Genomic DNA, 57,245 nt, shown 5'->3' with positions numbered 1-57,245 from the left:
GTTTTGGGTATTCTCTACGATCGCCACTCTCGATTAGTGTATGGATTAGCCTTCAAAGTTCTAGGCAATGCTCAAGAAGCAGAAGATTTAACGCAAGATATTTTTCTCACCTTGGCACGGGGCTGTTCCTATGATGCAAAGCGCGGGTCTTTGCGAACCTTCCTTGCCGTTTTAACCCGATCGCGTGCGATCGACCGGGTGCGATCGCGCACTACGGCAACTGAATTTATTGGCAAGCTACAATCCACCCGACAACAAGAGATCGCATCCAATCCACCCCTGGAGTACGTATCTGAAGATGAGCGATCGCAAGAGGTGCGTTCTGCCCTGGCTCAGTTGTCTAGCGAACAACAACAAATCTTGCAAATGGCTTATTACGATGGATTAAGCCAATCAGAAATTGCCGGACGATTAAGCATCCCGTTGGGGACAGTGAAAGCGAGATCTCGGCGAGGCTTGCTCAAACTCCGTGAAACCCTCAAAGATTTTATTAGATAGTTTACGGTTATGGCTTTGTCGATGCCTTCAGAAGAGTTACAACTATTGATTGCGGGGTATGTCCTTGGGGATCTCGATCCGACCGAGGCAGAGGAGTTTGAGCGGCTTTTAGCCAGTGATCCAGCGATCGCCGCAGAAGTGGCACAGATGCAGACTGCTTTAGAACTCTCCTATGCCCCGGCAGAGGTGTCTCCTCCAGATCACCTGCGATCGACGATTTTGAATGCACTGACTGCGCCCAGTTCAGAACCTAGTTCCGCATCCCTGACATCTCCAAGCCCCACTTCTGAACCCACTCCTCTGCATACTGTCAGACCAATGAGAGGGCGTGATGGGCGATCGCAACGGCGTCCTATCCCCTGGACTCAAGTTATGGGGGCAGTTGCCGCAAGTTTGATTGTGGCATTGGGGATTAATAACTACCGGCTTGGGCGAGAACTGAACGCCCTCAAAGCAGATGTGCCCACCGAACAATGGCAGTATGCCTTACAGGGCACCGACACCTATCAAAATGTGGTTGCAGAAGTTGTGGTGAATCCGGTTGATTTAGAAGCCTCACTCAATATTCAGAACTTACCGCCCCTGCCACCCGGAAAGGTTTATGCCCTATGGACGGTGCTGACACCCGATGCACCCTTCACGACAGATACTAAAGGAGCTATTTTAACGGAAGTCTTTCAGCCCGATCCGCAAGGTAACTTTTCTCATACCATCGCCGTTCCTGCGGTTTTCCGTTCTAGAGAATTTGTTGCGAAAGTTGCGGTGACGATAGAAAATGCCGCTTCACCGCAAAAGCATCAGGGAACACCGATCCTCATTAATAATTTGTAAGCATAACGGCTATAGCGCTTCGCGTCTGGATAGATTACGGTTGTTGTGTGAGAGTCGTGCAGAGTGCAACTCTCACACAACAATGTGTCCTTCATGCCATTGAAAATTCCAATCAGGAACGCCACCTTGGAACTCAACCCAGCCTATCAAGCATTTGCTGCAACCTTCGCCCAAGCCATTATGGCGAAAAACTTTGTGGCTGCCCACGGGTTACTGGCTCCCTGGCTCCAGTCCACTCTTTCGTCTGAACAACTGGCTGAACGGATTCAATCTGAAGTGCAATTGACTCTGGACGCCAGTCAAGTAGAAGGCGATTTTCATCCCCAAGACTATGCGATCGGCTGGAATACTTGCCAACTTTCAGATCTGCTGGCACCTCGTTCCTATGCACCACAGCGAGAGATTTCTAGCGAAATCACTGCCAATAATTTTCGTCAGTGGATGAAGTTGCAATTTTTACCCACCGAAGAAGAAGCCTTTGAGCTGGATATTGATGCCTACATGGATTTCTGGATGATTCTAGTAGACATGGATGGTGATCTGAGAGTCGGGTATTTCGAAATAGAAGAGCCAGATTGACGCGACCGCGTTTTAAGCGATCGCCCTTTTAGGGATTTGTTGCTCAATAAAATTTGAGCTACGCCACAACACAGCCCAAATTTTATTTTGTTGCCAGTCCCTTATGGAATGAACAAGCGACCTGTTCCCATAAAATCTTGAATATCAATCACAATTTCAATCAGTCGTTCTACACAACGTTCTCGATAGTCATATTCATTGATTCGATCCGGATCGCCAATTGTAATGGTAGGAAACGATGTTGCCATATTTTCTTGGCGGATCACTTGTTCTAAAGCATCCTTGCCTTTTGCATTACGATTGGCTGTGAGTAGCAGCATTTGGTGAGTCTGAATAAATCGCCAAACCTCTCGGTCATTGGTATTTGCTGATAGACCAACATCTTCGAAAGTCACAATCCGAATGGAAATCAGATCTAGCCATCCTCCTGCAATAAGGCTACCGGAAAGCAATAGAGCTTGCCGATTAAGATTGTAATCTGCCAGAATCATCATTGCCGTTGAGCTTTGCGTGCTTGCAATTTGGCTCGAACCGCTTCATACCCAGAGCGAGGTGGGGCTGTGGCACGTTGGGCAAAGTGTTCACGATTACGATCTTCCCAATACTGCCGAATTTCTGCCGCTGTTTGCACAATTTCCTGATATTCGGTTTCAACGGCTGCTCGGTGGATGTCGATGTAAGCCAGAGCTGCACCCATCTGCTCACCACTCAAATTCAACGCATCGCGAATAAACTTAGTAGGATATTGAGATTTCAGGTAATCTAGCACATCGTAAATTGTAATGCGGGTTCCAGATATGGTCAGTCCCCGTTCGGTGCGGATGATGGTTGGTTGAACACTGGCTGGGGTGATCATGCCCATGTCTCCTGAGCGCTATGTCGATCATATCGCACCCCGATCGCGCAGTTCTCACCCTGTTTAACCGGACTGACGAGAGAGAAGAAACTGAGCTTCTGGTAAGCGATCGCCATCGGGGTAGCGTTCGACGATTTGTTGCAGAAATTGGATATTCCCACTGATGGCGTAACGAGAGAACAATAGGTCGTCAATAAAAGGACTGCGCGGAAACTCAACTTTGAGCGTGGCTATGATCGCATCCAGTTTACGTTCATAATCGCGTTGCAGTTGCTCATCGATCGCTTGCCAGCGCTCATACGAATACGTTGCATCGGTAGGAATTTGGATCGAACCCGCTGTCAGTCCGGCGGGAGGATGCATCCGCAAGGTTTCGCCCAGGGGATGATCTTCCCACTGCCACAACAACGTCGATGCCACCATGTACAGCGTTTTCTCGCGCAGTAGTCTCGGTGTAGTCGGATCGTCCAATTGAGCCTGATACAACTGTAACGCGATCGCATTTTGACTCGATTGTTGATAACTGGCACGAATCGCATCCGGATCGCGCAATGCGGCGTTACAAATCCAGTAAATTTGGCATGATTCATTACTCCAATCACCCGTGGGCAGGTAATACGTGCGTCCTGTCTCCCACACTGCCAGATAGCCGTTTTTCCAGCCGCCTTCGCCTGCCCAATCCGACGCTAGTTCATACTTTGCTGTGGGCGTATTGTCTGCCTGAAGTTGTTGCAAATGTTGCCAACGCTGGCGTTGCTCAGTCAGCATTGCTTGCATATAGCGTTGGACTTGGGAACGGCGATCGCCATCACCATACCAGGGCAAAACATCGTAATAGCTCCCCAAAATTTTCGCATCCATGGCTGCCAGATCCAGACCATCTGCTGTAACCAGGGCTTTGTCATAGTCCTGCGCTCGGGCATACCGCACGGCTAGAGCATAACGCAGCAACGGTGCGATCGCCTGATCCTGATAGGCTTCAACTAACGTCGCAATTTGATCTGTAGACAATCCCACATCCAGCAAGGTTCGCACGTGACCCCATGCCAGATAGCGGGCATCACTATCGCCAATCGGTGCCGACATCATTTTCAGCCACAGATGCATGGCATCTAGAACGCGATCATTGTCTTGCAAACTACGAGCGAGGAAGTAGGTAGCATCATCCGCACCGGGATGATCGGGATAACGTTGTAGCCAGTTTTGCCAGTCTGCCAACGTTTGTGCCGGTGTTTTCTGGGCAATCTGATCAAGCAGTGCTTGAGGACGCCATTCACCGCCAAAGTAAGAGTGCCCCCGCAGGTCGCCATACGCTTTAGCAGCTTGCGCAAAGCGCGATTGGGGATACGTCTCCACCATGCCCAATAGCAAATAGTAAGCTTGGGTGCCCCGATCGATGTAGGGAGAATAGATTTGACCTTCGTAAGACGCCCATTTTGACAGGGGTGCAAGCTGATCGAGATGGTGATTGAGGATATCTTGTAGTTGGGTACTGACGTCGGAGTCACCATGGCGATCCAATTCAGCGATCGCCCAAACCCGGTCGGGGTCAGTCGCATCGGCTGCCAGAGCTTGCAACAGAGCATTGCCTATGGGCGAAATGTCACCCGCTTCAACCTTACCCAATCGGGTCACCAACACGTAGTCACGGGTTGTTGGAGTCAGGGAATGGTAGAGGGCGATCGCCTGCTGGATCTGGTGTTCGGTGGGTGCGTTAATGGATTCAAGTTGATTCCACGGCGTCACAGCCGGATCGAGAGCCGGATCGGGTGTTTCGGGTTGGGGCGGCATCACCGCTTCATAGCCCAACATCGCTTCTAAGAAATATAGATTGAACTGGTTGTAATATCCCGGAGCATCGGGCGGTTCCAGGTTATCGCGGGCAATTTGTAAGAGGCGATCGCGGGTCGCTGAATCATCTAAGCCAAACTCAGCTTGCCAATCTACGTCATACGGCACATCAGCACTCGTATCTAGAAGCAGCGCCGGATTCGTCATCAACAGATAAAAATCGGGCGCGTGGCGATGCTGCTGAAGGTGTTGCTCTAACCACAGCGTTGTATAGGGTTTACCCAGAGCACGAATGCCCACAATGCCATAGGTTTGTCGGGTCGGATCTGCCGATCGGGCATAGTATGCCAGCAACGGATAAACCTTGGCTCCATATTGCTTCCAGATGGGGTTATCCAGCCGACCGTCGCCCCATTTCAAGATCATGATGTCTTGCTGTACGGCTCGATGGATCTCTTGCCATGCCGGATCAAATCGCAGGCGATCGCGGATGTCGGCATCAATTTCTAATCCAGTTAATTCTTCAGGCGTCAGTTGCTCTGCTTGCTGGAGCGCGTCTGCGGGGGTGGGAAGAGTCGGTAACGGCAGCGATCGCACCAACGATGGAAGCCCCATAGCCAAAAGGGCGATCGCTCCTAATCCTAGACTAAACCGAGATTGCCATCTGCTTTTCCCTGATACGCCCGTCATGACGGTATCCTCCCAAAACTCTAACTGTGGAATGCTCCGACCGCTCGATGGTTCGGTGGATTTCAACAGTCCTCAATCCATCATGCAAAATATCAGCCTCACCTGACTTACCCCGTAGGGAACGCAGATGAGGCTGGAGACGCAGTTAGGAGGTATCTTGAAATCCAAGGTATCCTTAGAAATCGAAATTAAGCCTACTCTTAATAAGTTCTTAAGCTCTGAACGCGATTCTAGGCGAACTCAGGGCAGATTCAGGGCAATTCTGTCGCACTCACTACAAAATTCTTCGACTTTCGTCAGATTTCCACCGTTCCGGGTCACAACAATTCGCAATAATTTGTAAGTTAAACAAATATCAACGATAAAATTTTCCATAAGAGCCATCGATTGAATAAAACTGAAATTTAGTGTGGGAAGCGTGGCTTCGCCACGCTTCCCACACTAAATTTTCACTCACAGTTCTTTTTGAGAGAGCGACGGCAAAGCCGTCGCTCTCTCAAAAAATCAGGAGCAATGCTATCCAGGAATGTACGGCTATGAAAATTCTTCACGGAACTTGGATTCCGCAGGCAGACGAAGGATTTGTGCAAAAAGGAGCTTTCTACCTCTGGATAGAGTCAACTGAGGTAGCAAAACAGCGGAAAAAGACAGGCAATATTCATCCCCGTCAACTACCCAAGCCTGCGCTGGAATCGTGCTTGAAACAGGAATTAGGCATTAAAGATCCATCCTATAAAACCCTGGACGATCTGATTTTTCCCCGGTATTTTTTGTTGCCTACGGTTGCAGGTCAACCACTGCCGTCGTTGGAGCTGTCTCGCTATCTGGAAGAAGAGAGTCCTGAAACGTTTGAATGGCAGTATTGGCAAATTGATTGCTACGCAACACTGGCATGGGTTAAAGCCGGAACGTACAGTTCTGCACCTGCCACGAACGTGATCCCGTTGCTGAATGACCTGCACTTCTTAACCCGGTATAACGTAGCAGATATTCAACTGGGTTCAGATTTACTCTTTTGGTATCACTACACCCAATCCTTCAAACAGATCATTTTTAAAGATCACTACATTCCATCGCTAAAGTATCGCGAACTTGAAGCCTCAACTTCATCTCCTGGCACTACAAAACGGAAATCTAGCAAAACAACGCAGAGCAAAACAACGCAGAGCAAAACATCTTCTAAAAATAAATCATCCCAGGTAGACACACACCCCGCGTTTGAAATTTACCCTGCCTGGGAGCTTATTGGCGACCAATATGAGTCGATGATTCAGCGTTATCTCGACTATATGCCGTTGGCGTGTGCCAGCGGATTTACGGACGTTCCTGAGACGCCACAATTACACGATCGCGAAAGTTTATTGCGCCACTTTTCTGAATGTCTGCTAACAGACATTGTGACGCACTTGCAATCAACCTCAGCGTTTGATAAGAAAGTTTCAGGTTCCCTGATTGAGGAGTGTTTGCGATCGGAACAAATCGGGATTCCCTGGACGTCTCCCACTCGTCTAGAGCACTATCAACAGTGGCAAACCTGGCGCGATCGCATTCGTCGTACCCAGTCTCCGGGCACGTTTTATCTGGGGTTTCAGTTGCTAGAACCGAATAAACCGGAGGATGCATGGCAGATCCAGTTTCAAGTCTCGGCAAAGCATGATCCCTCTCTACGCCTCTCACTCCAAGACTATTGGCGATTACGCACCAGCCAACAAAAACAATTACATAAGCAATTTGGTGATCGCTTTGAACAAGATCTGCTGTTAGAACTGGGATATGCTGCTCGCATTTATCCCAAATTCTGGGAAGGCTTAGAAACCGACGAGCCGATTGGTGTCACGGTGGATCTCAATACGGCTTTCGCCTTTCTGAAGGAATCGGCATGGGTGTTAGAAGATGCCGGATATAAGGTCATCGTGCCCGCCTGGTGGACACCCAAAGGTAGACAACGGGCAAAGGTGCGGTTGAGAGCCAAAGGCAAATCTCAGACGGCGGGAAAAAATAGCAACACAGGCTACTTCTCGTTTTCAACACTGGTGGAATATCAATATGAGTTGGCGATCGCCGGGGAAGTCGTCTCCGAAAAAGAATGGCAACAACTGGTGAATGCCAAAGCTTCGTTAGTGCAATTTCGCGGGCAATGGATGGAACTGGATCGCGACAAAATGCAGCAAATGCTGGAGTTTTGGCAGAAACAGCAAAAAGAAAATCCGGAACTAAGTCTGCTGGACTTCATGAAACTTGCCGCTGCGGAAGAAGAGGCGTTAGAAATTGAGTTTGAGCGCGATCAAGCTTTGACGGATATGCTCACCAAACTCAACGACAAAAGCCAGATGGCGTTAACTTCAGAACCCGACCAGTTTCAGGGCACCTTGCGAGACTATCAAAAGCGAGGGTTGTCGTGGTTGGCATATCTGGAAACGCTGGGTTTAAACGGTTGTCTGGCAGATGACATGGGTTTAGGGAAGACCGTTCAGGTGATTGCCCGTCTGGTGCAAGAACGAGAGCAAGCCCATGCCAATGGGATACAAACCGTGCCGCCCACTTTGTTGATCGCGCCAACGTCGGTGATCGGCAACTGGTACAAGGAAATCGAAAAATTTGCCCCAAAATTGCGAGCAACGGTGCATCATGGCAGTCAGCGAATCCAGGCGGAGCAAGAGTTTTTGACCACCGTTCAGAACCATGATGTGGTGATTACCTCCTTCACCCTGGCACGAAAAGATGCTGCCTTGCTCAATCAAGTCACCTGGCAACGGATTGTGGTGGATGAAGCCCAAAATATCAAAAATCCCAAAGCCGCGCAGACTAAGGCAATCCTCAAACTACCTGCCACTCATCGCTTGGCATTGACCGGAACGCCGGTTGAAAACCGCTTGTTAGATCTCTGGTCTATCTTCAATTTTCTCAATCCGGGTTATTTGGGCAACGAAACTCAGTTTCGCAAGAGTTTTGAGCTACCGATTCAAAAAAACAATGACACCCGGCAATCGACCACGCTGAAGCGATTGGTAGAACCGTTTATTTTACGGCGGGTGAAGACTGATCAATCCATCATCAAAGATCTACCCGATAAGGTCGAGCAAAAACTGTACTGCAATTTGACCAAAGAACAAGCTTCGTTGTACGAAGCCGTGGTGAAAGATGTCGAGGAGAAAATTAATACCCTGGACGGGATTCAACGTCAGGGATTGATCTTGGCAACGTTGACCAAGCTCAAGCAAATTTGCAATCATCCGATGCAGTTTTTGCAAGACAACAGTGAATTCACGCCAGAGCGATCGCACAAACTCAGCCGTCTGTTAGAGATGGTAGAGGAAGTCATAGAAGAAGGCGAGAGCTTCCTGATCTTTTCACAATTCACAGAGATTAGCGATGCGATCGAAAAGTATCTGCGTCATACCTGCCGTTACAACACCTATTACATTCACGGGGGTACAAATCGAGACAAACGCGAACGCATGATCACCGAGTTTCAAGATCCTGATACGGAACCGTCAGCCTTCATCCTGTCACTCAAAGCAGGCGGCGTTGGGATTACGCTCACCAAAGCGAATCATGTGTTTCATTTTGATCGGTGGTGGAACCCGGCAGTTGAAGATCAGGCAACCGATCGCGCCTTTCGTATTGGTCAAAAGAAAAACGTCTTTGTCCACAAATTTGTTGCGTTAGGAACGTTAGAAGAACGCATTGATCAGATGATCGAAGACAAAAAGAAACTCGCAGGTTCGATCGTCGGTGCGGACGAATCCTGGTTAACCGAACTGGATAACGACGCCTTTAAACAATTAATCAGCCTCAATCGCAGCGCAATTTTGGAGTGAACAACCATGGCAGAGTTTAGTCGCAGTTGGTGGGGACAAAAATTTATCGAAGCGATGGAACGGTTAACCGATGATGGTCGTCTCAGTCGCGGACGTTCCTATGCCAGAGGCGGTAAGGTCAAAAGCTTTGAGATCAACCAGGGGGTGGCTAAAGCCAAGGTCAGGGGATCGGTCAATCCCTACTTTGGTGTCTATAAGGAACCGCTGTATACTACCGTGATTGAATTTCAACCCATTAGCGCCGCAAAATGGTCGGCAGCGATCGCCCTGATTGCCTCTAAAGCCAGCTTGATTTCACGGTTGCTGCTCAATGAGATTCCCGAAAATATCGAGGACACCTTCGCAACCCTTAACCTCAACCTCTTACCCAGCAACAATTCAGACTTCAAAGCAACCTGTTCTTGTCCCGACTACAGCAACCCCTGCAAGCATATTGCTGGCGTGTATTATCTACTGGCAGCTGAACTCGATCGCGATCCTTTCTTGTTATTTGAACTGCGAGGATTGTCTCGCGAAGCCCTTAAGACAGAGTTAGCAAAATCGCCGCTCGGAATGGCTTTATCCGATGAACTGGATGCCACCACCCAGGCACCGACCCCGGTTGCGTCTTACCATACCCGACCGATCCCGCGATCGCCCGACCATTCCGTTAGCTTAAAAGAGTTTTGGTTGGGGTCTCATCGTCTGCCTCAGACCCTGGAAACCAGCTCGCAGCAAGCCATCGTTCCGGCAATTCTGATTAAAAAACAAGGCGATTTTCCACCCTTTTGGACAAAAGATACGTCTTTTATTGAAGTGATGGAAGAATTATATGAACGAGTACGGACTAAAAATCGGGAGCTACTCTAAATAGCATCTGCCGCCAGGAAGGCTTGAATCACCTGAATGTGGGCTTCGGTCAACGACACTTTAGAGCGCACCTGTCGCACATATTGGATCGCTTCCCACAGTTCTAACTGGTGATAGCGACACAGATAGGCAATGCAAACTGTAGGCGATCGCTGAATTCCGGCTAAACAATGGAGATAAACAGGCTGTCCCGTTTGGATCTGTTGGTGCAACAAATGAACGGCATGGGCAAGCTGTTCCACCCGTAACGGCACAATAAAACTGCTATCGGGCAAAATGTAGCGGATGCAGTGAAATGTCTCTGTAAAACGGGATGGCAGTTGTCCTTCAGATGGCGCACAGAGAGAAATAATGATGCCAATGCCAGCGTTAGATAATGCAACCTCATCGCCCGGTCGTGGCAATCGTCCCAGGGCAAGTTTATCGGGCAAGACCCAATTCACCAGAGAACGGGTTGACCCAGAGCGATCGCGCCGATTGCTAGAGCGATCGCCAGTTGATGGTTCAGACTGGGATTTCCCTGGCTGGAATAGTCGTTGTAACGTTTTATGTAGCGATCGCAAATTGGTCGCACTCCTGACGCTGTCCGAAACATCAAAAATAAATTACACCGTCATTTTCTGTGGGCAGTCGATGGCGTCGTCACTTGCTTAGGAGATAAACCGAAGATTATGTTTGGCAGCGCGGCAATGCCGCGCTGCCAAACATAATCTTCGGTTTCATTCAATCCCCGATCCTCATACCAATCTTTTATAAAGGTGCGCCAAACTAGAACTCCCTGTAGTCCCCTTTGGCAAGGGGGACGGCGGCAGCCGGGGGTTGAATAAGACACATCTTCACGTTAGATCGGTATCAGCAGAAATTGAATTTTATTGAAGTTGTTGTCCTGACCCAGCCGCACTGACGTCTAATCTAACCAACAACCTCTGGAAGATTTTTTCCAGGAATGTTAGGCTATCTGTTCAAAATCCCTTTGAAGCTGATCGTATTCGCAGCTGATTGTCTATGACTGCTCCTCATCCCACCGAATCCGCTCACGACCCCATGCTTACCACTGGAAAACCCACACCCGCGATCGCCGCTCTGATCCCGGTTCGTCAGTTTATCAGCCGTCATCGTTTCCTCATCAGTGCCATTTTGGGGCTGGCAACGTTGATTTCTATCCTGGCAACGCCAGCACAGGCGTTTCAGGTGCAAGTCCACCCGACAAACCCTCAATTGGGCGACACCATTTCAGTCATCATCCAAACCGATACACCCCTGTCTGACAATCCCAGCGTGGTCATGGGGCAAGTCACAGCCCCGGCGTTTCCACTGGGGAATAATCGCTATCGGGCATTGCTGCCAACTACTCCCTTCGACTCACCCGGTCGCAAAGATATTCGGGTGAGTGGGGCTGGAGAGGTGCAGACGCTGGCAGTCTCACTCCGCGATCGCTCCTTCCCAACGCAACGGATTACGGTGAGAGGCGGTGGTTCGGGTGGTACCGATCTAGAATTTAGTCGTATTGCTCAACTTAAAGAAACATTAACACCCGAAAAGTTCTGGAATGGTCCCTTCGATCGTCCCAATGCCGGTGAAGTCACCACCGTTTATGGGGTACAGCGATATTACAACGGCGTTTTTGCCAATGACTATTACCACAAGGGTGTTGATTATGCAGGTGGGCAGGGTTCGGCAGTGGTTGCCCCCGCGTCGGGTCGGGTCGTGCTGGTCGGGCGTGAATCCGATGGGTTTGTCTTACATGGCAATACTATCGGCATCGACCATGGGCAGGGTGTGACGAGCGTTTTCATTCATCTCAGCCGCATTGATGTGGCAGAAGGAGATGTCGTCACGGCTAATCAGCGCATCGGCGCGCTCGGTGCCACTGGCTCTGCAACAGGCCCTAACCTGCACTGGGGTCTATTTGTGCATGGCGAGTCGGTTGACCCGGTGCCCTGGCGGTATGACGGCTTTGAATAAAATCTTGATACAATCAGTCAATTAATTTATTGCCTTTTCCGGATTCTAGGGCACACTAGAGCAGAGGGATTAAGTAAGAACACACCAATCTTGCCAATTTTTAATGCAGCCCTGGAGTACATAAGGCGATATGAGTATTGAGAAAATTGTTGAACAAGCTCTCCAAGACGGTTATCTAACGCCTGCAATGGAATCGGAAGTTGGGCGTATTTGTGATACTGCCTCTGAGCTTTCCATCGAAGAATATATGGCGTTGGATCGGCTAATGGGAGCGCTGCTAACGGGTGAAGTGGTAGCAGTTCCTCGTAAGCAGTTTATCAACGTCATGGAAGAACTCGTCCTGACAGAGGCGATCGCCCGTGTTGCTGAAATTGAAGCGACCAGTGACTGCACCCTTGATTTAGGCGATATTGCGGCATACGCCCTCAACCGTCTTCCACCTCTCTATGCCACGACCGAAGAAGGGGCGGACTATCAACGCGGTCGGGCTAAAGATGAACTACAAGTGTTAATTGCCCAACAAGTGAGTGAGGCGATCGCCAACAACCTCAATCGCCCTGAGTTCTATCCAGAACGGCAGATTTTGGGTAAAAATTCTGGAGATGATGTGTTAGGTCAAGTCAGCACATTGCTTCAGGCCTATGCCCATAAGTTTGAAGCTGGCGAAAAAAATCGCTAAAGACATCAGATCCATTAACCTGTCATTCTAGTGTTGCAAACACCAAATTTTGCAACATGGGGGTTTGGGGGCTGCGCCCCCAAGAGGGGGTTTTACCCCCTCCACCCCCTCTAAAACTTTTAAGTTGGTGTACTAGGTTGTGTGAGAACCCGCGCTCCGCGCGGGTTCTCACACAACTTCTTTATTTAACCGTCTCGACGGTTGCTATACAACAGGTACTCAGGAACCTGCGGTTTGTGAGTGCATAGCACTGTATTTCTAGGTTCTCAGGTGAGCCAAATTGGTTCAACAAAGACTAACGGACATGGAACGTTGTTGAGGACAATAAGGAAAGGCTGCACCCGCAATCCTCAACGCCTCGAAGCGTTTCTATCAATGCAGTATTCTGCGCACGTCCCCAATCGATATCTTTTGAATCACCAGGACAGACTACTACCCGATTGGTCATTGCCGGTACAGTCTGTCTTGCTTGTATTTCAACCCAGCCAGTGTTATTCAGTAATCAGAACCCGCTCTAGCGAAGCTGGCAAAAACCGACTCCGACAACAATTCTTTGAGTTTGTCATGCCCATTGCTGAGCAACTGTTGCTGCTGGGTTATTTAGTCGATGTGTTTGATCCGAAAACGGGTTTGCCCCTGTTATCAACGCCGGGGTCGTTAAGTTTGGATGATGTGGCGATCGCTCACGCAATTCTGGGATATCCGATCAACCAATTCAGCGGCTGCTGTGTCGTGCAACATCCAACCTGGGGAAATGCGGTTTATCCATCCACCCTCGTTTCATCAGCATCACCCACTGTTTTACAACAGGTTGCAGATACTGTTGCCAACACAGTGAATATTTAGGTGATGAGTTGAAAAGCGGCGCTTTTCAACTCATCATCCCAGTTCTGAGCGCGTAACACGATATAAGCCGCATCGCCGTTACGACATTGGCTGATCAGAGAGCAAATAGTTGGCGACCGTCTCGTCGTTTGTGGAATTACGCGAATACCACCACTCCCGCACAGGTTTGGGCAATCGCACCCAATATAACGTCAAGACAAAAGACTCACTCGATCCATGCCCAACAATCTCAACCGCATAAGAGGGAGATTGTCGAGACGCTAGATCGACAACAAACCGCCTGCCGATCCTTCGCCAGCTGGGTTCTTTGCCATGCCACTCCAAACGACAGCAGGGCCAGGGCAGTTCTTCCCGATCAAACAGGCGGCAACAAGCACCAACTACCCGGTAGGTAAAATGACCTCCGAGGCTATAAAAAATTTGCCCTGATGGAAGTGGATGCTGTTCGTTTAACAATCAGAATCTTACCTCATCAGGGATTGGATGATTTTCAAATCTATGGGGATCGGTCTACCAGCTGGATTTGACTACGCCGGGCAACAGACCCTGGTGCGCCATCTCACGAATAACGTGGCGTGAGAGACCAAAGTCACGGTAATAGCCTCTGGGGCGACCTGTCAACCAGCAGCGATTGCGCAGACGATTGGCGCAGCTATTGCGGGGTAATTGTTGCAGTTGGCGATGAAGCTCAAGCTTCTCTTGCTGCGAAGTCGCATGAAGGAATTGCTCTTTTAGCTCTGCCCGCTTTTCAGCATACTTTTCAATCAATTTTTCTCGCTTTGCTTCGCGAGCAATCATGCTCTTTTTTGCCATGAATCCTTAAGTTACTTCAGTTTAAACAGCATTCTCTATAGTAACAGGTCTAGTTAGCTCCTGCCTATGAATTTCCCAGGGGAAGAGGCTTATTTTTCGGTCGTGGTATGCATGGAGTGATTCTTTGTTTCGTGGGCGACGCCCGCGCAACCAACATCATTATTTTTCCAGGGTTTCCTTAGCCCTTGATCGGCATGATCTCGGGTGTTGGTGGTGGGGTAATTTTGCTCAGATCAACAGAAGGGCAAAGGTCTGCCAGAAGACAGCGATCGCACGCCGGATTACGAGCCATACAGACTGCCCGACCATGATAGATCAGTCGAATCGACCAGTTTTCCCAATCAGCCTGGGGTAATAGCGCCATCAAATCTCGCTCAATCCGAACCGGATCGGTGTGTTCCGTTAACCCTAAGCGATTGGTCAAGCGTTTGACATGAGTATCAACCGTCACCCCAGCATTAATGCCAAAAGCATGAGCCAACACCACATTGGCAGTTTTCCGAGCCACGCCTGGTAGTTTGAGCAACTCCTCCATCACCTGCGGCACTTGCCCACCAAACTCCGTCACAATCATGTGACACGCCGCCTGAATATTTTTTGACTTGTTGCGATAAAACCCTGTCGATTTCACCAGCGTTTCTATCTCGATCAATTCCGCACTTGCCAGGGCGTGAGCATCCGGAAATTGTCGAAATAACTCGGGGGTCACTTTATTCACCCGCTCATCGGTGCATTGAGCCGAGAGAATGGTGGCGACAAGCAATTGCACAGGCGTCTTGTAATCCAGAGAACAGGTTGCATCTGGATAAAGGCGTTTTAACCGCAGCAAAATTTCCAGGGCACGTTGCTTTTTCGCCGCGAGTTTTCGACTCACTCCCATATGATGAAGACCCAGCAGATATTTGGTGATGGCGCTTCGCGCCTGGTTAAATGACATTCGTGAGAGAGCCGCGCAGAGCGCGGCTCTCTCAACCCCTTGTACGTTACGCCCTTGAGAATGGCTATCGTCTACCGATTAAAAATATCCAGTTGCACTGTATCGCGCACGATTAAGAAAACGCCCAACCCCAGCAGCAAAAACAATCCTGTCTGCATCACATTTTCTTGAATGCGATAGGGCAAGGGTTTACCCCGCAACGCTTCGATCAATAAAAAGAACAGCTGCCCTCCATCCAATGCGGGTAGCGGCAAGATATTGATGATTGCTAGGTTAATGCTGATCAACGCCGTAAAAGGAAATAAGTTGCTGGCGTCTGAGCGGGTAAGGTTGGCACCTTGAGCCACGATGCCGACGGGTCCTGAAACTTGACCTGCCATTTCTGAAAAGTGGGTGATCAGTGAGATAAAGCCCTCCACAATTTTCGAGGACATATCCTGGAATGCCTGAGCGGCTAAGCCAAACACCTCAAAAACTCCCGTTGGTCGGCGGTATTTTAACGTGCCATTGGGCAAGAGTTGGACTCCAATCCGAGCTTTGCCATCCGCATCGACCTTGGGTGTGATGGTGACATCAAAGGTGCGATCGCCTCTTTGCAAGGTCATGTCAATGGTTTGGTTGGGACTGGATTGGATCAATTGCATCAACTCTTCGCGCGCCGCATCCGCCGCCGGTAATGCCTGTCCATTGACCGCCAGAATAATATCTCCCGGCTTAATGCCTGCCTGAGCGGCTGGCGTATCCTGCGCGGTCACTTCTGGGATCAACACACCCGCTTGATAGTTAAACCCATCGGGAATACCAACTGCCGTAAACTGCATGACGAAGACGAGATAGGCAAAGATCAAATTGGCAATGACCCCGGCACTAATGACAATGGCTCGATCTAAAATGGGTCGGTTGCGCAAGAGATTGGGATCATCGGGTGCAATTTCGCTATCCGGGTCATCGTCGGGAAAGCCTACAAATCCGCCCAGTGGAATTGCTCGGATTGCATACTCGGTTTCTGGACCTTGGTATTTCCACAAAACAGGACCAAAACCTACCGAAAAGCGGTTGACATGAATTCCCTGAAGTCGGGCTGCCATAAAGTGCCCCAGTTCATGAACCACGATCAACACCGCTAGAGCTGCAATTATCGACAAAACTGGCATAGGTATTTTTGAGAATCTTTGCTGAGCATCTCTACTATTCTACGGTGTAGAACAGAATAGCCGACTGGAGACTATCTTTCCTCTTCATCTTTTCGTGGCAGCAGCGCTTGGCGCTGCTGCCACGAAAAGCAATTGGATTATCCTATATAGCAATCCTATTTGATTGGTGAAAATGATCAGTTGTGAAAGCGCCCGCCCGAAGGGCGGGCGCTTTCACAACTGACTCAAGATCGCTATAGCAATTGAGTAGATGGTTTAGGACAGTGGGGAGGTGGGGGCTGCGCTCCCAGCCAGGGGTGAACCCCTGCACCCCGTTCAACCAGCCTCTCGGCTGCTATATTGACCCACATTTACCCAATTTTTCCGCGCCAATGCTGCACCGTCTCTCGCAGAGGGGACGGTAGCCAGGGATCGTAGTGGGGATAAATGGGAAGACGAGGCTGCAACTGCCAATTGCCCGTTGCCAAAATGGCGCTGAGTTGGTCGGCAGTGGGATGGGGATAGTCGGGGTTGACTTCGTCTTTCGGTCCGATGCCACCCAGATCTCTGGCTCCCGCTGCAATACATGCCAGCAGCAAAGACGGTTCTGTTATCAGGTTGGGTGGAATTTGTAAGGTAATGTCTGGCGGCAAAAGCTGACGGGCGATCGCCAGTACCTTTAATAATTGCTCGATTTGAAACGGCTCTCCCTGCCACGCTTGCTGCTGTCCGGGACTGTGGGGTTGCAAAATCACTTCTTGAATATGACCCCAACGCTGATGAACCTGGGCGATCGCGATCAGGGTTTCTTGCCAATCTGCCTCCGTTTCACCGATGCCTAGCAATAATCCGGTTGTAAAGGGAATACGCAGCTCACCTGCCCACTGCAATTGCTGCACCCGTAACGTTGGCACTTTACTGGGCGCATGACGATGCACAGTTTGCAACAACTCCGGGGTCATTTGCTCTAACATCAACCCCATGGAGACATTTCCCGATTTCAGCAACCGCATTTCCTCAAAACTCAGCGGGCCCACATTGGTATGGGGTAAAAAACCCATCTGTAACGCCAACTGGCAGATGTGATAAATTCGATGCAACCACTCTGCCCGTCGAGCGCTGTTGGGATGGACTTCTCCACTTAAAATGAGAATTTCGCTGACGCCTTCTGAGCGTAGCCACTGCAATTTTTCGGTTGCCTGCTCCAACGTCATCCATTCATCTGTACCCGGATCGACCCGAAAATTACAGTATGAGCAACGATTAAAACACTCGTAGGTGGGAACCAGGGTGTAGGCAGGGCTATAAGTCACGATGCGATCGCTGTTCATACATCCAACATCGTAGGTAGACGGGAAACTCAATTAATAAATCTTTTTGGAGATTTCTTCGAAAAACGCTAAGGAACGCTATTTAGAGGGCATACTCTATAGATTCATAATAGAAAGCTGAAAAACCGCTAGGCTGCGAAATCAAGCTTTTCCAATGGCTGAGCCAATTTGCTAAATCAACAGGATTTTAAGGACGATCTGAGCATGGCGATCGACAACATTCAACCTGCAAACCCTCGTGATGTCAACGTTTATGCCCCCTATTACCAGGGGCGTAAGCGCAACGCACTGCCTCTGGCGATTAGCTTGTACCAAAGAGGTAACTTTGAAGGTGAACGCAAAATTGAAGGGGGCGAAGGGATTCAATTTATTGCAACCTGGACGGTCTCATCCCTACCGGCTGACATCACTCGTTGTCGTCTCCAGTTTACTGGAAATGCCGAATTGAGCTATGAGGTGACCATGGCAAACTTTGAGTTTGTCGATTGTCTCATTGATGTCATTTTCAACCTTAAGGGGTCGCGCATTGCGGATTTCTCCCAAGGGTTTTACCGGAAGCTACTGCGCCTTGACGATTAATTTTTTTCTCATAAAATAATTAAATATAATTGTGAAAGGGGGACTGGCTATTAGCCAGTCCCCCTTTCACAATTATGCGAGGGGATAGATGATGGGTGTTGTGTGAGAGCCTCGCGGAGCGAGGCTCTCACACAACACCATGGACGTCACGCCCGTGAGAATTGCTATAAACCTGTGCGCCCCAAGCAGAATTTATGAGGTTTGGTTTCATAATATAAGCTTCACGTTGTTTACTTAGGTTGAGAAGTCATGGGTCGCGCCGAGAAGGTTATATTGGCATATTCAGGTGGAGTCGATACATCTGTTTGCATTCCTTACCTCAAGGAAGAATGGGGAGTGAAAGAGGTGATCACACTCGCCGCTGATTTAGGGCAAGGAGATGAACTGGAGCCTATTCGTAAAAAGGCTTTAGATTCGGGTGCGGCACAGTCTTTAGTCGCAAATGCGCAAGAGAGTTTTATTAAAGATTATGCGTTCCCGGCGATTCAGGCGAACGCGTTGTATGAAAATCGATATCCTCTTTCCACAGCTCTGGCGCGTCCATTGATTGCCAAGTTGTTAGTCGAAGCTGCCGAAGAATATGGTGCCGATGCGGTTGCCCACGGCTGCACGGGCAAGGGAAACGATCAGGTGCGGTTTGATGTTTCGATTGCTGCCCTCAATCCCGATTTAAAAGTTTTGGCTCCGGCTCGCGAATGGGGCATGAGTCGAGAAGAAACGATCGCCTATGGTGAGCGGTTTGGCATTCCTACCCCCGTGAAAAAGTCTTCGCCCTATAGCATCGACCGAAACCTTTTGGGACGCAGTATTGAGGCAGGTCCTCTGGAAGATCCCTGGACAGAGCCGCTCGAAGAAATCTATGCGCTGACCAAGGCGATCGCCGATACCCCGGATGAACCGGAGTATATCGAGATCGGGTTTGAACGAGGCATTCCAACGACGCTCAATGGCGCTAGTCTGTCTCCGATTGATCTGGTGAGCCAACTCAATGACATCGTTGGCAATCATGGGGTTGGGCGGATTGATATGGTCGAAAACCGCCTGGTTGGGATCAAATCACGAGAAATTTATGAAGCCCCTGCCTTACTCGTTTTGATTCAAGCCCATCGCGAGCTTGAAAGTCTGGCACTGACCGCAGATGTCACCCATTACAAACGGGGGATTGAAGAAACCTATTCGCAGCTGGTTTACAACGGTCTTTGGTACAGTCCACTTAAGACTGCCCTTGATGCATTCATTCAGCAAACCCAAGAACGAGTCTCAGGGATTACGCGAGTCCGTTTATTTAAGGGCACAGCGACGGTTGTTGGACGTAAATCTGTTAACTCTCTCTACACTCCAGATTTGGCAACCTATGGTGCAGATGACAAATTTGACCACAAAGCAGCCGAAGGGTTCATTTATGTTTGGGGTTTGCCAACCCGCGTCTGGTCGCAAAAAGTAAGAGGCTAATGGACGGTAAAAAAATTGCAGTCATGACCTTCTAGTGTTGCAAACACGAAATTTTGCAACATGGGGGCGTAGCCCCCAAGAGGGGGTTTTACCCCCTCCACCCCTCTAAAACTTTTAAATTGGCGTACTAGTTTTATTTAAAGAAGCGACGGCTTTGCCGTCGCTTCTTTAAATAAGATTGGGTTTATCGACCACGATGTTTAAGACAATAGTGTTGACGGTGAAACCAAAGGTTTCACCGTCAACACTATTGTTTTAATCTAGACTCAACGCCGTTCCTTTTGCGTCAGCCAAACTTCTTGCTCTACCGATATTCCAGCCAGAAACTGTCGATCTTCGCTGATGTGGGGGAACTTTAAGTGCGATTCTGGAATACCCTGCTGAATCAACCGTTGACGAACGGTAGCGAAACTTCCGGGTGATAAGATACGCAACCGGGGCGGCGGAACCTGATCGCGTCGTTTGACCTCATAGGAAACATGAATTTCCTTGAGTCGTTTGTCAAACTGTTCCAAAAATTTCTGTGGATCATCCAGATGAGAATCTGACGCAAGCTCAATATTGACTAAATAAGGAGAGGGGATACTGTCTTCAGAAAGGGTGATACAGAAATTTTCTATGAATACATTAAAATCTCGCTGTAGCAGTTGCATGACCTGGACGGCATGAAATTCAGTGGTTTTTTCGGTTGTCGAGGAGAGTAACCCACCGCGACGATGGCGGAAAACCAGAAGGGGTGCCTGTTCATAAAAGCCGACGACCTCCACAACATCGCCAATGTCGTAGCGGTAAAAGCCGCTGTAATTGGTGACCAAAATTCGATAATACTGTCCTGCTTGCAACTCGGTTGCCAATAAGGTTTTGGGGTGGTCTACGTCCCATTGATCGGGCGGGATAAATTCAAAAAAGCCACTCTCAACGGCGAGCACATTGCTGTCTGTATTGAAGTCGGTATAGACCCCGAAGGTGGCTTCTGCGGAAGCATAGGTGCCCCCAAAGATGGGAGTGTCGCCAAAATAAGTGGGAAAGCGCTCAAAGTAGAAGTTGGAAGTCCCCCCCCGCGCTGTGACGATAAATGAGAGGTTTTGCCATGCCCGATGTGGAGTCAGTTGTCCATCGGTTTTCAGCAAATGGCGGAGTTGAGTAGCCCGTTGAGGGTGGGCTGTCCATCGCCGTTCTAACTTTGCTCGCAGCGTTGGTTCCAGGTTTAGCCAATTGGCGATCGCTCCAGTTTCAAGATCCCAAATTAACTCTTCAGCATATTGCTCTAGATAATCGCCCAGGCGCAATGCTAAGACCGGAAAGTTAGCCCCAATCACTTTGAGATTAGCGTCTCGTAACGCATAGAGGAGACAGATGTAATGACGTGCCAGACTATCGGCAATTTGCAAGACTTCAAAGGGGTGGGCAAATAGATGTTGGTAAATGATGTTAGACAGGCGTAAGTCGCTGACACTGACGGGACCGTAAGGGATGCCACTGCTGGTATAGCCTAAAAGCTGAGCCGAACTGGTGAGCAACATTTTGCCATGGGAGTTACCTCGCCGTTTTGCGGCAGCGATCGCAAACCCCATGCTGGCAGTTTTGGCATGAGCCAATGCTCGCCGCGATCGCGTTGTCACCGGGATGAGTTTTTGTTTTCCCGTCGAGCCACTGGTCAAATTGAGATAAACCACCGGGTCGGGGGTCATAACCCCGGCTTCACCTTGGGCAATCCGTTGGATGTAAGGTTCATAGCTGCTATAGGGCAAAACCGGAACCTGGGCACGAAACTGCTCGATCGTTTTGATGCTGGATACGCCATATTCTTGACCCAGTACGGTATTTTGATGCGCTTGCAAAAGCGATCGCAAAAAGGTCTCTTGAACGTCATGGGTGTGACGAACTTTCTTGATGAATCTTGTTCTGGCTTTTTTAGTAACCTCAGCTAACAGGGGCAGTAACAGATTTGCCATATCAAATATGATCCTCAACTATGATCCTCAAAACCAACTTAGGATCACAAATTAATTAAAACCCGGAAGTTTATTGTTGGAAGCGCGGCTCCGCCGCGCTTCCAACCATAAATCTTCGGCTTTACTAAATCCACAATCCTTACTCAACGACAGGTAATGAATTTAGGATCGTAGGTTGAATAAAACCTAATTCTATTTGGGAGAGGAGCAACGCAACGTCGTCGCGCTGCCAAACAAAATGACAGGGTAATTAATCTGTGATCTTGAGAGTCTTGCCCACCACCATAAACTCAATCAGTGCAATATTTGCTGTGGGGGCTTAGCAGTGCCAAGCCCCCACAACGAATCAATGATGCAGGTCAATTCATCTATCATTCCTAATCTAGAGCTAAATTTAAACGGAGGATATTCCCTGTCTATTCAACTTTATTTCTCCACTTTATTTCTATAGCGATAGCACGTCGCACCTCGATCGATCACGGTTTTAGCGAGAGAGCCGCGCTCCACGCGGCTCTAAAACGTGTACTTCACGCAATTACAGCGCTTCGCGATTGGATATGTTTAGATTTTTTGTTGTGTGCCGCGCGAAGCGCGGCACACAACAAAAAATCTGTGGCTTAAGCCATTGAAAATGGCTGTAAGAGTTAATTTGATTGCCCCATTTCGTTCTACTCGCTTGCCCTAAGTCGTTACTATCGAAAATTCATATCAGACGGATTAAAAATACCAATGTTTTTATTTCTTTCTAAGCTCTTGCCACTGTTTATCTATCCCTTAGGGTTATCGTGTTTGCTGATTGTAGTAGCCCTGATAACGCTATGGAAACGTCCTGCCATGGCGGCGGCTAGCCTCAGTGCTGCGTTAATTTTGCTGTGTGTTGGTGGCAATGGCTGGGTCACCAATCAATTGGTGCGATCGCTAGAGTGGCAAAATATTCCGCAAGGAGAATTACCCAACGCTGATGCGATTGTTATTTTGGGTGGCTCGATCAAACCTGAAATTCCGCCGCGCCCCTGGATTGATGTTTCCGAAGCTGGCGATCGCGTCATGTATGGCGCACAACTCTACCGTCAGGGCAAAGCCCCAATCGTCATTTTGAGTGGCGGGCGCATTGCCTGGAAAGGTGGTGGTCCGTCTGAATCGGGTGATATGGCAAAACTGGCAGAGCTACTGGGTGTTCCAGCAACCGCCCTATTGCAAGACCCGACATCGCTGAATACCTACGAAAACGCTGTGAATGTCAAAAAAATTCTGCAAGCCCAGGGCATCGATGAAATACTACTGGTTACTTCAGCCATGCATATGCCCCGCTCTTTAAAGATTTTTGAAAAGCAAGGTATTAAAGCGATCGCAGCCCCCACAGATTTTTTGATTACCGAACAAGAATTAGAAGAAGTTCAAAGTAGTACCGAGGGGTTATTACTCAACCTCATTCCGGATGCCGATCGCCTTCATCAGTTCAGCCGTGCCATCAAAGAATACATCGGCTTAGCCATCTATCGGCTGCGAGGATGGCTGTAAACTGCCAGACCATTGCCGGAACATACCTCGCCTAAAATAGTTCAAAGTAAATAAACCTATAGCGTTCAGATAATGTTCTAGATTGATGAATCGCTATATTTCAAAACTCCATTTTGTTTATTCCAAGGTTATTGGAAATCCATATGTCCAGCTACGATACTTGGTTTCATCGTTTACGATCCAACTCCTCCCTCTGTCAATGGCTACTCATCGGCGCGGTGTCTACAGCAACGGTCGTATCGGGAATCATTCCCAGCGTTAACCTGACCTCCACGAATCCCTCAATCGTTTTCGGGAACGCGGCTGTGGCACAAAATGTGACTGACGGAGAGGTGATACGCTATGCTCAGTCTGTGCTGGTAATCGAGCCAATGCGCCAACAGGTCTACAGCCAAATTCAAGGCATCATGGGCACAAACCGAGTCCCTTCCATTGCGTGTCATCGACCCAACAGTTTAGCGAGTCTGCCTGGCAATATTCGCCAAATTGCAACCGACTATTGCAACCGGGCAATCCAGGTGGTTGAGAGCAATGACCTTTCTATCAGCCAATTTAACGCCATTACCACGAATATGCAGAACGATCCGGATCTGGCGTCTCGTATCCAACGAATCCTGGTTCAGCTACAACGGGGTGGAATCAACCTGCCCTAATCGCAACCATACCCGCTGCTCGACTCCTCAAGACTACTCAACTCCTCAAGATTACTCAACTCCTCAAGATTACGAAATATCTTCTTTTAGGCTAGGATTAACGCATCTATCCTGACTAGCATTGGCTCCATCAACTCGTATCCTTACATTGAGGCTAGATAGCCGCCCCACACTACTCGTTTTCATTATCTCCACCATTCTCGATATACCCTATGGCGCGCCAAAATCCCTACACTCTACAAATGCAAGTTAGCCGCATGTTTGATGAAGGACAAGCCTTATTTGCTGAAACAAAAGTGAGGGATTGGTTACGCGATCGCAACGAAGATGCAAATGCCTACGATATTATTTTTCATGAACAACCCGCTCCACCGAAATCTGGTTTGGTCAAAGTCGTAGAAATTGAATTACGTCGTCGGGATGGACAACCCGTTGATGAATGGTTGCAGCAAGAAATCAACCGTCATGCTTAAGATTGTTTGGCATTGATTAATAGCGGCATGAATGTGAACGTGAACCCAAAGGGTTCACGTTCACATTCATCCCCAAAATCAGCAACGCCGATTGTTTTTCATGCAGTGCATCAATGAACTATCTCGCTCATCTGCGGTTAGCCGATCAAACGATTGATTCTCGAATGGGTAATCTCTTAGGAGATATGGTGAAAGGTCCCTTACCCTCTCTTGCTGGAATCTACAGCGACGGGATTCTAAATGGCATCAAAGCTCATCGAAACATTGATGCATTTACCGACCAGCATGAGATCTATCGCAGAAGCAAACGGCGAATTGGTTCAGACCATCGACGCTTTGCGGGCGTTATTATTGATATTTCTTACGACCACTTTCTTTGCAAACACTGGCACCTTTTTTCCCATGAAAGTTTGGAACATTTTATTCATGGCATCTATGTCCTTATAGACGATCAAAAACACTATTTACCTGCTCATTTGCAACGGATTTTACCTAAAATCGTTGAGCAAAATTGGTTAGGATCGTACAAAACATTGGAAGGGATTGATCTAACATTTACCCGGATTTCATACCGATTGAAACGAGCCAATAATCTCGCGTCATCGCAACAAGAACTCATCCGTAACTATGGTGAATTAGAAGCTGATTTTTTGGAGTTTTTTCCATTTTTAATGGAATATGCAAAAACACTCCACTAACCTCTATAGGGATGGAAAAATACGAGTCGGTAACCCATCAATACTGACTTGATTTTTTTCTTGCCAATACGCTTGAATACCCGCTTCTCCCTTTTTATTAGCCCAATCGGTTAACTGATCGCGGTGATGTTGGAATTCATACAGGGGTACCCCAAAGCCACAGGAGGTTTGGACAGACTCGATTTGCATCACAATAATTTGGCGCTCTCCCGGTAACCCATCAAACCAGGTATGACACGTTGCCCAGTCGGGATGATGAGGGCGAATTACCGTTCCGGTGCCATAGAGTCTCAAAATTAGGGGCTTTTCAGAGAAGCTGCAAAACATGATAGTGATTCGCCCGTTTTCGTTGAGATGGGCGGATGTTTCGTTGCCACTGCCTGTGAGATCCAGATAGGCAACGGTGTTGGAATCAATGCAGCGGAATGTATCTATTCCTTTCGGGGAAAGATTAATCCGTCCCTGAGTGGGAGCCGTTGCTGTGAAAAAGATTTTTTGCTCTGTAATGAAGTGCCGCAAAGAGTCATCGAGTTCGGAGTAGAACTTAGCCATGAGCTGAACTTGAGTATGAAGGACGATACACGATTGAGGAGGTTCATCCTCCCCGCCTCATGGTACAGAATTTGTGGTTGCCCTACTGACACCGACTTTGAATGCAGTTGACTAAAACTGATAGTTGACGCTGAAGTAAACTGCCTTATCTTGGGCATTTTCTCCACGGTCATCTAAGTCCATCAGGGGTAAAGCAAAATCTAATCGGGCATTGAGTCCGGGTAATGGATTCCACAGAATACCCAACCCCAACCCCACTAAGAAGGTCTGGTCGGCTAAGCGATTGGGATTGTCGCCATCATTCCAGACTGCCCCTACATCGGTAAAGGGTGCGACCTGAAGGATGGGTGTGCCCGATTCATTGCGTAAGATGGCAATCCGATCTTCAACCGAGAAGCGGAAGCCATTGTCTCCTGTGCGGCTATTTTGGCGATAGCCCCGCAGCGATTGCCCGCCCCCAATGACAAATTGTTGAGAGGGTAGTAACGCATCGGGAGTCAGTTGCACATCCAATTGGGTAATCAACAAATGATCCTGGTTAAGGATCTGAACCCGTTGCAGTTGCCCCAACCAACTGATAAATTGCCCGTCGGGTTCTGCTCCCTGGGTGGCATCAAACAAGCCTGTGCCAATGTTAAATTGCGATCGCACTGCCCAGGCACCTGTGGGATCTCGTCGGACATAATCTTGCCCCAATCGAAAGACGCTGGTGTTACTTTGATCGACCTGGATGCCACTGATCAAGGTTTCGCCGCTACGGTAAGTGAAGCCAACGGAGAGAGCAAATTCCTCGCGAGGCGATCGCACTAAAGGTTGGCGAAAACTCAACTCATACAACTCTGAATTTCCTTCAATATCAAAGGCTTCAAATTCAGGATCAGTAATGCGGTAATCGCTAGGTGCAACGCGCAATTGAATCGTGCCATTCATGGCATTGACGGGCACCTGATAACTAAAGTCAAACACATTAGAACCGCCGGTCGTCGAGCGATAATAAGACGCAAACAGTTCGTCCCCTAACCCCGTAGGGCTGCGATATCCCAACCCCACGCCCATTCTTTCTGAACCTACGCTAGGCGGTGAGTAATTGTCTATACTCACATTTCCAAAGAAAGGACTGGCTTCGACAACCCGTACGGTTAAGATGCTTTGACCTAGACCTGTTCCAGCCCTGAGACTGGCTTCCACATTTTCAAACAATGGATCTAAGCGCAAAAGCCGCAACTGGTCTTCTAAGCGACTCTGACTCAAAGGGGTTCTGCCCCCTAAACGAATTCGACTGCGAATATAGTCGGTATCAACTCGGTGATTGCCTTCCACCTCAATCGTTTCTAACGCTCCTTCAATCACTCGAATTTGCACAACCCCTTGTTCGATGACCTGCTCTACTAATACGGCTCTAGAGGTGATATAGCCTTCATTGAGATAAAGCTGGGTCACTTGATCGGCAACAGAGCGCAGTTGTTCGAGGGTAACCGACTGTCCTTCAACGGGTTGAACTATCGGCAAAAAGTCAGCTTCAGAAAATACGGTACTACCCACTATCTGAATGCGTTGAACCGGAATTTGCACTGTTTCGTCCGATGGCAATGATTCCGGTGCGGGTGTGGGCGCGGATTCTAACGGGGGTGCCAGTGGGCTTTGCTCTTCTGGCGGCAGGGGTAGAGGGGTAGAGGGGGATTGTAAGAATCGATCGTCAGGGTTGGGGTCTGGCAGAGTAGGAGGTGTTGCTTGGCTGATCCGTTCAATCGGTGTGACTGGGCGAACTGAATCAACAGGACTGGTCGATTGAATAGATTCACCTGAACTGAACTGTAGCGGAGAAATTGTTTCTGGAAGTGCTGGCAGCGCCGCCGAGACTCCAGCAACAGAAGAGACAGAATCTTCTCCAGCCACGGCTTCCGGCTGAACGGTGGTTGTTTGGATGGTGGAAGTCGATACTTCGGGGACAAGACTGGCATAACCGGGTGTTACGCTCAACACACCGCCAGGAAGCACGACTCCACAACATAATGCTGCATATTTCAAGTCCCAACCCATAAATGCTTGACTCTCCAGTAATTCTGGCTACCCATGGGAGAAATTATCACGCTCAGTGTATCTTGTTCCGGATTAAATGCTGAATTTCCTTAATTGTTTTTGTCAGCTGGGATATTTCACCCCTGTTGCAAACACTAAATTTTGCCACACGGGAGGTTATTGTCTGACGGGTGATGTGCCGCGCGAAGCGCGGCACATCACCCGTTTTAACCGTCAATTTTTAATGGACAGACCCCTAGTTATCTTTAGGACGGATGGGAGGTTTTAGGGCGTGGGGAGAAGCTGCCAGCGCTTGCGTAATCCGATGAAAAGTCATACGCCATCCGATCGGAATCAGCAACAATACACCGATTGCCGCCAGGGGGAAAACCACTAGCAAACCGTTGAATAATCCGTGCGACACCATTGCGAGCAACAGCCCATTTCGAATGATACCCTTTCTTTTCTCTGGCAATGAAAATTTTGCAATCCCCAGGGCATAGCCCCACAAGCTCGACCACAACGCATGACCCGGCACCGACAACAGCGATCGCACAACAAACAGGGTCAAAACAGCGGCAGCAGGCGAAACTGCTTCTCCACCAGCAGCGGCAGTAGGGGCGTAATACGTTCCCAACAAGTAGCCTACATTTTCAATGGAGGCAAACCCTAAGGCGGTTGCCGCCGCGTAGATAATACCGTCTACAGGTTCATCAAATTCGGTGTGATGATAGATACCCCAACGCACCACCAGAAATTTACCCAGTTCTTCCGTAATTGGGGCAACCAACGTAAATAAAAATAGTTCCGGCAGAAAGAACAAAAATGGGGTCTGAACCACCAGCACCGGAATGGCTAACAAAACGCCCCAAAAAAACATTTTGACAATCAAATGCTTGGGTTCTGGTTCCAATGAGTCTTTCTTGTAAAAGAACCAGAGCCAAAATAGACCCGGTGCCACCGCCAACGTTAAAACCGCGAGAACATTCATGGCTGTTTATCTGTAGGAGAGATTCAGGATCACGGATTTTAGAAACAGACGGGGTATAGGCAAAAGCGCGGCGTTGCCGCGCTTTTGCCTATACCGTTTGAAGAGTACTGAATGGGGGTGTCTCAGGGACTGGTAGCAGGAGTCGGAGCCGCTGCCGTTGGTGCAGGAGTCGGAGATAGGGGGGGAGCCGTTGGCACGACACTGGGAGATATTGCAGGACTGGGTGAACTGGTTGGGCTGGGAGCCGGGGCTGTCTCTGTTGGTGCTGCGGGTTCACCCAAAATGCTGGGGTTATTGGGGTTATAGAACAATCCGGCAATGCAGGCGATCATATAGGTGGCTAATGTGCCTACAAATAAGGCTTTCCAGCCAAGTTCAGAAATATCTTTACGGCGAGACGGAATCAGGGCAGAGGTACCGCCGACAAAGATGCCAACGGATGCCAGATGGGCAAATCCGGAAAGCGCATAGCTAATGATCAACACGGCGCGATCGCTAATGACTCGTTCGGCGGCAGGCAACCCGGCGGCGGCACCTAATGCCTGATAGGGAGGGATGGCGGTTTCAAATAAGCGTCGGCCAATAATGATGGAAGATTGCCACAGTTCTTGCCATTCTAAAGAAACGCCCGTGAGAGCCGTCAGAGGCAAAAACAAGGCTCCTAGAATGTTTTGCAGGGTGACGATGGTAAAGAATTGCCCAATCCCATTAAACACAAACACAATGGGGCGAAAAATCCAGTAAACATTGTCGGCTGTCAGATCTTTCCAGGCTGCCAATCCGCTGAAAATCTGGTTGATCAAATACACCAGACCCAAGATTAAGATCAAGACCGCCGCAATAGACACCGCCATTTTCACCCCATCCAATGCACCCAAAATCGCAGAGTCTAACGGACTCATACGTTGCATGGGTTCACCCCCAACACTATCTTGGGGGGCAGATTCGTCGTCATCGTTCGGGCAGTCTTGCAGCTCTGTTTCAGCGGGAATGCCACCAGCGGTCAGAGGCACTTCAGTTTCCGGCACCAAAATTTTGGACAACACAAAGCAGGCAGGAATCGCCATGATCGACGCAGATACTAAATGTCCCAAAATATTGGGAAAGACGGGACGCAAGAAACTGACGTAAATTGCCAGCGTCGAAGAGGCGGCTGTCCCAAAACAACAGGAGAGAATAGCACAAAGCTCACTCCGGGTCATTTTGGCTAAGAAGGGTTTCACCACGATCGCCGCTTCAATGCCCACAAAAATATTGGCGGCACCACTCAAGGCTTCAGCACCGCTCAAGCGCATGACCGTATAAAAAATCTTGGCAAAGATATTTGTGACCACCTGGATCACACCCAGGTTATACAGCAGTGCCATTAATCCCGAGAAGAAGATGACCGCTGGCAACGCCCGCATAGCAAAGATATAGCCCAACTGAATGCCACAAAATCCGGGTATTACTTCGGCACTTCCCGGTGCGCAACTGGCTCCTGAACTTAAAGGTGAAAGGATGAACGGCTCTTGCCCCGGCAGAGGAACCAGATTTTTACCGAAGACAAAGCGGGCACCCGCATCCGCAGCGGCAAAGACCACATCGAGCAGTTTGCTAAAGCCATTGAGAATATCCCGTGTTCCGGGTACGGCAAACACAAGCGCCCCCAAAATCAGTTGCAGCAAGATTCCCATGATCACGACTCGCCAGGGGAAATATCTGGGATTACGGTTCTCAGAAAAGATCCAGGCAATCCCACATAATCCAAAAATTCCGGCAAAGGAAATCAGATTGAGAATTGAAAAAGTCATAGGTAAGCCCTGTCTGCTCAAAGGGGGTAGGGTTTTGGGGATTAGACGCCGGAACAATAGGGTGGCGGTGTAAATCGATGGCGATCGCCCCTAATTTTTTGTCCTCAGGTTTCTTTAATTAAGACATTACCTGAGAAATGTAAATTTAGAACCAAATGTAAGATTGCAGTTTGTTGCAGGTACAGGGCGATCGCAGATAGGGTTTGTCCCGCGTTGCGTTCGGCTTCAGTCGGTGCCTCGATGCCGTCTCCGTAATTTTCCTTAAACAAACCGGCAAGGTTTGCCGCACTTCCCATGACTTTGGGCATAATGGGTGTGCTGAAGTTTAACAGAGTTGGCGCATGACCTCCGAACCATTTCTCACGATTGATGATCACCCTATCTCGGTGGGGCAGGTATTTCGATATCTGCAAGCCAACCGTAAGCTAGATAGCTTCATTGGAGAAATCGTTCGTCAATTTGTCGTCGAGCGGGAGCTCCAGGAGCTAGGAGATAATCTAAAAGTGCCGCCAGGGGCGATCGAACAGGCAATTATCGACTTTCGCTTGCAGCAAAACCTGACCGATCCCAAACGATTTCAAGACTGGATGACCAGCAACGGCACCAATTTTGAGACCTTCCACAAACAGGTGGCGACGGGCTTTAAGATGAAGCAACTGAAAGAAGACGTGACGGCACCCAAACTGCAAGAATACTTTATCGATCGCAAGGTTTTTTTAGACCGGGTAGTGCTGTCGCGTATTATTGTGGCAGACCAGGAATTGGCAGAAGAGTTGCACAGTCAGCTTCAGGAAGGTGCCAGTTTTGAGCAGCTTGCCAAAGACTATTCCCTCACCGATGACAAACTGATGAATGGCATGGTGGGGCCCGTCAGTCGAGGCAGTATGCCCGATACCCTGAGATCAGCTGTTGATTTAGCAAAACCTGGTGATATCGTCGGTCCCCTGGGTTTGGAAAACCGCTGGGGTCTATTTCGCATCGAAGCTGTCATATCAGCTACCCTTGACGACCCCCAAGTCAAGCAAACCCTGCAAGACGAATTGTATGAGCAGTGGCTTGCTGAGAAAATGCAAAAGCTACCCATCCGTTTACAACTCGGCAATGATAACCAGTGATATTCTCACCAGCATCGCTTGGGATGCCCCCCCCTTGTGCTGGCTAAGTGCAGACCAACAATTGCGGGTCAAAGACCAGGCAAAGCCTCGAACCTTTGCCTTGGGCGAAGTCATCTGGGCAACCGATCGCCCCGGCAATGAATTTTTGATCATTTCAGGGAATGTACGGCTCGTACCTGATGATGGCAAATCGATTTTGCTGAAACCAGGAGACTGGTTTGGCGATTTACCCGAGCTGACCGATCAATGGAAAGCCAGAGCGGCTAGCAAAGAAGTGTTGGTGCTGGAATGGAGCGCGCCCGTCTGGGCTGGGTTTGATACGGCTCAGTTTAAACAATTTTGGTTGGCATTGCGATCGCGGTATCAACCGCAATTTTCTGATGCTCCGCAACCGATCACCGGCTACCCGTTTGTCGCCAGCGTCAACAGTGGCGCAGCCGTATTAACGATGCTGGCGCAATATCTGGAAGCCCCAGCGCAACTGGAATGGGTGCAGCGACAACTGCGAGGGCAACGGGCAAAAAATTTAGCAGATACTGCCGATAAGTTGGGAATGCACCTCAGCCGCCTGGTGATTGGCGACTGGAGCGACCTGCGGCAACTCAACTATCCGGCATTGTTGCATTGGAATCAAGAACGCTGGGTCGTGGTTTATGGGGTCAGGGGCGATCGCCTGGTGATTGCCGATCCACTCAACCCCAACCAGACCTGCGAAAGTATTCCCCGCCCGCTGATCGAAGCAGCCTGGGATGGTCAGATATGGATGGCAGAACTGGTTCAACGACAAGAACAGTTCAACCTCAAATGGTTTTTACCGGCTGTTTGGAAATACCGCACCCTCTTATTTGAAGTGCTGGTTGCCTCTTTCACCCTACAACTGTTGGGGTTGGCAACCCCCATCTTCACGCAGGTCATTATCGACAAGGTGATGGTGCAGGAAAGCATCCCTACGTTGGATGTGATGGGGATTGCCCTACTGGGAGTGGCAATCTTTGAAGCGCTTTTGGGTGTGCTGCGGATGTTTATCTTCACCCACACCACCAATCGCCTCGACTTAGCCCTCTCTGCCCAACTGTTCCGCCATTTACTGCGGCTGCCGCTGGCATATTTCGAAGCCCGTCGCGTAGGCGATACCGTTGCCCGTGTGCAAGAACTGGAAGAAATCCGCCAGTTCCTCACCAGCACGGCATTAACCGTGATTTTGGATAGCATTTTTGCGGTGATCTACCTGGCGGTAATGTTTTATTACAGCGTCACCCTCACCTGGGTGGCATTGGCAGTGCTGCCGCTGTTTGCCCTGCTGACCCTGGTTGCCACACCGATCTTACGGAACTGGTTGAATGAAACGTTTAACCGCAGTGCAGACAGTCAATCATTTCTGGTAGAAACGATCACCGGGATTCACTCGGTCAAAGCCCACGCCGCCGAAAAAGCATCGCGCGATCGCTGGGAAGGTCTCTATGCCCGGTTTATTCGCACTGGCTTCAAAGCTACGACCACTGCCAATATCAGCAACCACATCGGCGACTTTCTTACCAGCTTATCGGCTTTGCTGATCCTTTGGTTTGGGGCAAAATTGGTAATCGATCGAGACTTTACCATTGGTCAATTGGTCGCCTTCCAAATGCTGTCGGGTCGGGTAACGGGCCCCCTATTGCGTCTGGTACAACTCTGGCAAAATCTACAAGAAGTCTTGCTAGCAGTCGATCGCATTGGCGATATCCTCAACGTTGCTCCCGAAGCGGAACCGGGAACCGGCTTGATGCTGCCCTCACTGAGGGGGCAGGTCAACTTTGATCAAGTGTTTTTCCGCTATCAACAAAATCAGGAGCCGATCCTCAAAGGCATTTCCTTTGATGTCGAACCGGGACAATTTGTTGGCATTGTCGGACGCAGTGGTTCTGGCAAAAGTACGCTGTCTAAGTTGATCCAACGGCTGTATCTGGCAGAGTCGGGGCGAATTTCGATTGATGGCTTTGATGTCAAAAGTGCCGATCTTGCCTCCCTCCGACCGCAAATTGCCGTGGTGTTGCAAGAAGATTTTCTGTTCAACGGCTCAGTTTTAGAAAACATTACGCTGGGCAATCCCGATGTCACGGCAGAACAGATTCTAGAAGCGGCACGGCTGGCAGTGTCACACGATTTTATCAGCGAACTCCCCCACGGCTATGAAACCAATGTAGGAGAACGAGGGACAGCACTCTCCGGCGGACAACGTCAGCGCATCACCCTGGCGCGGCTGTTTCTTTCAGATGCACCCATTTTGATTTTGGACGAAGCTACCAGCAACCTGGATGCGGAAACCGAACAGCAGGTGTTAGAAAATTTGCGGCGGGTTTCCACCGATCGGACGGTGTTTCTCATTGCTCACCGCTTTGCTCCGTTAAAACGGGCTGACTTAATCCTGGTGATGGAAAAAGGGGTGATCGTTGAACGTGGTACTCACGATGCCTTATTGCAACAAAAGGGACTGTACTGGTCACTTTATCAACGTCAACAAATGTCAGTTTAAGTAATTTAACGGAACAAACTCGATCGCGATCGCTTCTATATGGATTTTAAGGATGCTATGGAGAGCGATCGCCATTCTAGAGACAGTCCTCAACCTGATGTTGTTCTTGCCGTGAGAGGATATTTCATCGAGTTCACAGCAAATTTACCCAACTCTCTCAATTAAAGTTTTCCAATTAACCTTCAGTAAAACTGCTCAAATTTACCTGACAGATGGATGAGTTTAATACAAACTTAAGAGTATTGAACACCAGCAATAGTAAATGGCATTTGGCAGATTTCTGTTAGGCAAATCTTGCTAGTGTTGCAAACACGAAATTTTGCAACAGGAAGGTCGGGGCTGTGCCTCTAAGGATCACGGATTAAATAAGATTGACTATTGAATCACATGAGGGATGGGGGCAGTGCCCCCATGCAAGGGTTTTACCCCTGCACCCCGTTGCCACACTTTTGATTAAGCGTACTAGCCAGCGGAATGAATAGAAGTTCATTCACCTTAGAAGTGCAGCGTCGCCGCGCTCTTGAAACAAACGTCTGGGATTTACTAAATGTGTAACCCCAAAGAATTGTTGCTTCCACACTATTTCTAGACCATAGGTTGCTCTTACCCCTAATTTATTTGTTGTTATAAAATCACACAGCGCTAACCATGACCACTTTGCGATTGACCAATGCCATCGAAAACCAGGCAACCTTCGTTCTCTACACCAAACCCATCTCTTCAAGCAATGGGCTCTCCATCTCGTTTGATTTGTTTTCCTATGGCGGCAGTGGTGGAGATGGTATTAGCTTTTTCTTTGTCGATGGTTCTAAATCACCCACGACCGCAGGCGGGTTTGGCGGTTCTCTAGGCTACGCCCCGATTTCAACTGACGAAGCTGAAAGACCCGGTCTGGTGGGCGGTTACCTAGGAATTGGGTTTGATGAGTTTGGTAATTTTTCTAACCCCATTGAAGGTCGGATCGGAGGACCAGGAGAATCACCAGATTCAGTTACGGTGCGAGGCAGCGAAAGTAGCCAGTACAAGTTTTTAGCAAGCACCAAGCTGCTCGGTGGCATTGATGTGCCCGGTTCAACAGCAACCGCAGAAGATGCCCGAAAACGGGCACAGATCCAGCTGAGTCAGGCAGGCGTATTGACAGTTCGCATTGACCTGAACAATGATAGCGATTTTAATGATGCCAACGAAGTCCCGATTAGCGCTCTGGATGTCATTGCCCAGGGGAATGGGGCATTGCCCACAACCTTTAAATTTGGCTTTGCTGCCTCAACTGGAGACTTCACCAACATCCATGAAGTCGGCGACTTTGATGTGCGAACCTACAATGGCGTTCCGATTGCAGGCGTGTTTACGGATGATTTGCTGTTAGTTGGCAGCATTGGTAATGATGATTTATCCGGTGGTACAGGAGATGATTCTCTCTCAGGTGGCGATGGTAATGATGATCTCGGGGGCGGCAGCGGCGACGACTCGCTTTCCGGTGGAGATGGGGATGACATCCTGACGGGAGGCGGGGGCGATGATGTTCTCACGGGGGGCGGGGGCGATGATAGCCTCAACGGTGGGGCAGGCAATGACTACTTATACAGTGGGTTGGGCACCGATCGCCTTAGAGGTGGCACCGGAAAAGATTACTTTGTTTACCAGGGTGGCACCCAACGAAAAGCATTGCGCCTTTCAACCTTTAAAGGAGGACGCGATCGCATTTTGGACTTCAACCAGAAGCAAGGCGATCGCATTGTCCTTGACTTTGATAAAGATTTGGATACGCGCAACCGTCCCAAGCGCTTTTATAACGCCGGACGACAAAAAGTTAAAGGGTTATTGCGAGCAGCCAAAGCAGCCTATGCTGACAAAAATTTCCGTCAATCAGGGGATCAAGCACTGCGCGCCAATGAAGCTGTCGTTTTCAAACTCGGTAGTCGCACTTACCTATCGGTCAATGATAATCAGGCAGGCTTTTCCAGCACCAACGATCTTCTGGTTGATGTCACAGGGTTAAAGTATGGAGCAGGTGATGCCATCAAAGGCTCATTAAGAGTAACGAAGTACTTCTTTTAACCGATGAATCAGCAATGAAATGGGGTGTGGGTGTCACGCGGAGCGTGGCACCCACACCCCATTTCATAGACCCAACCTCACATGCGGGTCAGGGCTACAATCTTGGCACGTTTATCTGGATCCAGGCTTTCCAATTCTGTTAAGTGCAGCCAGCCATCTTTGACCAGTTGAGCAAACACAAACAATAACACCGAATAGCGATAGTCGTATTTCCCATCAATCTCATGTCTCCGGGCACTTAAGAAATCATGAATCTGCCATAGATCATCCACGTGGGCGATCGCATTGGCTTTTACCCGAATATCTTCAATGAGTGCAGCAATTTCACGTTGATAGGCGTTATCAAACGCTTCTCGAGCAACTTTTTTTTCTAAAGGGGACCAGTCATCCCTAGCGTCTTGCATCATTTATGCCTATATGCCTAAAAATTATTTCGTCTAAAGTGCCTTAACGAAAAGCATCATTTATGTCAATTCCAATCATTCTCATGAAAAATGAGCCTGAATACTAAAAATGAGCCTGAATACTAAAGACCACGGGCTGAATACGCCCAAAGATTTACTTTTGGAAGCGCGGCGACGCCGCGCTTCCAAAAATAAATTTTCGGGTGCATTAAATCCACAATCCTAAGTGAGATTTGAGCACGTAGTGTTACACAGGAATATGGGGATAACGCTCCCACACGAGAGCATTATCCCCTCAACCCCTACAAAACTTTTACCGGGTTTACCCAGTCCAGTTTTATCGAGCCAGGTTCAACAACTCTTTGGGCGACGCTAACAAATCAATTGCCACAAAGAAAATCTTGTTTTCTGGGTTGAGCAAAAAGCGCCAAGCCATGTTCATCCCTACATTGGCACCAAACCAAGGCGTTTGCACTTTACCTGTTACCTTGATTTGGGTGTAACCATCATCCGTTGACTCTGTGATACCTCGTTCTGGAATCAGCTTTAGATTCTGACAATCTTCTCTAAGAAAGCGGAAAACAGCATCTTTGCCCACAATCGGTCTTTGAAACGGGGGTTGCAATGCACCATCGGGCGCAAATAACTGGATCAGCGCATCAAAGTCATTGGCATTCAAATTATCCATGTAGCTCAACACCGTTGGGTTGGTAACTCCCTCAATGCTGACCTGCGTCCGTTGGGAAAGATCTTTAGGCGGTACAACAGGTTCTGCAACTCGGTTGGAACTGCCCAGTTTGCTGGAGTCATATCCCATATCAACGACAGAGTTACGTAAAACGGTGATTTGTTGCCCCGGATCAAGGGTTCGAATGGCTTGCAACACAGCCGCCGCATTGGCAGACAACTTATAACCGTCGGGAATGGGTGCAACCAGACCCTGATCCATCCACTGACCAAGCTGATACCAGAAGCCCAGCTTAATATTGGCACTCCAGCTGGCATAGGTACGGCAAATGGGTGTATCTGCCCGATTTGCCAAATCACACATGGCTTGTGATTGCTCAAGCGGTGACATTTGCCGAATTTGATTTAAGACTCCTTCTGCAAGCACCATGTTTGCAGCTCCAGGAGCGGCAATCGTAATTGTCGTCCCCATTTCTAGATAGGCAAACCAGATCAGCGCTAGCTGGTCTTCAACATTGAGTTGAGCAAACCGAGCGATTGTAGCGGGAACTGCATCAGCCGATAACGTATTAGGGAAAATGCTTCTCGCCGAATCAATTGTAAATGCCATAGTACAGATTTACCTTATCGAGTTTGTAACTGGGAAAAACAGGCTAGAACCGCCGCGAGCCATCTATTAATCAGTGCTGCGACGAACTAAAAACTGCATTTTCAGCAAAAAGCTCAATCCTGCATTCTGCTATAGCAGCCGAAGGGCTGATTAGGACAGGAGTGCGGGGGCGGTGCCCCCGGACAGGGGTTCCACCCCTGCATCCCGTCTTAATGAACCATTCAATTGCTATGGAGAGGCAGGCGGCTTTAAGACTAGAGACTCTTTGTAAAGCAAAAATTAAGGCTTCATGAATGAAATTAAGCTTTGAACCACCCCATTCGTTGAGATTCAAAGCATCGCTCTAGATGACATACTATCAAAGCCTTACACTGCATTGATTATGTCGTGAGTCTTGAAATCTAAAATTTGCTTTACAAATTAGACTCTCTCAGAAATTGTTTACAGTTCTTAACTTACCACACAAAATACGCTATCCCGAAAAAATCGAAAAAATATTCAAAATTAGCGATTTTGAGAAACCGAAAACAGAAATTGTCAAGTTATTGTAACTATTTACAACATATCGTAATATTATTGAAACTATATTCAATATTCGATAACAAAAGTAGCAATGAAATCTCTTGATCCGGTGTTGATCGCAGAAGATAGTGACGAGGATTTTGAAGTTCTGCACCTGATGATGCAACAGTTAAAAGTTCAAAATCCGATTTATCGCTGTACCAATGGAGATGCGCTTTTAGATTTTCTTTACAAAGAAGGAGACTACCAAAACCCTAGCCTTGCGCCGCGTCCTTCTGTTATCTTGTTGGACTTGAATCTACCGGGTACCGATGGGCGAGAAGTGTTGCAACAGCTGAAACAAAATCAGGACTTAAAAGAAATTCCAGTTGTGGTGTTCACCACGTCTGACAACCCGAAAGACGTTCAGTTTTGCTATCAGAACGGAGTCAATGGCTATTTGGTTAAACCTTTAGATTCTGATGCTTTAGAGCAAACCGTTTATGCGTTTGTCAATTACTGGCTATCGACGAATGTTGTTCCTCACATCGAAGCTGATGCCAATAGATCTCTTGCAGATTAGTTTGGGCGGGGGCTTCGCCCCCGCCCAAACTAATTTCAAAATCTTAATTTGCAAGAGGTCTGATCATTAAGGAGCATGGATTTCAGCAAACCATGTGAGAACCGCACCCCGTCGGAGTGCGGTTCTCATAATCCCTTTGAGGTCGCTATATCCCTCCAGACATCTGGGGGCGAATTAGGGCAAAAACCGATCTAGCGCAGCTTTTAATTCATCGAGTTCGTGTTCGATATTGCCTTCTTTCGCAGCACGCGCCACACATTCACTCAAGTGCTCATCTAAAATAATCCGTGCCACTCGATCTAGCGCGCCCCGGACAGCCGCAACCTGAACCAACACATCAGGACAGGCTCGACTTTCCTGTACCATAACTTTGATGCCGCGAATATGCCCTTCGATGCGGGATAGGCGATTGACAATTTGCTTTAGCGATTCTTCGCTGTGGATATGGTGATGAGTTGAAGAGCGATCGCCATCATGGGGTTCGCTATGGCTTTGGTGACCACCACTCAGAGAGTCATGGGAATGATCCGTCGTATCGGCATTATCCTGAAGGGAATGGTTGGCTGATTGAGATAGTTTGGAAACGGTCATGCGGATACTCTCTCAAAATTGGCTGCGCCTTACAAATTTGGCTGCTGCATTGCAGTCGCATTTTAACGTAAGCGACCTTACTATTCAGCCTCACTATAGCAATTCTCAATGGCGTCAAGTCCAAGCTGTTGAGAGAGTCGCGTTTCACCCAGCTCTCTCACAACACGCATAATCTATAGCGATCCTGAGTTAGTTGTGAAAGCGCCCGCCCTTCGGGCGGGCGCTTTCACAACCGATCATTTTCACAAATCAAATAGGATTGCTATATTCAGTCGTGAAGCGTTATGGCAACTGAAGGGTTCATTAAGACGGGATGCACCCTGTCCGGGGGAACTGCCCCCTGTCCTCACCAGTGCTTTGCCAAGTATTTTCTGACGGGTGATGTGCCGCGCTTCGCGCGGCACATCACCCGTTTTAACCGTCAATTTTTCAGAGACAGACCACTAGCCCTTCGTCTGCTATATACATTGTTGTGGTTTATCAGCAGACTTTGAGGGATACCACAGAGGTGATCTATCGTCGTTACAATCAGATCAATGTCTTATAGCCTTGCGCCACTCAGGATTACTAATTAAATAAAACCCTGAGTGCGTCGTGCTATCCCTTCTGAATCAGGAGGGTTGGACTGTACAGTGACATGTACCCTTTCGTAATTTCTTTGCTGACTATGCAACGAATGATGACCCGTATTTTTGCGATTTTGCTGGGCGCAGTTCTGGCATTCAGTCTGTTGCCAGTTGCACCCAGTCGAGCAGACCGTGACTTATCTGCTTCAGACCCGTTGATTGCTCAGGCTCCAGCAACCACCAGCAGCACCCGTAGTTTTGTCGCAGCAGCGGTCGAGCAAGTGGGACCGGCGGTGGTGCGGATCGACACCGAACGAACGATCACTCGGACGGTGCCTGACCCATTTGCCAACGATCCGTTTTTCCGGAATTTCTTCGGCCCCGATACGTTTGCCCCAGGCCCCCATGAAGAACGTCTACAAGGGCAGGGTTCAGGGTTTATTTTTAGCGCGGATGGGTTGATTTTGACCAATGCCCATGTTGTCGATCAAGCTGATCGAGTCACAGTTCGGATGAAGGACGGGCGTACCTTTGAGGGAGAAGTCAGAGGGACGGACGAGGTGACCGATCTAGCCGTAGTCAAGATCAATGGCACGGGTTTACCGATTGCATCTTTAGGCAATTCCGATCAAATCCAGGTAGGAGATTGGGCGATCGCCGTTGGTAATCCTCTGGGGCTGGATAACACCGTCACTCTGGGAATTGTCAGCACGCTCAATCGCTCTAGTGTGGCTGTGGGCATTCCAGATAAGCGCCTCGACTTCATTCAAACGGATGCAGCTATTAACCCTGGTAACTCGGGCGGTCCCTTGTTAAATGCCGATGGTGAGGTGATTGGCATTAACACGGCTATCCGAGCCAATGCCATGGGTATTGGATTTGCTATTCCTATTAATGTTGCTAAAGATATTGCTACGCGACTGGCACGCGGCGAACGCATCGCCCATCCTTATTTGGGAGTGCAGATTGCCAGCTTAACGCCAGAGATAGCTAAGCAAAATAATGATGATCCCAACTCAACGGTGATGCTGCCAGAAATCACTGGAGTGGTTGTCATGGGTGTAGTCCCTAATTCTCCAGCGGCACAGGCAGGTATTCGTCGGGGAGATGTGATTACTGAGATTGAGGGTCAGGCAATTACAACAGCCGAACAACTCCAAGGGACGGTCGAACGCAGCCGTTTGGGGCAAAACTTACGGGTGACGGTAAGACGGGGCGATCGCACCCAACAACTTTCCGTCAGAACTGCTGAACTGCAACCCAATTCTTAGGATCACGAATTATAACGATCCTAAATTCGGTGTGAAAGCGCCCGCCCGAAGGGTGGGCGCTTTCACACCGAATCATTTTCACAGATCAAATAGGATTGCTATATCACGCTGTGCAGGTTGATTCAGTTCGGTGTTGTGGGGCGGTGCCCCACGCAGGGGTTTTACCCCTGCATCCCGTCCTTAACCTAAGTGCATAGCACTTACACTTCTATATCGATGAAAGAAGAGGAACGCGGCACGTTCCTCTCCTTCGATGTTTTCATTCAGCAGGTGGCGTAACCAGGTATGATTTTGGGCGCGGGTATTCGCATCCACGCACACCCTCAAACCGAGCAAAGGAGTCGTCATGGGAAAGATGAAAACTTGGGCAAAATTTGCCTTATTCGCCCTGTTGGGGCTGATCTTGACCTGGATGGTCAGTTGCACCCCTGATACGTCGGATTCAGACACCGCTTCATCCAGCACCACAGAAGTTGAATTTTGGACGATGCAGCTTCAGCCCCAGTTCACCGACTACTTCAACGACCTGATTGCTAAATTTGAGAGTGCCAATCCCGGCGTTACCGTGCGATGGGTCGATGTGCCCTGGGCAGATATGCAAAGCAAAATTCTTACGGCAGTATCTGCGAAGACGGCTCCCGATGTCGTCAACCTCAACCCTGACTTTGCCGCTCAACTTGCCGGACGCAATGCCTGGTTAGATTTAGATGATCAAATTGCTGCCGATGTGCGCGACCAATACTTACCCAAAATTTGGCAGGCAGGAATGCTGGATGGCAAAAGTTTTGGCATTCCCTGGTATCTAACAACCAGCATCGCAATTTATAACACCGACTTGTTGAAGCAAGCGGGAATCAGTCAGCCGCCGACAACCTATGCAGACCTGGCGAACGTTGCCAAACAAGTGAAAGATGCGACGGGTAAGTATGGCTTTTTTGCCACGTTTGTTCCCCAAGATTCGGCAGAAGTATTGCAATCATTGGTGCAAATGGGCGTGACGTTATTGGATGCAGACGGTAATGCCGCGTTCAACACACCCGAAGGCAAAACCGCTTTTCAGTATTGGACGGATTTGTATCAACAAAATCTTTTGCCCAAAGAGGTATTAACCCAGGGTCATCGCCGTGCCATTGAGCTATATCAGGCAGGGGAAACGGCGCTATTGTCTTCGGGTCCTCAGTTCCTGAAAGCTATTGAAACCAATGCCCCGGCGATCGCTCAGGTGTCTACAACCGCCCCTCAAATTACAGGGACAACCGGGAAAAAGAGTGTTGCCGTGATGAATCTGGTGATTCCGCGAGATACCGACCAACCCGAAGCCGCTGTCAAATTTGCCCTATATGTCACCAATAACGACAACCAACTGGCGTTTGCCAAAGCGGCGAATGTATTGCCCTCCACGACAGCGGCATTGCAAGACCCTTTCTTTACGACGGTGGCTGACAACGCGACGGCGCTCGATAAAGCCCGTACCATCAGTGCCAGTCAGATGCAGGAAGCAGAAATGTTATTACCACCGATCGAAGACATCAAAGATCTACAAAAGATTATTTATGACAACCTGCAAGCGGCTATGCTGGGCGAATCAACGGTGGATGAAGCGATCGCCAATGCAGCGAGTGAATGGGATGAACGATAACCAGCAGTAACGTTACAGGCTCGAAATCAGAATGGTGATGTGGGGAAACGCGGCGCGTTTCCTCACATCACCGTTTTTCTACTTAACGAACCTGCGCATTGCTATATAGCGCTGTGCAGGTTGGTTCAGTACGATGTTGTGGGGCGCGGAGCGCCCCACAACATCGATTCCGTACTTAATTACCTGCATACTGCTATAGCAGCCGAGAGGCTGGTTGAACGGGGTGCAGGGGTTCCACCCCTGGCTGGGGGTGCAGCCCCCACACCTCCACTATCCTAACTATCTACTCAATTACTATCTATTGCAGCAGGAGCCTGGTTATTGCTTTTGAATTCTGTAGATTTGGAATTTGCCAAATAGACCAACCGACTCAAAGTGATACGCAGGCACCGAATTACTCAGAACTGGCGGAATAAACTCATCGGCGGATAAGTCGGTTTTGTAGATGCTCAAAATGTAGTAATTTTCCCGTTCAGTATTGGTTGAAATTAACTCCGTTAACTTCTCTCGATTGTCCTGTAGCACGGATGTGCATTGCTCGCGTAAAACATTTCCCAGCACATTAGGCGCTTTAGCACAGACGCTGTCATTGAGATATTCGGTTAATTTCTCGGTTGCAAATTCATCATAGGCATCTTGACCAGGGTTGGTAACTGCCATGGCTACACCCACCCCCGCGATCGCCGCGATCAGCAAAAACAAAAAGATTTGAAAACCTTTCATACGTTCACTTGGCACATACTTGACACAGACTTATCTGCCTAGACTAGGCGGTTTTAGGGTGGCATGGCAACTATCGCAATTCTCAAGGGCATGACGTTCAAGCAGTGGCGTGAGAGCTGCGCGGAGCATGGCTCTCACGCGACCCGTAACCTATCCCGGCAACGCAGCGTTATATAGTTCTACGCCATCTAGTTAGCACATCAGAGGGGTGGGGGCGGTGCCCCCACGCAGGGGTTTCACCCCTGCACCCCGTCCTGACCCTAAATCAGTTGTGGAAGCGCCCGCAGGGCGGGCGCTTCCACAACTGATTTAGGATCGCGATATGGGATGATTGACCTTGCTGGACTATGCTAACCCCATGCCATACCCTTCATCTACGCTGCTATATTTGCTGCAACTGGCAAGCTCAGCCCTTCCGGTTGGCGCTTTTAGCTACTCCGAAGGCTTAGAAACGCTGGTACAAGCCGAGCGAATAACTACGATGACAGCGCTGCAACACTGGCTGCTACAAGAGTTGCAGTATGGAGCCGTGCGGCTTGAAACGTCAGCCCTGATTCGTGCTTACCGATGCGCTCAAGCCAATGATTTACAGGGACTCCAGACCTGGAATGATTGGCTTTCTGCCTTTCGAGATGCGGAAGAATTGCGATCGCAAAGTTGGCAAATGGGGCGATCGCTGGTGCGGCTGATGCTGGCACTAGAGCCATCCTTAGAAACTCAGCTACAATCTTGCGGGGATCAATGTAATTTTGCGATCGCCTTTGCGATTTCCGCAGCTCACTGGCAGATTGAAGTAGACGCCGCCGTTCTAGGATACTTGCACAGTTGGGCGACCAATTTAGTCAATGCTGGCATCAAACTGATTCCTCTCGGTCAAACCCAGGGACAGCAATTACTGATGAGTCTCTATCCGAGCATGGAACGCGTGCTTGCCGATCTAATTCATCTGTCTGATGGTGATCTGTATGCCTGTGGTTGGGGCTTGGCGATCGCCAGCATGAACCACGAAGCCCTTTATTCACGGCTGTTTCGGAGTTAATACGGACTTACGGCATCCAGGGCATAACATCATACTCGATCTCAGGCGAGTGAGTCTGTTTCGCTTTTTGATCTGCCTTCGCATGTTTTCCTGTATTTTTTTTCGCTTTTTTCTTACGAGAGTTAGCTACTTCGTAGGTTTCGGCACTGTAGAGAGACGCTAAAGTTTCCATAGTTTTAAGAAGAAGTAAATATGCATTTCAACTAACCGTATTCAACCGTAGATTCACGGCACCGGGACGATTTGATCCGACAGTTTTGCGATCGTCCTGTGTTGATAGAGCAATTGAGTAGATGGTTAGGACGGTGGGGGGGTGGGGGCTGTGCCCCCAGACAGGGGTTCCACCCCTGCACCCCGTTCAACCAACCTCTCGGCTGCTATAGTCCGAAAATCTCATAATTTCGCGGGCAGAGCATCATCTGAGGGAGACAGATCAGAAATTGGCGAAGCAATCAGAAGAGATAGAGCGCTATGCCCTCAGAAGCAGAATGGTGATGAGTGGAACAGCAGCATGCCGCTGTTCCACTCATCACCTGTTTTGATTCCATGGCGTCAGGCTAGGGAGCGTAAAAACCAAGACGATTGACAGCTACCCCAACTTCCCTGGACACTCAAAGCTTAAAACCTACACCTCAAACCCAAACCTCTTCCCCATGCATACCTTTCGAGTCGGAATTGCAGGTCCCGTTGGCTCAGGCAAAACTGCCCTGGTCGATTCTCTATGTAAAGCCATGCGCGATCGCTACAACATCGCCGTTGTTACGAACGATATTTACACCCAAGAAGATGCCCAGTTTTTAGTCCGCAGTCAGGCATTAGACAGCGATCGCATTATTGGTGTGGAAACAGGCGGGTGTCCCCATACAGCTATTCGCGAAGATGCCTCGATCAATCTAGTGGCGATCGAACAATTAGAACGCAAATTTCAAACGTTGGATCTGGTGTTTGTGGAAAGCGGTGGCGACAACCTGGCATCAACCTTCAGTCCCGAACTCGTCGATCTAACCCTTTATGTAATCGATGTTGCCGCAGGCGATAAAATTCCCCGAAAAGGCGGTCCTGGGATCACCAAATCTGATTTGCTGGTGATTAATAAAATCGACCTGGCTCCCTTAGTCGGCGCAGATCTAACTGTTATGGAGCAAGATACAAAGCGCATGCGAGGCTCCAGACCGTTCGTGTTCACCAATCTCAAAACTCAAGTCGGGTTAAACGTCGTGGTCGATTTTATCCGACTGCATATGGGGCAACTTCCTACTGTTGGAAATACTGTTGATGAAAATACTGTTGAAACGATCGGTAAAGAAAGTTAACTTCTTCCGTGAAAAAGTATACTTCCAGGCTGTCCTGTATGCAGAGCAATGCTTCTGAAAAATTTATCAAAACTTAAGAGGTCTGTTTTTGTATTCTAGAATACAATCTGCCGACGGTTACAGCCCTAGTATCTGTGCTGATTAATAGTTATTTCAACACCCTAAGTTGTTGTTTGGGTCATCTCCCTTAGGAGAGGGATTCTTCGGGCTTCCCGGTTTAGTTGAGGAGTATTGACGTTCATGGCAAGTTTATTCGGTCGTCGTAAATTTTTAGTTTATGGTTCCGCTGCATTAGGAACCAGCATGTTATTGAAAGCCTGTGCGAGTGGAGGCGAATCGACAGATGCAGAGTCTCCCGCAGCAGAATCGCCTGCGGCAGGGTCTCCCGCAGCAGAGGGGGGTGGCTCCATTAAAGTTGGGGTTCTGCACTCACTCAGTGGCACGATGGCAATCAGTGAAAAGAGCGTCGTTGACTCTACATTGCTGGCCATCAAGCAAATTAATGAAGCAGGTGGTGTACTCGGCAAGCAAATTGAGTATGTGTTAGAAGATGGCGCGTCTGATTGGCCGACGTTTGCTGAAAAGGCAACCAAGCTCATCGATGAAGACCAGGTTGTTGTGATCTTTGGTTGTTGGACTTCGGCTAGCCGCAAAGCAGTGCTGCCTGTGTTTGAATCCAAAAACCATATGCTCTACTACCCCGTGCAGTATGAAGGACAAGAATGTTCTAAAAACGTCTTCTACACCGGGGCTGCTCCCAACCAGCAGATCGAACCGTCCGTAGACTGGTTGCTAGAAAATAAAGGCAAAGATTTCTATCTCGTCGGCTCTGACTACGTCTTCCCTCGTACCGCAAACACGATTATCAAAGCGCAGCTGGAAGCAAAAGGCGCTAAGACGTTAGGCGAAGATTATCTACCACTCGGCAACGTGGAAGTTGCACCGATTATCGCCAAGATCCGGTCAGCACTGCCCAATGGTGGCGTTATTTACAACACCCTCAACGGCGACAGCAACGTTGCTTTCTTCAAGCAAATGCAGGGTGCAGGTCTGACTCCCGATAAGTATCCTGTGATGTCGGTGAGTATCGCTGAGGAAGAAGTTCAGGCGATCGGTAAGGAATATCTGTTGGGTCACTATGCCGCATGGAACTACTTCATGACAGTAGAGACCCCCGAAAACACAGCCTATGTCGAAGCCTTCAAGAAGGAATACGGTGAAGACCGTGTGACCAACGACCCCATGGAAGCGGGTTACATTTCAGTCAATATCTGGAAGCAAGCCGTTGAGAAAGCGGGTGCTGAAGGAACTCCAACGGACTTGGAAGCTGTCCGTGCAGCTGCCTATGGTCAAGAAATGGCAGCGCCTGAAGGTCCTGTGAAGATGAATGCCAACCACCACTTGTCTAAGACGGTGCGGATTGGTGAAGTGCGAGATGATGGTCTGTTTGAGATCGTCTATGCCACACCAGCACCCGTCGATCCAGTTCCCTGGAACCAGTATGTGGCGGATACCAAAGGCTTTAGCTGCGACTGGTCGAAGACGGATGTAGAAAATCCTGGCAAGTTCCAGTTGTAGACGATCCGTACTAAAGACCGTAAGGGCGTACCTTAACTGACGATCACGAATTCAATAAAACCTGGAGTTTTGTCTAGAGAAGTACAACAGGGTTGTGCTTCTCCAGCACGAAACTCTGGTTTTATTCAATCCACGATCTTTATGCCCTTACGGTTTATTTTTTTAGGGGGGTAAGGCGCTTGTTTAGTGTTCTAGACGGGGTATTTAGTGGTCTAAGCATCGGGTCGATCCTGCTGCTATCGGCGCTAGGGCTGGCTATCGTATTCGGGCTGATGGGCGTAATCAACATGGCTCATGGCGAGCTAATGATGTTGGGGGCATACACGACCTGTGTGGTTCAGCGAGGGTTTAAGCTTTTCGGGGATGACAGTCCCCTATTTGATTTCTATATTTTCTTTGCGCTAATTGCCGCTTTTATTGTGGCAGCCTTAGCAGGGTTGTTGCTGGAACGAAGTGTGATCCGGTTTCTCTACGGCCGACCATTAGAAACACTGTTGGCAACGTGGGGCGTGAGTTTGATCTTGCAGCAGTTTGTTCGGAGTGTGAACTGGGTCTTAGTAATTGGGCTGGTTCTGTTCTGCGTGCTATTTTTTGGTGGCATGTGGGTGTTAAAGCGGCGGGCTGATTTTCAACGGATACAGAAGTGGGCGATCGCACTGTTACTACCCCTCTCCACCGGCATTTCCTTTGCCATTTGTGCAGTCTTAGGTCAAACCTATAAACTTGCCGTTACTCAACCCTGGTTTGGCGCGCAAAACCAGGATGTGACCGCACCCAAATGGCTCAGAGGTGGGATTCCCATTGGCGACTACCAGCTTTCTAGCACGCGTATCTTCATCATGGTGTTGACGGTATTCTGCGTGCTGGGAGTGTACTTATTTTTACAGCGATCGCCCTGGGGATTACGCATTCGTGCCGTCACCCAAAACCGAAATATGAGCGCATGTTTGGGCATCCCGACGAAGAAAGTAGATGCGCTGACATTTGCGTTGGGTTCTGGGTTAGCAGGCATTGCCGGATGTGCCGTGAGTTTGCTGGGATCGGTTGGTCCTAATACCGGGCAAAACTATATTGTCAACACCTTTATGGTGGTTGTCGTGGGTGGGGTCGGCAAATTGGTCGGCAGTATTGTCGGCGCACTGGCAATTGGCATCACTGAATACATTATTGGTACCGGAACCCTGTCATTTTTGACTAAGTTCCAACCGTTGGTAGACTTTTTTACCTTCTTTGCAACAACCAGTATGGCAAAGGTAATGGTCTTTGCTCTGATTGTGACCTTCCTGCAATTCCGCCCTGCCGGACTGTTTCCGCAGAAGGGCCGTACCGTTGACGCTTAGGGAAATGACATGACCATACAAGCAACGGCTGACAGCCGCAGAATTGACGGGTCGAGCTATCGCCACCTGTTGATCGAAGCTGCACTCGTATTTGCGATCGCCCTAATATTAATTTTTATCGTTCCATTACTACTTTCAGGGTTTCGCCTTAACTTGATGGGTCGCTTCCTGGCGTTGGCGATCGCCGCTTTAGGAATTGACCTGATCTGGGGATTTACTGGGCTACTCAGTTTAGGGCATGGGGTTTTCTTTGCACTGGGTGGTTACGCTCTGGCAATGCACATGAAGCTGCAAATTCCTGCCAGTTCTAGTATCGAGCTACCTGAATTCATGACCCTCTATGGCGTCACCGAATTACCCTGGTTTTGGCAACCATTCCATTCCTTTTCGTTTTCGGCTCTCGCGGTCATGGTTGTGCCAGCGATCGTTGCCGGAGTGTTGGGTTACCTGGTGTTTCGCAACCGGATTCGTGGGGTTTACTTCTCCATCCTGACCCAGGCAACGACAATCATTTTCTTCAACTTTTTCAACGGTCAACAAAAGCTGATTAACGGCACCAACGGTCTGACGGACTTCAACACGTTGCTGGGGGCAAAAGTCAGCGATAGTAGCACCCAGCGGATCGTTTATGCCTTAACGATTATCTTGTTGGCATTTGCCTATGCTCTCTGCCGCTGGCTCACCAGCGGACGGTTTGGGCGTTTGCTCGTTGCCATCCGCGATGACGAAAGCCGAGTCCGGTTTTCTGGCTACGATCCAACCGGCTATAAAGTGCTGGTGTTTGCCATTTCGGGCGCTCTAGCCGGCATTGCCGGAGCCATGTTTACGCTGCAAACGGGCATCATTTCGCCGAAAGCCATGGATATTGCCTTTTCGATTGAGATGGTGATTTGGGTGGCAGTGGGCGGTCGGGCGACCCTCGTGGGTGCCATTTTAGGGACGTTGCTAGTCAACTTTGGCAAGAGTTTATTGAGTGAACAGTTTCCCGAAGTCTGGTTATTTTTCCAGGGGGGTCTGTTTTTGATCATTGTGCTGGCACTCCCCAGCGGTTTGGTCGGCTTTTTCCGCGATCGCGGTTTGGATAAAGTCCTTGCTTTCTTTGGAATTTTCAAACCCGTGCCCACTTACCCCAGCTTAGAAGAAGATCCAGAGGTTCAGTATGAACGCAAAAATCTTAGAGATTGAAAATCTGACCGTCAGTTTTGACGGATTCAAAGCACTGAACCAGCTCAACTTCAGCATGGAGGTGGGCGAACTGCGCGTCATCATTGGTCCCAACGGAGCCGGAAAAACAACGTTTTTAGACGTGATCACGGGCAAGGTTAAGCCCACGATCGGGCAGGTGTTGTTTAAAGGTCGTAACTTACGCGCCTTTACCGAACATCAAATTGCCCGGATGGGAATTGGGCGCAAATTCCAGACGCCCAGAGTTTATTTGAACTTAACTCCCCGTGAGAATTTAGAACTCTCTTGCAATCGCAATAAAAACGTTCTGGCAACGTTATTTAGACGAACGCCTACTCCTGAACGACGAACCGTATCTGGGTTGCTGGAAACCATTGGCTTGAGCCATAAAGCCGATATTCAAGCCGCTTTGCTCTCCCACGGCGAAAAGCAATGGCTGGAAATTGGCATGTTAGTTGCCCAGTCGCCTGATTTGTTATTGGTCGATGAACCCGTGGCTGGACTCACCGATGAAGAAACGGCTAAAACTGGAGATTTATTGCTGTCCCTTGCCGAAAGTCATTCCATCGTCGTGATTGAGCATGATATGGAGTTTGTCCGCCAGTTGGGGCACAAAGTCACCGTTTTACACGAAGGATCGGTGCTGTGTGAAGGCAGCATTGACGAAGTGCAAACTAACCCTCGGGTGATTGAAGTCTATTTGGGACAAGAGATCCACACAGACAAACCTGTGAGTCTCGATCGCACTGAAGATTTGTTAGAAGTTGTTTCGGAAGGGTGAGCCGTAAAGCCATGACATCAACTAACTCTGCGGTGGCAGAAAAAACAGCTCCTACGCCCGAATTCATGCTGCAAATCAAAGGCTTGAACGTGTATTACGGCGAGAGCCACATTCTCAGAGAAGTCGATTTAAGCGTCCCCAAAGGGCAAATGGTCTGTCTTATCGGGCGTAACGGGGTGGGTAAAACGACGTTGCTGAAGACGGTGATGGGCTTGCTCAAACCGCGCAGTGGCTCCATCGTATTTGGTGGACAATCGATTACACAAAGAACGCCCGATCAACGTGCCCGGATGGGTATTGGCTATGTACCTCAGGGACGCGAAGTCATTCCCCGTCTGACCGTCAAAGAAAATCTGCTTCTGGGGCTGGAAGCCCTGGAACATAAGCCCAAGGGAGTGGCAACGATTCCCGATGAAATTTTTGAGCTATTCCCCGTTCTCAAAACTATGCTCTGGCGCATGGGCGGTGATCTCAGCGGTGGACAACAACAACAACTGGCGATCGCCCGAGCTTTGATGGGTCAACCCAAGCTCCTCGTCCTCGACGAACCCACCGAAGGCATCCAACCCTCGATCATCCTCGACATCGAATCTGCCGTCCGTCGCATTGTCGCCACCACAGGCATTTCAGTCTTACTGGTTGAGCAACACTTACACTTTGTGCGCCAAGCCGATCGCTACTACGCCATGCAAAAAGGCGGCATCGTTGCCTCAGGTCCCACTAGCGAACTCAGCAACGAGGTTATTCAGCGCTTCCTAGCTGTGTGACTTCGCTATCCCTCTACATCTGATACTGAGCGGTGTTTGGAAATTGTTTATGAGGTGATCACTAATTAGTTTTCATAAGCGTAGGTTGTGATTCACCTGATCTACTGAGTTATGCTTTCATAAACAGAACTACTTTTGTTGAAAGATTGTAATAGTTTATTTACACTACACTTCATTTGCCATTGTCTAATGTAAAAGAAGTGCAATAAGAGATTTGCTTGCCACAAAATGCTATAGTACAAATAAACTATTAAATTCCGGGCAGGTAGCATCTGCCATAGATGTAGCTTTCGGAGTTGAAATATGTCCAGCACGCATACTGGTATTGAGTGGACTGATAAGACTTGGAACCCGACAACTGGCTGTGACAAGGTTAGTCCAGGTTGTCTTCATTGTTATGCGGAAGCTCTTACACAGCGTTTTCCTAAGAACTTTCCTAATGGGTTTGCTTTGACTTTGCATCCGGAAAGATTGGAGGAACCGTTACGTTGGCGCACTCCCAGTCGAATTTTCGTTAACTCAATGAGTGATCTTTTTCATAAGGATGTTCCCCTGGACTTTATCAAACAAGTTTTCTCCGTCATTCATGCAACACCTTGGCATGTATACCAAATTCTGACAAAGCGGCATGAGCGTCTATATGATTTAGCTTCTAAGTTAGATTTTCCGCAGAATGTTTGGCTGGGTGTTTCGATTGAGAATCAGAATTACGTTGATCGTCTTGAATATCTTCGTAAGGTTCCTGTCTCGGTGCGCTTTATTTCGTGTGAACCACTTTTAGGATCACTAAAGCTAGATTTAACTGGTATTGATTGGGTTATTGTAGGCGGAGAATCTGGTCAAAAACATCGACCAATGCAACTTGAGTGGGCAGAGAACATCCGCGATCAGTGCCAAAGTGCAGGGGTGGCATTTTTCTTTAAGCAAGTTGGAGGTAGGACACCAAAAGCGGGAGGTAGATTACTTGATAATGAAATCTGGGATGAGATGCCTGATGCATGGAATCAGCATATTCAAAAATGGGAAAATGTTACAATTAAGTCGATAAAGCGTGCACGCAGATTAGAACTTATTGCTTAGCGGGAAATACTACCTTAACTGAATCTGCAAACGTGATTTCTCCCTTCATTTTTCGGCGTTTATTAGCAGGTGGATCTGCTGCAATCCTGCCTTGAGTTTCAAGATTACCAAGAGCATTTTTGTAGTTTTTGCTAATATACGGTTTTCCAACATGATGCTGGTCGTAAATCTCCCTCATGGTCATAGTTCTGCCTGAAAACGTATCAAGCAACATAGCCTCCAGTTCATCAAGAGGGCGAGTCAGCTCAAAGAGTAATGGTTGTCGAAGAGTTGCAGGATTGTACTCAAAAGATGGCACACCCTGTATCTGTTCAGAACTCTCTTTAGCCATTATTTCTTTCATAATTTCATAGCCTTTAACATGCTTGCTTACGAAGATGAGATGATGGCTAGTGCGATTTCCAATTTCATGTCTAAATCGGAACGGAAGAACGTACTGACCACCCATTTCTTTTAATGCTCCACAAATAGCTTCTACAACAGCTAACTCACGCTCTTGTGAACTAAGTGCTTTTAATTGTTCGCGGACTTGATCTGCCCTTATTTGTCCAAATAGCGCACTCATGTGTTCTTTAACAGCATCATTACTCAAGCCCATGTTGATGCGATTGTAATTGAAGAAAAAGATACAATCACAACCCCAATCTTTGACGACCGAATTGATAAGTTGAAGTGATAACCCTTTGTAACCCCAAGGGTCAACAAAAAACAAAGTGGGAACCAATCTACGCTCTTGGAAAGTTTTAACTACGTTATTTCCAACTTCATGGTTAAGTATTTGAGGACGGTATTTTAAATTCTCTATACCTGGAATTGAATCTATAGCTTGTTGAAGAGAATTAACGTTTTTTGCATCGGCATCATTAAAGATCGATACCAACATATTTCGCATATCTGGATCTGAGATTGCAGTTTCTAGAACCTTGACTGGAGTCGATTTTGAACCATCTTTATATCGTCCTGCACCAGCAAAGAGATCGATATACGCAATTTTCGGATTTGAAGCTGATTTTTTAACGGTTGGAATAACGACTTTTGCCCAAACCCAGAAATATTTCTCAACAATCTTAGCCTTTATCAAAGACTGCTCTTTTTGTTCATCAAAAAAGGAGTTTCCGGTCATAGACTGTATTAATAGTTACGGTAAGTGGAAGAGTTTTAGATTGAAAGCATTACCCTATATATTAATTATTAAATTTATTTTGTTCAGAGCATTGAATATAGAAAAACTGTGCCCAAGTTTACTCGCTGTACGGATTACCCGTATTACTGTTTTATATCGGGTCGATGAGTAGTGGCAGGAGCTACAAATTCGCTTGCGTGAGCGTCAAAAGATCTTGATGCACTATATTAAGTTGATCACAGTTGCTTATGCACACCGTAGACCATAAATTTTGTAGGAAAATTACCTCAATGGTCTTAAGTGGAATGCGATGAAAGATTATCACATCAACGTTTTCTACAGTGAAGAAGACGAAGGGTACATTGCAGACATTCCTGACTTAAAGTATTGTTCTGCGTTTGGCTCAACACCTGAAGAAGCCGTCCATGAGTTGGAGATTGCTAAATCAGCTTGGATTGAGGCAGCAAAAGTCACGGGTAAGCCTGTTCCTCCTCCCAAATATCGTCCTGTTATCTACCAGGTACTTTCCTGAAATTTACGCTTAGCTAAACCAGTTGTAACACCAAGCTGGTGAACCAGGACGAGGTTGAAGCGCATCTGGCGTAATGCCACAGGTTTCGAGTGAACTGGACAAGATCACCGAGCCTAAAAATAAACTGAACAGAAAAAATAAGCTACCTACCCCGACTAATGTCCAGATCAATGCCCGATCGCTTTCTCTCTCTAGAACGGCTTCTTGGGGCTGGGTGGGGTTATAGTACACCGTCACATAGGGACTGGAGCGATATTTTGTCAGTCTGTCTTGAGCAAATGCCTGCGAACTGATCCGCCAAGCGTTACCAAAATATAAGCGTTGCGAGACATAGGGTAGTCCCTGAACAAAATACTCGTAGCGGACAATCGTCTGATAGCGCTTGCGATTTTTTACCAATACCTCTTTAATACTAGCCTCCAGGATTTTTCCGGGGGTTGTTTGCCAGTGTTTGACCTGCTGCGATCGCCATAGCAGATAACCTGCCATGCCAATCAACGCTAACCCAACTCCGCCAACGAGCAGAAAAGGAGCCAGGGTTAAAATGACAAACTGTGTGAACACCATTTTTAGGAACGCCTGTTATCGGGGTCTGCCCAGAGTAGTGATGTATAGGACGGCTTCATCGGCAGGAATACCCAACACTTCATTGACTTCATCATCAAAAAAGCCACCAATGCCGCTAACCCCTAAGCCCAGATAGATGGCTGCCAGGTTAAGCCGTTGCCCCAAATGTCCGGCATCCATATGAAGATAGCGATACACGCGATCGCCATATTTTGCGATCGCTTGCTTTAAATCTGCCGTATGAAAGAGTACGGCACCCGCATCTCGACCTAAGTTTTGCCCCAAACAGAGGCGATGTAACTCTCGGCGGAAGTTTTTAAAGCGAATTTGACGCAATTCTTCGGCTTTAGGTGCGTAATAGTAACACCCTTCTTCTAGACCATCGACTCCAGAAATTGCAATAAAGGTTTGGATCAAATCCAGATCAAAGTAATCTGGCAGGCGATCGAGACTTTGATCGCTGTAGTGCTGCGGTTGATAGGTAAAATCTAACAATTGCTTGAGTTCGCCAAAAGTCAGAGGGCCGCCATTATATTCGCGGGTAGAGCGACGTTTGAGAATAGTATTTTCTAAACCTTCTAGACCGACACCCCAACTAAACGGAGCCGTGGTCGTGGGCACTTTCAGACAAAACGGAAAATTATATTTATCTTCGAGTGGATCGTCGTTAGGGACGAGAACTTTGGGATTAAGTTTGGCAGTTACGGGCGTATTCGTGGTCGGTAACGCCAATTGAGTTGCTCGATGCAGATAGTCCAACAAGTCCTCATCCGCAATTTTTGGATACTGGGTTTCCGTGACCGAGGGCAGAGCCGTAGTCGCCAGGGGTAAGTTTTCGTTGACAGCTAATAAGTCTGCCAGAGCAATAACGGCGATCGCTCCTTCTTTTTCGGCATCGAGATACAAGAGTTGATTGACGGCATCATCGGCAAATCCGCCAATTAAATGGGGGCGATAGTCGTTGATAGAGCTAGCCAACTCAAGATTGCCGAGCAAATGCCCCGTATCGAGAAAAATCCGGCGATAGGCACGGGCTTGATATCGCCATGCCGAGCGTGCAAAGACGGCAGTTGTCACCAATGCCAGTTGCACACTATCTAAACTGGGGTGCCAAAAGCTAGCCGCATGCAGTGCCGTCCAGACCTCGTTATCCCAAAATTGCAACAGCGAATGGCTCTGCGGTTCGTAGTGATAGAGTCCTGCCGGAAGAAAGGGAGTCCCCCGCGAAATTAAATAGATTTCTGCCGGATATAACCCGCCTGCTGAAGGAGCCGCCCGAAAATAAAACGGCTCGCCGTTCATCATCGTCACCTTGAGGGTCAACCCATAACTGCAAAACAGCAGCCGCGATAGCCGCTGCCAGGTGGAGCTATGTTCGTCGATGAAGTCGAGTTTATCGCTCAGATAGGGTTTGAGGTCATAGACCGTACCAATTTTGTAATCCTTAAAGGGAATCGGCTGATTGTTCCAGTCGGGTTGATAAGGATTTTGAGCAATGCTTTCAGGACTATATTTGGTCCGCTCGTGATAGTGCTGGGCGATGGAGATAGGCAAATCTGACATAGGAATAGTGAAGCAAAAATACAGAGCGACGACTGCGTCTCTCTCGATCTTGGCATTTCCTTTGGCAAATTTACGCACTTGCCAGCGATCGCATTGCCCAATCCCAAACGGCATAGCCTTGAGGATTAAGATGCAACCCATCCGTGGTCAACTCTTGCCGCAGATTTCCCTGACTATCGGCAAAGTAACCCATCAAATCTACATAGTTCACGCCCTCCTGTCGGGCAATGATGGCAATGCTCTGATTTAACAGGCTAATCCGTTGAACCGGGATTGTAGAAAGGCGGGTCGGCAAAATCGAATGGATAAAAATTCTGGCATTGGGATGTGCCTGACGTAAGTGCCGCATAATCTGGCGCAGGTTGTTTAAAACTTCGTCATCACTTGCTCCGGCGCGCAAATCATTGATCCCCGCCATCACATGAATCGTATCGGGACGAGTTTGGCTGAACAACGGCAGTCGGCGCAAAATGCCCGTGGTGGTATCTCCAGAAATGCCCTGGTTGAGCCAAAAGCGATCGCTTGGCAATTGTTCGACGGGAAACCATTGACTAATCGAATCGCCTACCAGCACGGTGAGATGGTTGGATCCCTGTCCTTGAGACATGGCATGGGCTTCTTGTGCCAACAGGCTCACCCAATCTTCATAGGTGGGCTGGCGAGAGGCATTGATCCAAACATCTCGAAAGCTATTTGCCGGTAAGCGAGTGTAAGTTCTACCGGCTTGAAGGGCTGAAAGCCGTTGTTGATATTGCTGGCTACCACTGGCAGGACGAGGCGTGATCAGGTGGGCAGGGGTGGGGGTGGGG

Annotated in this window: 53 protein-coding genes (1 of these 53 running past the window's edge); 29 read left to right on the top strand and 24 right to left on the bottom strand. The window is 48.6% G+C overall.

Annotated elements, in window-relative coordinates; all coding sequences use genetic code 11:
- From ACR6Z4_RS22310 to ACR6Z4_RS22300, 3 genes are all read left to right on the top strand, one after another.
- On the top strand, positions 1–498 hold the 3' portion of the coding sequence (locus ACR6Z4_RS22310) for a sigma-70 family RNA polymerase sigma factor (protein ID WP_479719526.1). Its footprint begins 93 nt before the window's first position; the window shows 498 of its 591 coding nt (coding positions 94–591); its start codon lies beyond the left edge, outside the window; it ends in the stop codon at positions 496–498.
- A gap of 9 nt (positions 499–507) precedes the next feature.
- Positions 508–1,329: an anti-sigma factor domain-containing protein gene (locus tag ACR6Z4_RS22305; RefSeq protein ID WP_479719525.1), complete on the top strand. Its 822-nt coding sequence runs from the start codon at positions 508–510 to the stop codon at positions 1,327–1,329.
- Positions 1,330–1,455: 126 nt separating this feature from the next.
- A complete protein-coding gene (locus tag ACR6Z4_RS22300; RefSeq protein WP_479719524.1) occupies positions 1,456–1,908 on the top strand; it encodes a hypothetical protein in 453 nt (150 codons plus the stop codon).
- Positions 1,909–2,009: 101 nt separating this feature from the next.
- Here ACR6Z4_RS22300 and ACR6Z4_RS22295 read toward each other — a convergent pair whose 3' ends face one another.
- From ACR6Z4_RS22295 to ACR6Z4_RS22285, 3 genes are all read right to left on the bottom strand, one after another.
- Complete coding sequence (locus ACR6Z4_RS22295) at positions 2,010–2,402, bottom strand: ACP S-malonyltransferase (RefSeq protein WP_479719523.1); 393 nt, start codon at positions 2,400–2,402, stop codon at positions 2,010–2,012.
- Positions 2,399–2,764 (bottom strand): DUF433 domain-containing protein, encoded by a 366-nt coding sequence (locus tag ACR6Z4_RS22290; protein WP_479719547.1) that lies wholly within the window; start codon positions 2,762–2,764, stop codon positions 2,399–2,401. The genes ACR6Z4_RS22295 and ACR6Z4_RS22290 overlap by 4 nt, the downstream gene beginning before the upstream one ends.
- Before the next feature lie 63 nt (positions 2,765–2,827).
- Positions 2,828–5,245, bottom strand: coding sequence for a hypothetical protein (locus tag ACR6Z4_RS22285; protein ID WP_479719522.1), 2,418 nt, complete (start codon positions 5,243–5,245; stop codon positions 2,828–2,830).
- A 536-nt stretch (positions 5,246–5,781) separates the two neighbouring features.
- Between ACR6Z4_RS22285 and ACR6Z4_RS22280 the strand changes: the two genes are divergently transcribed.
- Both ACR6Z4_RS22280 and ACR6Z4_RS22275 read left to right on the top strand, forming a co-directional pair.
- On the top strand, positions 5,782–9,066 hold the full coding sequence (locus ACR6Z4_RS22280) for a DEAD/DEAH box helicase (RefSeq protein WP_479719521.1): 3,285 nt from the start codon (positions 5,782–5,784) through the stop codon (positions 9,064–9,066).
- A 6-nt stretch (positions 9,067–9,072) separates the two neighbouring features.
- On the top strand, positions 9,073–9,915 hold the full coding sequence (locus ACR6Z4_RS22275) for an SWIM zinc finger family protein (protein ID WP_479719520.1): 843 nt from the start codon (positions 9,073–9,075) through the stop codon (positions 9,913–9,915).
- Here the strand turns inward: ACR6Z4_RS22275 and ACR6Z4_RS22270 are convergent.
- On the bottom strand, positions 9,912–10,478 hold the full coding sequence (locus tag ACR6Z4_RS22270; protein WP_479719519.1) for a protein-tyrosine phosphatase family protein: 567 nt from the start codon (positions 10,476–10,478) through the stop codon (positions 9,912–9,914). The two genes, ACR6Z4_RS22275 and ACR6Z4_RS22270, sit on opposite strands and share 4 nt — an antisense overlap.
- A 442-nt stretch (positions 10,479–10,920) precedes the next feature.
- Here ACR6Z4_RS22270 and ACR6Z4_RS22265 point away from each other — a divergent pair, with 442 nt between their 5' ends.
- From ACR6Z4_RS22265 to ACR6Z4_RS22255, 3 genes are all read left to right on the top strand, one after another.
- Positions 10,921–11,880 carry a M23 family metallopeptidase gene (locus tag ACR6Z4_RS22265; protein ID WP_479719518.1) on the top strand — a complete coding sequence of 320 codons (960 nt, stop codon included), beginning with the start codon at positions 10,921–10,923 and terminating at the stop codon, positions 11,878–11,880.
- A gap of 130 nt (positions 11,881–12,010) precedes the next feature.
- Positions 12,011–12,559, top strand: a complete 549-nt coding sequence (locus ACR6Z4_RS22260; RefSeq protein WP_479719517.1) for a late competence development ComFB family protein — start codon at positions 12,011–12,013, stop codon at positions 12,557–12,559.
- 375 nt (positions 12,560–12,934) lie between these two features.
- A complete protein-coding gene (locus ACR6Z4_RS22255) occupies positions 12,935–13,405 on the top strand; it encodes a methylmalonic aciduria and homocystinuria type D protein (RefSeq protein ID WP_479719516.1) in 471 nt (156 codons plus the stop codon).
- Positions 13,406–13,483: 78 nt separating this feature from the next.
- Here the strand turns inward: ACR6Z4_RS22255 and ACR6Z4_RS22250 are convergent, their stop codons facing one another.
- From ACR6Z4_RS22250 to cofG, 5 genes are all read right to left on the bottom strand, one after another.
- Complete coding sequence (locus ACR6Z4_RS22250; RefSeq protein WP_479719515.1) at positions 13,484–13,861, bottom strand: hypothetical protein; 378 nt, start codon at positions 13,859–13,861, stop codon at positions 13,484–13,486.
- Positions 13,862–13,915: 54 nt separating this feature from the next.
- Entirely contained in the window at positions 13,916–14,218 is a 303-nt protein-coding gene (rpsN, locus tag ACR6Z4_RS22245; protein WP_479719514.1) for a 30S ribosomal protein S14, read from the bottom strand.
- A 178-nt stretch (positions 14,219–14,396) separates the two neighbouring features.
- A complete protein-coding gene (nth, locus tag ACR6Z4_RS22240; protein ID WP_479719513.1) occupies positions 14,397–15,098 on the bottom strand; it encodes an endonuclease III in 702 nt (233 codons plus the stop codon).
- 128 nt (positions 15,099–15,226) lie between these two features.
- The gene (gene rseP / locus ACR6Z4_RS22235; RefSeq protein WP_479719512.1) at positions 15,227–16,309 is read right to left on the bottom strand and encodes an RIP metalloprotease RseP; all 1,083 of its coding nucleotides are present in this window, start codon (positions 16,307–16,309) and stop codon (positions 15,227–15,229) included.
- A gap of 350 nt (positions 16,310–16,659) precedes the next feature.
- A complete protein-coding gene (gene cofG / locus ACR6Z4_RS22230; RefSeq protein WP_479719546.1) occupies positions 16,660–17,619 on the bottom strand; it encodes a 7,8-didemethyl-8-hydroxy-5-deazariboflavin synthase subunit CofG in 960 nt (319 codons plus the stop codon).
- A gap of 204 nt (positions 17,620–17,823) precedes the next feature.
- Here cofG and ebsA point away from each other — a divergent pair, with 204 nt between their 5' ends.
- Positions 17,824–18,198, top strand: a complete 375-nt coding sequence (gene ebsA / locus ACR6Z4_RS22225; protein WP_479719511.1) for a type IV pilus biogenesis protein EbsA — start codon at positions 17,824–17,826, stop codon at positions 18,196–18,198.
- Between the two features lie 249 nt (positions 18,199–18,447).
- Positions 18,448–19,650 carry an argininosuccinate synthase gene (locus ACR6Z4_RS22220; RefSeq protein WP_479719510.1) on the top strand — a complete coding sequence of 401 codons (1,203 nt, stop codon included), beginning with the start codon at positions 18,448–18,450 and terminating at the stop codon, positions 19,648–19,650.
- A gap of 266 nt (positions 19,651–19,916) precedes the next feature.
- Here the strand turns inward: ACR6Z4_RS22220 and ACR6Z4_RS22215 are convergent, their stop codons facing one another.
- A complete protein-coding gene (locus tag ACR6Z4_RS22215) occupies positions 19,917–21,605 on the bottom strand; it encodes a GH3 auxin-responsive promoter family protein (protein WP_479719509.1) in 1,689 nt (562 codons plus the stop codon).
- Positions 21,606–22,334: 729 nt separating this feature from the next.
- Between ACR6Z4_RS22215 and ACR6Z4_RS22210 the strand changes: the two genes are divergently transcribed.
- The 4 genes from ACR6Z4_RS22210 (at position 22,335) to ACR6Z4_RS22195 (ending at position 24,950) form a co-directional block, all read left to right on the top strand.
- Complete coding sequence (locus tag ACR6Z4_RS22210) at positions 22,335–23,126, top strand: YdcF family protein (protein WP_479719508.1); 792 nt, start codon at positions 22,335–22,337, stop codon at positions 23,124–23,126.
- A gap of 143 nt (positions 23,127–23,269) precedes the next feature.
- The gene (locus ACR6Z4_RS22205; protein WP_479719507.1) at positions 23,270–23,779 is read left to right on the top strand and encodes a DUF4168 domain-containing protein; all 510 of its coding nucleotides are present in this window, start codon (positions 23,270–23,272) and stop codon (positions 23,777–23,779) included.
- 212 nt (positions 23,780–23,991) lie between these two features.
- Entirely contained in the window at positions 23,992–24,252 is a 261-nt protein-coding gene (locus ACR6Z4_RS22200) for a hypothetical protein (protein WP_479719506.1), read from the top strand.
- Between the two features lie 113 nt (positions 24,253–24,365).
- Positions 24,366–24,950, top strand: a complete 585-nt coding sequence (locus tag ACR6Z4_RS22195) for an acyl carrier protein phosphodiesterase (protein WP_479719505.1) — start codon at positions 24,366–24,368, stop codon at positions 24,948–24,950.
- A 3-nt stretch (positions 24,951–24,953) separates the two neighbouring features.
- Here ACR6Z4_RS22195 and ACR6Z4_RS22190 read toward each other — a convergent pair whose 3' ends face one another.
- The 5 genes from ACR6Z4_RS22190 to ACR6Z4_RS22170 form a co-directional block, all read right to left on the bottom strand.
- Entirely contained in the window at positions 24,954–25,502 is a 549-nt protein-coding gene (locus ACR6Z4_RS22190; protein WP_479719504.1) for a pyridoxamine 5'-phosphate oxidase family protein, read from the bottom strand.
- A 111-nt stretch (positions 25,503–25,613) separates the two neighbouring features.
- Positions 25,614–27,542, bottom strand: coding sequence for a ShlB/FhaC/HecB family hemolysin secretion/activation protein (locus tag ACR6Z4_RS22185; RefSeq protein ID WP_479719503.1), 1,929 nt, complete (start codon positions 27,540–27,542; stop codon positions 25,614–25,616).
- Between the two features lie 235 nt (positions 27,543–27,777).
- Positions 27,778–28,512 (bottom strand): PrsW family intramembrane metalloprotease, encoded by a 735-nt coding sequence (locus tag ACR6Z4_RS22180; RefSeq protein ID WP_479719502.1) that lies wholly within the window; start codon positions 28,510–28,512, stop codon positions 27,778–27,780.
- Positions 28,513–28,634: 122 nt separating this feature from the next.
- On the bottom strand, positions 28,635–30,305 hold the full coding sequence (locus ACR6Z4_RS22175; protein WP_479719501.1) for a NupC/NupG family nucleoside CNT transporter: 1,671 nt from the start codon (positions 30,303–30,305) through the stop codon (positions 28,635–28,637).
- A gap of 104 nt (positions 30,306–30,409) precedes the next feature.
- Positions 30,410–30,613, bottom strand: coding sequence for a hypothetical protein (locus tag ACR6Z4_RS22170; RefSeq protein WP_479719500.1), 204 nt, complete (start codon positions 30,611–30,613; stop codon positions 30,410–30,412).
- Positions 30,614–30,646: 33 nt separating this feature from the next.
- Here ACR6Z4_RS22170 and ACR6Z4_RS22165 point away from each other — a divergent pair, with 33 nt between their 5' ends.
- From ACR6Z4_RS22165 to ACR6Z4_RS22155, 3 genes are all read left to right on the top strand, one after another.
- Complete coding sequence (locus ACR6Z4_RS22165) at positions 30,647–31,420, top strand: peptidylprolyl isomerase (protein ID WP_479719499.1); 774 nt, start codon at positions 30,647–30,649, stop codon at positions 31,418–31,420.
- Complete coding sequence (locus tag ACR6Z4_RS22160) at positions 31,407–33,932, top strand: type I secretion system permease/ATPase (protein WP_479719498.1); 2,526 nt, start codon at positions 31,407–31,409, stop codon at positions 33,930–33,932. Before ACR6Z4_RS22165 ends, ACR6Z4_RS22160 begins: the two co-directional genes overlap by 14 nt.
- Before the next feature lie 648 nt (positions 33,933–34,580).
- Positions 34,581–35,993 (top strand): bluetail domain-containing putative surface protein, encoded by a 1,413-nt coding sequence (locus ACR6Z4_RS22155; protein ID WP_479719497.1) that lies wholly within the window; start codon positions 34,581–34,583, stop codon positions 35,991–35,993.
- A gap of 77 nt (positions 35,994–36,070) precedes the next feature.
- Here ACR6Z4_RS22155 and ACR6Z4_RS22150 read toward each other — a convergent pair whose 3' ends face one another.
- Both ACR6Z4_RS22150 and ACR6Z4_RS22145 read right to left on the bottom strand, forming a co-directional pair.
- Positions 36,071–36,397 carry a hypothetical protein gene (locus ACR6Z4_RS22150; protein ID WP_479719545.1) on the bottom strand — a complete coding sequence of 109 codons (327 nt, stop codon included), beginning with the start codon at positions 36,395–36,397 and terminating at the stop codon, positions 36,071–36,073.
- Between the two features lie 337 nt (positions 36,398–36,734).
- Positions 36,735–37,694, bottom strand: a complete 960-nt coding sequence (locus ACR6Z4_RS22145; protein ID WP_479719496.1) for an orange carotenoid-binding protein — start codon at positions 37,692–37,694, stop codon at positions 36,735–36,737.
- 613 nt (positions 37,695–38,307) lie between these two features.
- Between ACR6Z4_RS22145 and ACR6Z4_RS22140 the strand changes: the two genes are divergently transcribed.
- Entirely contained in the window at positions 38,308–38,778 is a 471-nt protein-coding gene (locus tag ACR6Z4_RS22140; RefSeq protein WP_479719495.1) for a response regulator, read from the top strand.
- A 174-nt stretch (positions 38,779–38,952) separates the two neighbouring features.
- Here ACR6Z4_RS22140 and ACR6Z4_RS22135 read toward each other — a convergent pair whose 3' ends face one another.
- Positions 38,953–39,369 carry a metal-sensing transcriptional repressor gene (locus ACR6Z4_RS22135; RefSeq protein ID WP_479719494.1) on the bottom strand — a complete coding sequence of 139 codons (417 nt, stop codon included), beginning with the start codon at positions 39,367–39,369 and terminating at the stop codon, positions 38,953–38,955.
- Between the two features lie 676 nt (positions 39,370–40,045).
- Here ACR6Z4_RS22135 and ACR6Z4_RS22130 point away from each other — a divergent pair.
- Positions 40,046–41,206, top strand: coding sequence for an HhoA/HhoB/HtrA family serine endopeptidase (locus tag ACR6Z4_RS22130; protein WP_479719493.1), 1,161 nt, complete (start codon positions 40,046–40,048; stop codon positions 41,204–41,206).
- Between the two features lie 346 nt (positions 41,207–41,552).
- Positions 41,553–42,845 carry an ABC transporter substrate-binding protein gene (locus tag ACR6Z4_RS22125; protein ID WP_479719492.1) on the top strand — a complete coding sequence of 431 codons (1,293 nt, stop codon included), beginning with the start codon at positions 41,553–41,555 and terminating at the stop codon, positions 42,843–42,845.
- A gap of 318 nt (positions 42,846–43,163) precedes the next feature.
- Here the strand turns inward: ACR6Z4_RS22125 and ACR6Z4_RS22120 are convergent, their stop codons facing one another.
- Positions 43,164–43,568, bottom strand: a complete 405-nt coding sequence (locus ACR6Z4_RS22120) for a DUF4359 domain-containing protein (protein ID WP_479719491.1) — start codon at positions 43,566–43,568, stop codon at positions 43,164–43,166.
- Positions 43,569–43,926: 358 nt separating this feature from the next.
- On the opposite strand from ACR6Z4_RS22120, the gene ACR6Z4_RS22115 reads away from it, so the two are divergent.
- Positions 43,927–44,607 carry an urease accessory protein UreF gene (locus ACR6Z4_RS22115; protein ID WP_479719490.1) on the top strand — a complete coding sequence of 227 codons (681 nt, stop codon included), beginning with the start codon at positions 43,927–43,929 and terminating at the stop codon, positions 44,605–44,607.
- 7 nt (positions 44,608–44,614) lie between these two features.
- Here the strand turns inward: ACR6Z4_RS22115 and ACR6Z4_RS22110 are convergent, their stop codons facing one another.
- Positions 44,615–44,779 carry a hypothetical protein gene (locus ACR6Z4_RS22110; protein WP_479719489.1) on the bottom strand — a complete coding sequence of 55 codons (165 nt, stop codon included), beginning with the start codon at positions 44,777–44,779 and terminating at the stop codon, positions 44,615–44,617.
- Positions 44,780–45,260: 481 nt separating this feature from the next.
- Between ACR6Z4_RS22110 and ureG the strand changes: the two genes are divergently transcribed.
- From ureG to ACR6Z4_RS22075, 7 genes are all read left to right on the top strand, one after another.
- Positions 45,261–45,920 carry an urease accessory protein UreG gene (gene ureG / locus ACR6Z4_RS22105; protein ID WP_479719488.1) on the top strand — a complete coding sequence of 220 codons (660 nt, stop codon included), beginning with the start codon at positions 45,261–45,263 and terminating at the stop codon, positions 45,918–45,920.
- A 240-nt stretch (positions 45,921–46,160) separates the two neighbouring features.
- Positions 46,161–47,498 carry an urea ABC transporter substrate-binding protein gene (gene urtA / locus ACR6Z4_RS22100; RefSeq protein ID WP_479719487.1) on the top strand — a complete coding sequence of 446 codons (1,338 nt, stop codon included), beginning with the start codon at positions 46,161–46,163 and terminating at the stop codon, positions 47,496–47,498.
- 179 nt (positions 47,499–47,677) lie between these two features.
- Positions 47,678–48,838: an urea ABC transporter permease subunit UrtB gene (gene urtB / locus ACR6Z4_RS22095; RefSeq protein WP_479719486.1), complete on the top strand. Its 1,161-nt coding sequence runs from the start codon at positions 47,678–47,680 to the stop codon at positions 48,836–48,838.
- A 9-nt stretch (positions 48,839–48,847) separates the two neighbouring features.
- Positions 48,848–50,023: an urea ABC transporter permease subunit UrtC gene (gene urtC, locus ACR6Z4_RS22090; protein ID WP_479719485.1), complete on the top strand. Its 1,176-nt coding sequence runs from the start codon at positions 48,848–48,850 to the stop codon at positions 50,021–50,023.
- Positions 49,998–50,804, top strand: coding sequence for an urea ABC transporter ATP-binding protein UrtD (gene urtD / locus ACR6Z4_RS22085; RefSeq protein WP_479719484.1), 807 nt, complete (start codon positions 49,998–50,000; stop codon positions 50,802–50,804). Before urtC ends, urtD begins: the two co-directional genes overlap by 26 nt.
- 65 nt (positions 50,805–50,869) lie before the next feature.
- Positions 50,870–51,571, top strand: a complete 702-nt coding sequence (urtE, locus tag ACR6Z4_RS22080; RefSeq protein ID WP_479719544.1) for an urea ABC transporter ATP-binding subunit UrtE — start codon at positions 50,870–50,872, stop codon at positions 51,569–51,571.
- Between the two features lie 303 nt (positions 51,572–51,874).
- A complete protein-coding gene (locus ACR6Z4_RS22075) occupies positions 51,875–52,651 on the top strand; it encodes a DUF5131 family protein (protein WP_479719483.1) in 777 nt (258 codons plus the stop codon).
- On the opposite strand, the gene ACR6Z4_RS22070 is transcribed toward ACR6Z4_RS22075, so the two are convergent.
- A complete protein-coding gene (locus ACR6Z4_RS22070) occupies positions 52,641–53,774 on the bottom strand; it encodes a three-Cys-motif partner protein TcmP (protein WP_479719482.1) in 1,134 nt (377 codons plus the stop codon). The genes ACR6Z4_RS22075 and ACR6Z4_RS22070 overlap by 11 nt on opposite strands.
- Before the next feature lie 310 nt (positions 53,775–54,084).
- On the opposite strand from ACR6Z4_RS22070, the gene ACR6Z4_RS22065 reads away from it, so the two are divergent.
- Complete coding sequence (locus ACR6Z4_RS22065; RefSeq protein ID WP_479719481.1) at positions 54,085–54,306, top strand: type II toxin-antitoxin system HicB family antitoxin; 222 nt, start codon at positions 54,085–54,087, stop codon at positions 54,304–54,306.
- Between the two features lie 9 nt (positions 54,307–54,315).
- Here ACR6Z4_RS22065 and ACR6Z4_RS22060 read toward each other — a convergent pair whose 3' ends face one another.
- The 3 genes from ACR6Z4_RS22060 to ACR6Z4_RS22050 form a co-directional block, all read right to left on the bottom strand.
- Entirely contained in the window at positions 54,316–54,873 is a 558-nt protein-coding gene (locus ACR6Z4_RS22060) for a DUF3592 domain-containing protein (RefSeq protein ID WP_479719480.1), read from the bottom strand.
- 15 nt (positions 54,874–54,888) lie between these two features.
- On the bottom strand, positions 54,889–56,436 hold the full coding sequence (locus ACR6Z4_RS22055) for a SagB/ThcOx family dehydrogenase (RefSeq protein WP_479719543.1): 1,548 nt from the start codon (positions 56,434–56,436) through the stop codon (positions 54,889–54,891).
- 70 nt (positions 56,437–56,506) lie between these two features.
- On the bottom strand, positions 56,507–57,245 hold a 739-nt coding region (locus ACR6Z4_RS22050), incomplete at its 5' end, for an SGNH/GDSL hydrolase family protein (RefSeq protein WP_479719479.1).

Source organism: Calyptranema fuscum S582, from assembly GCF_055793305.1.
The sequence above is the reverse complement of the archived record's forward strand: the minus strand, read 5'-3'. Positions and strand labels throughout refer to the sequence as shown.

What these genes read in the sequence shown, in the direction of transcription:
- ACR6Z4_RS22305 (WP_479719525.1), top strand. Translation starts at nt 508, where the DNA reads ATGGCTTTGTCGATGCCTTCAGAAGAGTTACAACTATTGATTGCGGGG.
- ACR6Z4_RS22295 (WP_479719523.1), bottom strand. Translation starts at nt 2,402, where the DNA reads ATGATGATTCTGGCAGATTACAATCTTAATCGGCAAGCTCTATTGCTT.
- ACR6Z4_RS22290 (WP_479719547.1), bottom strand. Translation starts at nt 2,764, where the DNA reads ATGATCACCCCAGCCAGTGTTCAACCAACCATCATCCGCACCGAACGG.
- ACR6Z4_RS22285 (WP_479719522.1), bottom strand. Translation starts at nt 5,245, where the DNA reads ATGACGGGCGTATCAGGGAAAAGCAGATGGCAATCTCGGTTTAGTCTA.
- ACR6Z4_RS22280 (WP_479719521.1), top strand. Translation starts at nt 5,782, where the DNA reads ATGAAAATTCTTCACGGAACTTGGATTCCGCAGGCAGACGAAGGATTT.
- ACR6Z4_RS22275 (WP_479719520.1), top strand. Translation starts at nt 9,073, where the DNA reads ATGGCAGAGTTTAGTCGCAGTTGGTGGGGACAAAAATTTATCGAAGCG.
- ACR6Z4_RS22265 (WP_479719518.1), top strand. Translation starts at nt 10,921, where the DNA reads ATGACTGCTCCTCATCCCACCGAATCCGCTCACGACCCCATGCTTACC.
- ACR6Z4_RS22260 (WP_479719517.1), top strand. Translation starts at nt 12,011, where the DNA reads ATGAGTATTGAGAAAATTGTTGAACAAGCTCTCCAAGACGGTTATCTA.
- ACR6Z4_RS22255 (WP_479719516.1), top strand. Translation starts at nt 12,935, where the DNA reads ATGCAGTATTCTGCGCACGTCCCCAATCGATATCTTTTGAATCACCAG.
- rpsN (WP_479719514.1), bottom strand. Translation starts at nt 14,218, where the DNA reads ATGGCAAAAAAGAGCATGATTGCTCGCGAAGCAAAGCGAGAAAAATTG.
- nth (WP_479719513.1), bottom strand. Translation starts at nt 15,098, where the DNA reads ATGGGAGTGAGTCGAAAACTCGCGGCGAAAAAGCAACGTGCCCTGGAA.
- rseP (WP_479719512.1), bottom strand. Translation starts at nt 16,309, where the DNA reads ATGCCAGTTTTGTCGATAATTGCAGCTCTAGCGGTGTTGATCGTGGTT.
- cofG (WP_479719546.1), bottom strand. Translation starts at nt 17,619, where the DNA reads ATGAACAGCGATCGCATCGTGACTTATAGCCCTGCCTACACCCTGGTT.
- ebsA (WP_479719511.1), top strand. Translation starts at nt 17,824, where the DNA reads ATGGCGATCGACAACATTCAACCTGCAAACCCTCGTGATGTCAACGTT.
- ACR6Z4_RS22220 (WP_479719510.1), top strand. Translation starts at nt 18,448, where the DNA reads ATGGGTCGCGCCGAGAAGGTTATATTGGCATATTCAGGTGGAGTCGAT.
- ACR6Z4_RS22215 (WP_479719509.1), bottom strand. Translation starts at nt 21,605, where the DNA reads ATGGCAAATCTGTTACTGCCCCTGTTAGCTGAGGTTACTAAAAAAGCC.
- ACR6Z4_RS22210 (WP_479719508.1), top strand. Translation starts at nt 22,335, where the DNA reads ATGTTTTTATTTCTTTCTAAGCTCTTGCCACTGTTTATCTATCCCTTA.
- ACR6Z4_RS22205 (WP_479719507.1), top strand. Translation starts at nt 23,270, where the DNA reads ATGTCCAGCTACGATACTTGGTTTCATCGTTTACGATCCAACTCCTCC.
- ACR6Z4_RS22200 (WP_479719506.1), top strand. Translation starts at nt 23,992, where the DNA reads ATGGCGCGCCAAAATCCCTACACTCTACAAATGCAAGTTAGCCGCATG.
- ACR6Z4_RS22195 (WP_479719505.1), top strand. Translation starts at nt 24,366, where the DNA reads ATGAACTATCTCGCTCATCTGCGGTTAGCCGATCAAACGATTGATTCT.
- ACR6Z4_RS22190 (WP_479719504.1), bottom strand. Translation starts at nt 25,502, where the DNA reads ATGGCTAAGTTCTACTCCGAACTCGATGACTCTTTGCGGCACTTCATT.
- ACR6Z4_RS22185 (WP_479719503.1), bottom strand. Translation starts at nt 27,542, where the DNA reads ATGGGTTGGGACTTGAAATATGCAGCATTATGTTGTGGAGTCGTGCTT.
- ACR6Z4_RS22180 (WP_479719502.1), bottom strand. Translation starts at nt 28,512, where the DNA reads ATGAATGTTCTCGCGGTTTTAACGTTGGCGGTGGCACCGGGTCTATTT.
- ACR6Z4_RS22175 (WP_479719501.1), bottom strand. Translation starts at nt 30,305, where the DNA reads ATGACTTTTTCAATTCTCAATCTGATTTCCTTTGCCGGAATTTTTGGA.
- ACR6Z4_RS22170 (WP_479719500.1), bottom strand. Translation starts at nt 30,613, where the DNA reads ATGCCCAAAGTCATGGGAAGTGCGGCAAACCTTGCCGGTTTGTTTAAG.
- ACR6Z4_RS22165 (WP_479719499.1), top strand. Translation starts at nt 30,647, where the DNA reads ATGACCTCCGAACCATTTCTCACGATTGATGATCACCCTATCTCGGTG.
- ACR6Z4_RS22160 (WP_479719498.1), top strand. Translation starts at nt 31,407, where the DNA reads ATGATAACCAGTGATATTCTCACCAGCATCGCTTGGGATGCCCCCCCC.
- ACR6Z4_RS22155 (WP_479719497.1), top strand. Translation starts at nt 34,581, where the DNA reads ATGACCACTTTGCGATTGACCAATGCCATCGAAAACCAGGCAACCTTC.
- ACR6Z4_RS22150 (WP_479719545.1), bottom strand. Translation starts at nt 36,397, where the DNA reads ATGCAAGACGCTAGGGATGACTGGTCCCCTTTAGAAAAAAAAGTTGCT.
- ACR6Z4_RS22145 (WP_479719496.1), bottom strand. Translation starts at nt 37,694, where the DNA reads ATGGCATTTACAATTGATTCGGCGAGAAGCATTTTCCCTAATACGTTA.
- ACR6Z4_RS22140 (WP_479719495.1), top strand. Translation starts at nt 38,308, where the DNA reads ATGAAATCTCTTGATCCGGTGTTGATCGCAGAAGATAGTGACGAGGAT.
- ACR6Z4_RS22135 (WP_479719494.1), bottom strand. Translation starts at nt 39,369, where the DNA reads ATGACCGTTTCCAAACTATCTCAATCAGCCAACCATTCCCTTCAGGAT.
- ACR6Z4_RS22130 (WP_479719493.1), top strand. Translation starts at nt 40,046, where the DNA reads ATGATGACCCGTATTTTTGCGATTTTGCTGGGCGCAGTTCTGGCATTC.
- ACR6Z4_RS22125 (WP_479719492.1), top strand. Translation starts at nt 41,553, where the DNA reads ATGGGAAAGATGAAAACTTGGGCAAAATTTGCCTTATTCGCCCTGTTG.
- ACR6Z4_RS22120 (WP_479719491.1), bottom strand. Translation starts at nt 43,568, where the DNA reads ATGAAAGGTTTTCAAATCTTTTTGTTTTTGCTGATCGCGGCGATCGCG.
- ACR6Z4_RS22115 (WP_479719490.1), top strand. Translation starts at nt 43,927, where the DNA reads ATGCCATACCCTTCATCTACGCTGCTATATTTGCTGCAACTGGCAAGC.
- ACR6Z4_RS22110 (WP_479719489.1), bottom strand. Translation starts at nt 44,779, where the DNA reads ATGGAAACTTTAGCGTCTCTCTACAGTGCCGAAACCTACGAAGTAGCT.
- ureG (WP_479719488.1), top strand. Translation starts at nt 45,261, where the DNA reads ATGCATACCTTTCGAGTCGGAATTGCAGGTCCCGTTGGCTCAGGCAAA.
- urtA (WP_479719487.1), top strand. Translation starts at nt 46,161, where the DNA reads ATGGCAAGTTTATTCGGTCGTCGTAAATTTTTAGTTTATGGTTCCGCT.
- urtC (WP_479719485.1), top strand. Translation starts at nt 48,848, where the DNA reads ATGACCATACAAGCAACGGCTGACAGCCGCAGAATTGACGGGTCGAGC.
- urtD (WP_479719484.1), top strand. Translation starts at nt 49,998, where the DNA reads ATGAACGCAAAAATCTTAGAGATTGAAAATCTGACCGTCAGTTTTGAC.
- urtE (WP_479719544.1), top strand. Translation starts at nt 50,870, where the DNA reads ATGCTGCAAATCAAAGGCTTGAACGTGTATTACGGCGAGAGCCACATT.
- ACR6Z4_RS22075 (WP_479719483.1), top strand. Translation starts at nt 51,875, where the DNA reads ATGTCCAGCACGCATACTGGTATTGAGTGGACTGATAAGACTTGGAAC.
- ACR6Z4_RS22070 (WP_479719482.1), bottom strand. Translation starts at nt 53,774, where the DNA reads ATGACCGGAAACTCCTTTTTTGATGAACAAAAAGAGCAGTCTTTGATA.
- ACR6Z4_RS22065 (WP_479719481.1), top strand. Translation starts at nt 54,085, where the DNA reads ATGAAAGATTATCACATCAACGTTTTCTACAGTGAAGAAGACGAAGGG.
- ACR6Z4_RS22060 (WP_479719480.1), bottom strand. Translation starts at nt 54,873, where the DNA reads ATGGTGTTCACACAGTTTGTCATTTTAACCCTGGCTCCTTTTCTGCTC.
- ACR6Z4_RS22055 (WP_479719543.1), bottom strand. Translation starts at nt 56,436, where the DNA reads ATGTCAGATTTGCCTATCTCCATCGCCCAGCACTATCACGAGCGGACC.